The organism is Streptomyces sp. NPDC058257 (assembly GCF_042881845.1).
In the GTDB taxonomy this organism is placed as follows: Bacteria; Actinomycetota; Actinomycetes; order Streptomycetales; family Streptomycetaceae; genus Streptomyces.
Genome location: NZ_JBHVXJ010000013.1, coordinates 189,274 through 239,883 on the forward strand (window position 1 = coordinate 189,274; position 50,610 = coordinate 239,883).

54 protein-coding genes (1 of these 54 only partly in view) are annotated in these 50,610 nt (G+C 70.0%); 31 read left to right on the plus strand and 23 right to left on the minus strand.

The features are described from left to right. The 4 genes in view from ACFVXC_RS28390 to amaP are tightly spaced (at most 7 nt apart) and all read left to right on the plus strand, a layout consistent with a single transcriptional unit that may run on beyond the window. On the plus strand, positions 1–178 hold the 3' portion of the coding sequence (locus ACFVXC_RS28390; RefSeq protein WP_249590721.1) for a hypothetical protein. Its footprint begins 11 nt before the window's first position; only the last 178 of its 189 coding nucleotides appear in the window; its start codon lies off the left edge, out of view; it ends in the stop codon at positions 176–178. A gap of 3 nt (positions 179–181) precedes the next feature. After that, positions 182–526 carry a hypothetical protein gene (locus ACFVXC_RS28395; RefSeq protein WP_389910486.1) on the plus strand — a complete coding sequence of 115 codons (345 nt, stop codon included), beginning with the start codon at positions 182–184 and terminating at the stop codon, positions 524–526. Beyond that, positions 523–1,209, plus strand: a complete 687-nt coding sequence (locus tag ACFVXC_RS28400; protein WP_389910489.1) for a DUF6286 domain-containing protein — start codon at positions 523–525, stop codon at positions 1,207–1,209. The genes ACFVXC_RS28395 and ACFVXC_RS28400 overlap by 4 nt, the downstream gene beginning before the upstream one ends. A gap of 7 nt (positions 1,210–1,216) precedes the next feature. Continuing rightward, positions 1,217–1,795 (plus strand): alkaline shock response membrane anchor protein AmaP, encoded by a 579-nt coding sequence (gene amaP, locus ACFVXC_RS28405; protein WP_389910492.1) that lies wholly within the window; start codon positions 1,217–1,219, stop codon positions 1,793–1,795. An 82-nt stretch (positions 1,796–1,877) separates the two neighbouring features. Here the strand turns inward: amaP and ACFVXC_RS28410 are convergent, their stop codons facing one another. The 5 genes from ACFVXC_RS28410 to ACFVXC_RS28430 all read right to left on the minus strand — a co-directional run bounded on the left by ACFVXC_RS28410 (position 1,878) and on the right by ACFVXC_RS28430 (position 5,577). Further along, positions 1,878–2,633 carry an SDR family oxidoreductase gene (locus tag ACFVXC_RS28410; protein WP_389910495.1) on the minus strand — a complete coding sequence of 252 codons (756 nt, stop codon included), beginning with the start codon at positions 2,631–2,633 and terminating at the stop codon, positions 1,878–1,880. Positions 2,634–2,680: 47 nt separating this feature from the next. Beyond that, on the minus strand, positions 2,681–3,472 hold the full coding sequence (locus tag ACFVXC_RS28415; RefSeq protein ID WP_389910498.1) for an SURF1 family protein: 792 nt from the start codon (positions 3,470–3,472) through the stop codon (positions 2,681–2,683). A 107-nt stretch (positions 3,473–3,579) separates the two neighbouring features. Continuing rightward, complete coding sequence (locus ACFVXC_RS28420; protein ID WP_249590727.1) at positions 3,580–3,813, minus strand: hypothetical protein; 234 nt, start codon at positions 3,811–3,813, stop codon at positions 3,580–3,582. 89 nt (positions 3,814–3,902) lie between these two features. Beyond that, complete coding sequence (locus ACFVXC_RS28425; protein WP_389910501.1) at positions 3,903–4,910, minus strand: DEDDh family exonuclease; 1,008 nt, start codon at positions 4,908–4,910, stop codon at positions 3,903–3,905. Between the two features lie 31 nt (positions 4,911–4,941). Continuing rightward, complete coding sequence (locus ACFVXC_RS28430) at positions 4,942–5,577, minus strand: TetR/AcrR family transcriptional regulator (protein ID WP_389910643.1); 636 nt, start codon at positions 5,575–5,577, stop codon at positions 4,942–4,944. A gap of 200 nt (positions 5,578–5,777) precedes the next feature. Between ACFVXC_RS28430 and ACFVXC_RS28435 the strand changes: the two genes are divergently transcribed. From ACFVXC_RS28435 to ACFVXC_RS28465, 7 genes are all read left to right on the plus strand, one after another. Next, positions 5,778–6,575: an acetoacetate decarboxylase family protein gene (locus ACFVXC_RS28435; RefSeq protein ID WP_389910504.1), complete on the plus strand. Its 798-nt coding sequence runs from the start codon at positions 5,778–5,780 to the stop codon at positions 6,573–6,575. Between the two features lies 1 nt (position 6,576). Next, on the plus strand, positions 6,577–7,461 hold the full coding sequence (locus ACFVXC_RS28440; RefSeq protein WP_389910507.1) for an SDR family NAD(P)-dependent oxidoreductase: 885 nt from the start codon (positions 6,577–6,579) through the stop codon (positions 7,459–7,461). 14 nt (positions 7,462–7,475) lie between these two features. Beyond that, positions 7,476–8,789: an amidohydrolase family protein gene (locus ACFVXC_RS28445; protein WP_389910509.1), complete on the plus strand. Its 1,314-nt coding sequence runs from the start codon at positions 7,476–7,478 to the stop codon at positions 8,787–8,789. 44 nt (positions 8,790–8,833) lie between these two features. Continuing rightward, a complete protein-coding gene (locus tag ACFVXC_RS28450) occupies positions 8,834–10,084 on the plus strand; it encodes an amidohydrolase family protein (protein ID WP_389910645.1) in 1,251 nt (416 codons plus the stop codon). A gap of 49 nt (positions 10,085–10,133) precedes the next feature. Beyond that, a complete protein-coding gene (locus ACFVXC_RS28455) occupies positions 10,134–10,850 on the plus strand; it encodes a VIT family protein (protein ID WP_389910511.1) in 717 nt (238 codons plus the stop codon). Between the two features lie 161 nt (positions 10,851–11,011). After that, entirely contained in the window at positions 11,012–11,896 is an 885-nt protein-coding gene (locus ACFVXC_RS28460; protein ID WP_389910514.1) for a sterol desaturase family protein, read from the plus strand. Beyond that, complete coding sequence (locus tag ACFVXC_RS28465; protein WP_389910516.1) at positions 11,893–12,687, plus strand: lysoplasmalogenase; 795 nt, start codon at positions 11,893–11,895, stop codon at positions 12,685–12,687. Before ACFVXC_RS28460 ends, ACFVXC_RS28465 begins: the two co-directional genes overlap by 4 nt. Here the strand turns inward: ACFVXC_RS28465 and ACFVXC_RS28470 are convergent. The 3 genes from ACFVXC_RS28470 to ACFVXC_RS28480 form a co-directional block, all read right to left on the minus strand. Next, positions 12,617–13,675 carry a CopD family protein gene (locus ACFVXC_RS28470; RefSeq protein WP_389910518.1) on the minus strand — a complete coding sequence of 353 codons (1,059 nt, stop codon included), beginning with the start codon at positions 13,673–13,675 and terminating at the stop codon, positions 12,617–12,619. The genes ACFVXC_RS28465 and ACFVXC_RS28470 overlap by 71 nt on opposite strands. 545 nt (positions 13,676–14,220) lie before the next feature. Continuing rightward, positions 14,221–15,807 (minus strand): S8 family serine peptidase, encoded by a 1,587-nt coding sequence (locus ACFVXC_RS28475; protein ID WP_389910521.1) that lies wholly within the window; start codon positions 15,805–15,807, stop codon positions 14,221–14,223. A gap of 14 nt (positions 15,808–15,821) precedes the next feature. Then, on the minus strand, positions 15,822–17,354 hold the full coding sequence (locus tag ACFVXC_RS28480; RefSeq protein WP_389910524.1) for a S8 family serine peptidase: 1,533 nt from the start codon (positions 17,352–17,354) through the stop codon (positions 15,822–15,824). Positions 17,355–17,681: 327 nt separating this feature from the next. Between ACFVXC_RS28480 and ACFVXC_RS28485 the strand changes: the two genes are divergently transcribed. The 3 genes from ACFVXC_RS28485 (at position 17,682) to moaA (ending at position 20,866) form a co-directional block, all read left to right on the plus strand. Further along, positions 17,682–18,050 carry a DUF485 domain-containing protein gene (locus ACFVXC_RS28485; RefSeq protein WP_389910527.1) on the plus strand — a complete coding sequence of 123 codons (369 nt, stop codon included), beginning with the start codon at positions 17,682–17,684 and terminating at the stop codon, positions 18,048–18,050. After that, positions 18,047–19,678 (plus strand): cation acetate symporter, encoded by a 1,632-nt coding sequence (locus tag ACFVXC_RS28490; RefSeq protein WP_389910530.1) that lies wholly within the window; start codon positions 18,047–18,049, stop codon positions 19,676–19,678. The genes ACFVXC_RS28485 and ACFVXC_RS28490 overlap by 4 nt, the downstream gene beginning before the upstream one ends. Before the next feature lie 180 nt (positions 19,679–19,858). Then, entirely contained in the window at positions 19,859–20,866 is a 1,008-nt protein-coding gene (moaA, locus tag ACFVXC_RS28495; protein ID WP_389910533.1) for a GTP 3',8-cyclase MoaA, read from the plus strand. Here moaA and ACFVXC_RS28500 read toward each other — a convergent pair. Together ACFVXC_RS28500 and ACFVXC_RS28505 are read right to left on the minus strand one after the other, a co-directional pair. Beyond that, complete coding sequence (locus ACFVXC_RS28500) at positions 20,863–21,090, minus strand: hypothetical protein (RefSeq protein ID WP_389910535.1); 228 nt, start codon at positions 21,088–21,090, stop codon at positions 20,863–20,865. The two genes, moaA and ACFVXC_RS28500, sit on opposite strands and share 4 nt — an antisense overlap. 189 nt (positions 21,091–21,279) lie before the next feature. After that, positions 21,280–21,669: a DUF3099 domain-containing protein gene (locus ACFVXC_RS28505; protein ID WP_389910537.1), complete on the minus strand. Its 390-nt coding sequence runs from the start codon at positions 21,667–21,669 to the stop codon at positions 21,280–21,282. Between the two features lie 215 nt (positions 21,670–21,884). On the opposite strand from ACFVXC_RS28505, the gene ACFVXC_RS28510 reads away from it, so the two are divergent. Further along, positions 21,885–22,163, plus strand: coding sequence for a GlsB/YeaQ/YmgE family stress response membrane protein (locus ACFVXC_RS28510; RefSeq protein WP_383280725.1), 279 nt, complete (start codon positions 21,885–21,887; stop codon positions 22,161–22,163). A gap of 71 nt (positions 22,164–22,234) precedes the next feature. On the opposite strand, the gene tyrS is transcribed toward ACFVXC_RS28510, so the two are convergent. The 3 genes from tyrS to ACFVXC_RS28525 all read right to left on the minus strand — a co-directional run bounded on the left by tyrS (position 22,235) and on the right by ACFVXC_RS28525 (position 26,490). Further along, positions 22,235–23,503 carry a tyrosine--tRNA ligase gene (tyrS, locus tag ACFVXC_RS28515; RefSeq protein WP_389910540.1) on the minus strand — a complete coding sequence of 423 codons (1,269 nt, stop codon included), beginning with the start codon at positions 23,501–23,503 and terminating at the stop codon, positions 22,235–22,237. Positions 23,504–23,578: 75 nt separating this feature from the next. After that, entirely contained in the window at positions 23,579–24,970 is a 1,392-nt protein-coding gene (locus ACFVXC_RS28520) for a metallopeptidase TldD-related protein (RefSeq protein ID WP_389910543.1), read from the minus strand. Continuing rightward, complete coding sequence (locus ACFVXC_RS28525; protein ID WP_389910546.1) at positions 24,967–26,490, minus strand: TldD/PmbA family protein; 1,524 nt, start codon at positions 26,488–26,490, stop codon at positions 24,967–24,969. The genes ACFVXC_RS28520 and ACFVXC_RS28525 overlap by 4 nt, the downstream gene beginning before the upstream one ends. Positions 26,491–26,676: 186 nt before the next feature. Here ACFVXC_RS28525 and fabG point away from each other — a divergent pair, with 186 nt between their 5' ends. From fabG to ACFVXC_RS28540, 3 genes are all read left to right on the plus strand, one after another. After that, a complete protein-coding gene (fabG, locus tag ACFVXC_RS28530) occupies positions 26,677–27,396 on the plus strand; it encodes a 3-oxoacyl-[acyl-carrier-protein] reductase (RefSeq protein ID WP_389910549.1) in 720 nt (239 codons plus the stop codon). 5 nt (positions 27,397–27,401) lie between these two features. Next, positions 27,402–28,163, plus strand: a complete 762-nt coding sequence (gene fabI / locus ACFVXC_RS28535; RefSeq protein ID WP_389910552.1) for an enoyl-ACP reductase FabI — start codon at positions 27,402–27,404, stop codon at positions 28,161–28,163. Positions 28,164–28,299: 136 nt separating this feature from the next. After that, complete coding sequence (locus tag ACFVXC_RS28540; protein ID WP_389910555.1) at positions 28,300–28,635, plus strand: hypothetical protein; 336 nt, start codon at positions 28,300–28,302, stop codon at positions 28,633–28,635. Between the two features lie 58 nt (positions 28,636–28,693). Here the strand turns inward: ACFVXC_RS28540 and ACFVXC_RS28545 are convergent, their stop codons facing one another. Then, positions 28,694–29,380 carry a FadR/GntR family transcriptional regulator gene (locus tag ACFVXC_RS28545; protein WP_389910558.1) on the minus strand — a complete coding sequence of 229 codons (687 nt, stop codon included), beginning with the start codon at positions 29,378–29,380 and terminating at the stop codon, positions 28,694–28,696. Between the two features lie 128 nt (positions 29,381–29,508). On the opposite strand from ACFVXC_RS28545, the gene ACFVXC_RS28550 reads away from it, so the two are divergent. From ACFVXC_RS28550 to ACFVXC_RS28565, 4 genes are all read left to right on the plus strand, one after another. Further along, positions 29,509–30,828, plus strand: a complete 1,320-nt coding sequence (locus ACFVXC_RS28550) for a CynX/NimT family MFS transporter (protein WP_389910560.1) — start codon at positions 29,509–29,511, stop codon at positions 30,826–30,828. Between the two features lie 71 nt (positions 30,829–30,899). After that, positions 30,900–31,016, plus strand: coding sequence for an SGM_5486 family transporter-associated protein (locus ACFVXC_RS28555; protein WP_263974370.1), 117 nt, complete (start codon positions 30,900–30,902; stop codon positions 31,014–31,016). Positions 31,017–31,136: 120 nt separating this feature from the next. After that, the gene (locus tag ACFVXC_RS28560; RefSeq protein ID WP_389910562.1) at positions 31,137–31,409 is read left to right on the plus strand and encodes a hypothetical protein; all 273 of its coding nucleotides are present in this window, start codon (positions 31,137–31,139) and stop codon (positions 31,407–31,409) included. 88 nt (positions 31,410–31,497) lie between these two features. Further along, positions 31,498–32,016 (plus strand): SixA phosphatase family protein, encoded by a 519-nt coding sequence (locus ACFVXC_RS28565; protein WP_389910564.1) that lies wholly within the window; start codon positions 31,498–31,500, stop codon positions 32,014–32,016. 127 nt (positions 32,017–32,143) lie between these two features. Here ACFVXC_RS28565 and serB read toward each other — a convergent pair whose 3' ends face one another. Beyond that, a complete protein-coding gene (gene serB / locus ACFVXC_RS28570) occupies positions 32,144–33,358 on the minus strand; it encodes a phosphoserine phosphatase SerB (RefSeq protein ID WP_389910566.1) in 1,215 nt (404 codons plus the stop codon). A gap of 359 nt (positions 33,359–33,717) precedes the next feature. Beyond that, positions 33,718–35,505, minus strand: a complete 1,788-nt coding sequence (locus ACFVXC_RS28575) for a streptophobe family protein (protein WP_389910569.1) — start codon at positions 35,503–35,505, stop codon at positions 33,718–33,720. Positions 35,506–35,768: 263 nt separating this feature from the next. On the opposite strand from ACFVXC_RS28575, the gene ACFVXC_RS28580 reads away from it, so the two are divergent. Then, positions 35,769–38,369: an FHA domain-containing protein gene (locus tag ACFVXC_RS28580; protein ID WP_389910572.1), complete on the plus strand. Its 2,601-nt coding sequence runs from the start codon at positions 35,769–35,771 to the stop codon at positions 38,367–38,369. 122 nt (positions 38,370–38,491) lie between these two features. Here the strand turns inward: ACFVXC_RS28580 and ACFVXC_RS28585 are convergent, their stop codons facing one another. The 3 genes from ACFVXC_RS28585 to ACFVXC_RS28595 form a co-directional block, all read right to left on the minus strand. Beyond that, positions 38,492–39,214, minus strand: a complete 723-nt coding sequence (locus ACFVXC_RS28585) for a transglycosylase SLT domain-containing protein (protein ID WP_389910575.1) — start codon at positions 39,212–39,214, stop codon at positions 38,492–38,494. A 292-nt stretch (positions 39,215–39,506) separates the two neighbouring features. Beyond that, positions 39,507–40,598 carry an S-adenosylmethionine:tRNA ribosyltransferase-isomerase gene (locus ACFVXC_RS28590; RefSeq protein WP_389910578.1) on the minus strand — a complete coding sequence of 364 codons (1,092 nt, stop codon included), beginning with the start codon at positions 40,596–40,598 and terminating at the stop codon, positions 39,507–39,509. Next, complete coding sequence (locus ACFVXC_RS28595; protein WP_389910581.1) at positions 40,595–41,323, minus strand: SDR family NAD(P)-dependent oxidoreductase; 729 nt, start codon at positions 41,321–41,323, stop codon at positions 40,595–40,597. The genes ACFVXC_RS28590 and ACFVXC_RS28595 overlap by 4 nt, the downstream gene beginning before the upstream one ends. A 207-nt stretch (positions 41,324–41,530) precedes the next feature. Between ACFVXC_RS28595 and ACFVXC_RS28600 the strand changes: the two genes are divergently transcribed. From ACFVXC_RS28600 to ACFVXC_RS28610, 3 genes are all read left to right on the plus strand, one after another. Next, positions 41,531–42,712: a GAF domain-containing sensor histidine kinase gene (locus ACFVXC_RS28600; RefSeq protein ID WP_389910584.1), complete on the plus strand. Its 1,182-nt coding sequence runs from the start codon at positions 41,531–41,533 to the stop codon at positions 42,710–42,712. Further along, positions 42,705–43,367, plus strand: coding sequence for a response regulator (locus ACFVXC_RS28605; protein ID WP_389910587.1), 663 nt, complete (start codon positions 42,705–42,707; stop codon positions 43,365–43,367). Before ACFVXC_RS28600 ends, ACFVXC_RS28605 begins: the two co-directional genes overlap by 8 nt. A gap of 171 nt (positions 43,368–43,538) precedes the next feature. After that, the gene (locus tag ACFVXC_RS28610; protein ID WP_389910590.1) at positions 43,539–43,784 is read left to right on the plus strand and encodes a chaplin; all 246 of its coding nucleotides are present in this window, start codon (positions 43,539–43,541) and stop codon (positions 43,782–43,784) included. Between the two features lie 217 nt (positions 43,785–44,001). Here ACFVXC_RS28610 and ACFVXC_RS28615 read toward each other — a convergent pair whose 3' ends face one another. Then, on the minus strand, positions 44,002–44,784 hold the full coding sequence (locus tag ACFVXC_RS28615; RefSeq protein ID WP_389910593.1) for a hypothetical protein: 783 nt from the start codon (positions 44,782–44,784) through the stop codon (positions 44,002–44,004). Positions 44,785–44,907: 123 nt separating this feature from the next. On the opposite strand from ACFVXC_RS28615, the gene ACFVXC_RS28620 reads away from it, so the two are divergent. The 3 genes from ACFVXC_RS28620 (at position 44,908) to ACFVXC_RS28630 (ending at position 47,301) form a co-directional block, all read left to right on the plus strand. After that, on the plus strand, positions 44,908–45,705 hold the full coding sequence (locus ACFVXC_RS28620; protein WP_389910596.1) for an ABC transporter ATP-binding protein: 798 nt from the start codon (positions 44,908–44,910) through the stop codon (positions 45,703–45,705). A gap of 83 nt (positions 45,706–45,788) precedes the next feature. Further along, entirely contained in the window at positions 45,789–46,217 is a 429-nt protein-coding gene (locus ACFVXC_RS28625) for an NfeD family protein (RefSeq protein WP_389910599.1), read from the plus strand. A gap of 145 nt (positions 46,218–46,362) precedes the next feature. After that, a complete protein-coding gene (locus ACFVXC_RS28630) occupies positions 46,363–47,301 on the plus strand; it encodes an SPFH domain-containing protein (RefSeq protein WP_389910602.1) in 939 nt (312 codons plus the stop codon). 67 nt (positions 47,302–47,368) lie between these two features. Here ACFVXC_RS28630 and ACFVXC_RS28635 read toward each other — a convergent pair whose 3' ends face one another. From ACFVXC_RS28635 to ACFVXC_RS28645, 3 genes are all read right to left on the minus strand, one after another. After that, complete coding sequence (locus tag ACFVXC_RS28635) at positions 47,369–47,875, minus strand: HNH endonuclease (RefSeq protein ID WP_389910604.1); 507 nt, start codon at positions 47,873–47,875, stop codon at positions 47,369–47,371. Positions 47,876–48,029: 154 nt separating this feature from the next. Beyond that, the gene (locus tag ACFVXC_RS28640; RefSeq protein WP_383283783.1) at positions 48,030–48,569 is read right to left on the minus strand and encodes a YbhB/YbcL family Raf kinase inhibitor-like protein; all 540 of its coding nucleotides are present in this window, start codon (positions 48,567–48,569) and stop codon (positions 48,030–48,032) included. A 78-nt stretch (positions 48,570–48,647) separates the two neighbouring features. Continuing rightward, positions 48,648–49,430, minus strand: coding sequence for a sporulation protein (locus ACFVXC_RS28645; protein WP_389910607.1), 783 nt, complete (start codon positions 49,428–49,430; stop codon positions 48,648–48,650). A gap of 166 nt (positions 49,431–49,596) precedes the next feature. Here ACFVXC_RS28645 and ACFVXC_RS28650 point away from each other — a divergent pair, with 166 nt between their 5' ends. Both ACFVXC_RS28650 and ACFVXC_RS28655 read left to right on the plus strand, forming a co-directional pair. After that, a complete protein-coding gene (locus ACFVXC_RS28650) occupies positions 49,597–50,238 on the plus strand; it encodes a DNA-3-methyladenine glycosylase (RefSeq protein WP_389910610.1) in 642 nt (213 codons plus the stop codon). A 128-nt stretch (positions 50,239–50,366) separates the two neighbouring features. Beyond that, positions 50,367–50,610: hypothetical protein (locus ACFVXC_RS28655; protein ID WP_389910613.1), on the plus strand; the 244-nt coding region annotated here is incomplete at its 3' end.

The window sequence follows — 50,610 nt, forward strand, 5'->3', positions numbered from 1 at the left end:
CGTTATCGGCATGGTGGCCGGAATGGCACTCGGCTTCGCCGGGTACTTCGGCGGGTTCGGGGCGTTTCTCCTGGTGGCAGCCCTGGGCGCCATAGGGTTTGTCGCGGGCCGGTTCCTTGAGGGGGACCTGGAGCTCGGCGACTTCTTCCGTACCCGTGGCGACGACCGGCGGCGGTGAGCCGTGGCGGCACAGGTCGCGCCCGGGGAGCGAGGTGCGACCAGGATCGCCGACCGGGTCGTCGCGAAGATCGCGGCACAGGCGGCACGTGAGGCGCTGACGGCGGTGCCCGCCGACGGGTCGCCGCCGCACGCGACCGTCACCGTGCGCCATGACGTCGCCCGCGTGCGGATCAGCGTCGACCTCGACTACCCCTCGGACATCGGCGGGCAGTGCGGCGCGGTGCGTCGCCAAGTCGCCCAGCGGGTAGAGGCGTTGGCGGGGATGGAAGTGCCCGAGGTCGTGGTCCAGGTCGAAAGGCTGCACTCGGCACACGTCCACGCCGCGACGCAGGGGAGGACACGATGAGCCAGGCTCAGGAGTCCCAGGGCGGGGGCACCGGTGGCGGCACGCAGCCGCTGCCCGTCATCGAACGGGCCGACGGCGAACTCGACCAGTCGGCGTCCGCGGCGTCCTACGACCCGCGGCCGACACTGGCCGACGACACCAAGGCGACCCGCTTCTGGTCACCGCGGCGCGTGCCCGCCGCCGTCCTCGCGCTGCTCGTCCTCGGCGGCGCGGGGCTCGTGCTGTACGACATCGCCGCGGTGCGGGCCGGGCACTCGGCCATGAGCTGGCGGCGCGACCTCGCCCGCGAACTGGCCGAGCGGCCCCTGAAGGACACGGCCGTCCTCGTCGGCGCCGGGGTGGCCGCGGCCGCCGGTCTCTGGCTGATCGTGCTCGCCGCGACGCCCGGGCTACGGGCGGTCCTCGCGATGCGGCGCGGGGACCCGGACGTACGGGCGGGGCTGCACCGGGGCGCCGCCGCGATGGTGCTGCGGGACCGGGCGATGGACGTGTCCGGCGTGCAGTCGGTGCGGGTCCGTATGAAGCGCTCCAAGGTGGATGTCCGCGCGGTCTCGCACTTCCGTGAACTCGACGACGTACGAAACGACTTGGACGCCACGCTGGCCGACGGCATCAGGGACCTGGGCCTGGGCCGCGGCCCCGCGCTCTCGGTCCGGGTGGCACGGCCTGGCAGGAAGGGCTGAGCGCGCGATGCTGAAGACGGTCAACCGTGTGGTGCTCGGCCTGATCGGCCTGGTGCTGGTGCTCGGGGGCGGCTCGGTGCTCGCGGTCGGGCTCGGGGCTTCGCCGCCGTCGTGGTGGGTCCACGACGGGAAGCGTGACGTCCTGCTGAGCGACGCGGACCGGGCCAGGTGGCGGGACGCGGGCTGGTTCTGGCCCACGGTCATCGCCGTACTCGCGGTCTGCGTGCTGCTCGCCCTGTGGTGGCTGGTGGCGCAGTTGCGGCGGCGGAGGCTGGCCGAGGTGCTCGTGGAGACCGGGGACGGAGAGGGGGCGCTGCTGCGGGGCCGGGCCCTGGAGAACGTGCTCGTGGGGGAGGCGGAGTCGATCGAGGGCGTCCAGCGGGCCGCGGTCGCCCTGACGGGCCGCCGGAACGCGCCCCACGCGCGGGTGTCCCTGCTCCTGGAGCCCCACGCGATGCCCGGCGACGCGCTGCACCGGCTCTCCGCGGAGGCGCTGGCGCATGCGAGGGACTCGGCGGGGCTCGACAGGTTGCCCGCGGTGGTGCGGCTGCGGGGTGTGAAGCATCGGGCTGAGCGGGTGAATTGAGGTCCTCGAACGCCGGACAGGCATGGCGCGGCCGGCGTTCCAGGACGTCTTTCGGGGCTCGGGGAGCGGGCGGGGTCGGGGATCAGAACCCGTGCCGCGCTCCGCCGTCCACCGGCAGCATGACCCCCGTCAGATAGGACGCCGCAGGCGAGAGGAAGAACGCCGCGGTCCGTCCGAACTCCTCCGGAGTCCCGTACCGCCGCAGCGGAATCCGCGACTCGTGGCCCGCCCGAGTCGCCTCGGGGTCCGCCGAAAGCCCGTCGAGCTGCCGCACCCGGTCCGTGTCGATCCGGGACGGAAGCAGCCCGACGACGCGGATGCCCCGAGGGCCGAGCTCGTCGGAGAGCGACTTCGCGAAGCCCGCGAGTCCGGGCCGCAGCCCGTTGGAGATGGTGAGACCCGGAATCGGCTCGTGCACGGAGGCGGAGAGCACGAAGCCGATGACGCCCCCCTCACCGAGCTCCGCCGCCGCGCCGCGGGCAAGGCGCACCGCCCCGAGGAAGACGGACTCGAAAGCCGACTCCCACTGCTCGTCCGTATTGTCGGCGGCGAAACCCGGCGCGGGCCCTCCGACGCTGATCAGCACACCGTCGAAGCTCCCGAAGTGCTCACGCGCGGCGGCGATGAGGCGGCCCGCGACGGCCGGATCGGCGTTGTCCGCCGCGATGCCCCGGGCGTTGTCGCCGAGCTCGGCCGCCGCGTCGGCGGCCTTCTTCTCGTCCCGGCCGGTGATCAGTACCTTCGCGCCGTCAGCGACCAGCGCACGCGCGGCGGCGTTGCCCAGGCCCCGGGTGGCGCCGGTGATGACGTAGACGCGGTCCTTCAGTCCAAGATCCATGGCCCTATCCTGCCGCCTCGCGGCAGTCGAACGCGAGGGCGGGGCGACTACACCGAGGCGGGCGTGGCCTCCGGCGCCGGTGTCTCGGCGGCGGCAGCGCGGCGGTCCTTCAGCTCCCTGCGCACCAGGACCACCCAGCCGATGGGTACGCCCGCGCAGAACAGCCACCACTGGACGGCGTACGCCATGTGCGGCCCGATGTCGCCGTGCTCGGGCTCGCCGATCAGCTGGGGGGAGCCCCCGGGGGGCTCCGGCGAGGTCAGCTCGACATAGCCGCCGAGCACCTCCTTGCCGAGGCTGTGCGCCTGCTGCCCGCTGCTGATCAGCATGATCTGACGGTCAGGCAGCCCCTGGATGTTCTTGATGCCGCTCTGCGCGGACGTCTCGTCGGCCATCATGCGGCCGGTGACGGTGATCTCGCCCTTGGGCGCCGCGGGGACCTTCGGGAAGGCGGTCTGGGGTCCGTTCGCCGGGATCCAGCCCCGGTTGACGAGCAGGACCTTGCCGTCGTCGAGGACGAACGGGGTCAGGACGTGGAAGCCGATCTCCTCGTCGGAGTTCGTGCGACGCCGCACGACGACCTCGTCCTTCGTGTCGTACGTCCCCTGCGCGCTCACCCTGCGGTAGCGCTCGGAGTCCGCCACGGAGTGGCCGGGCGACGTCAGCCGCTCGGCCGGTACCGGCCTCGCGTCGAGCGCCTTGGAGATCTCCGCGTTCTGCGCGACGCGGTGCTCATGGCGGTGCAACTGCCAGAAGCCCAACTCGATCATCGTGGGGATGAGAACGAGGCCGATGAGGGTAAGGATCACCCACTGCCGGGTCAACAGGAAGCGGTACACGCCTTTGACGTTACCCGCCCCATATCGGCCCCCGCCGGGAGGGGTCCCGTCGAGGGCCGGATCCCGCGGCGGCGGGAGCACCCCGGATGCCCGGTCACGCGGCCGGGTCACACCCTGTCGACGATGCCCACCTGCCCCTCCGCCCGTGAGCAGTGCGCACCGCAGTACCACTGCCCCTCGACCTCCACGCCCTGGCCGATGATCCGGCAGCGGCAGTGCTCACAGATGGGCGCCATGCGGTGAATGGCGCAGGAGAAGCAGTCGAAGACGTGCACCGCCCCTTGGGCATGAACCTCGAAGGACATGCCGTAGTCGTTTCCGCATACCTCGCAACGTGCCATGCGCCACAGGGTGGGACGCGCGGCGCCCGCATGCGAGCAAGCAGGCGGGCGCCGGGCCGATAATCACCCGTCTGACGTCCGCGGGCGGCTCAGCCCTGCGCCGCCGGAGCGACATCCTGGAGGAGTTGGCCGAACGCGGCCTCGTCGATGACGGGCGTGCCGAAGGACCGCGCCTTCACGGTTTTGGACGTGCCCGAATCCGGGTCGTTCGTGACGAGCAGGCTGGTCAGCCGCGACACGCTCGTCGCGATGTGCAGACCGGCCTCGACCGCGCGGTCCTCCAGCAGCTCGCGCTCGATGGAGGTGTCGCCGGAGAACGCGACGCGCATACCCTGCTGGAGCGGTTTGCCCGTTTCGTACCGCCCCGGGTTGGGGTAGGGGCAGGCGGGCCGCTTGCGCGAGGGACGCCAACTCCCCGGACCGAACGAGGAGTACGAGGATGAGCCGGAGCCCGGACCTGTCGCCTGGCGGACGATCCGGGCCGCCCCGTCGGACCACTCGGTGAGCGGACGGCACTCCAGGAGCGGCAGCCGCACCCCACCGCTCGCCGCGGCCTTGAGGCTGGGCCTGAACGCCTCGGCGAGCACGCGCGCGTCGTCGAGGGCGTTGTGCGCGTTGCGCTGTTCGACGCCGAAGTGCGCGGCGAGCGACTCCAGCTTGTGGTTGGGCAGCGGGAGCCCCAGTTCCTTGGAGAGGGCGATGGTGCACAGGCGTTGGCGCACCGGGGCGGTGAGCTCCGCGCGTGCGTACTCCCTGGCGATCATCGACCAGTCGAAGACGGCGTTGTGCGCGACCAGGACGCGGTCGGCGAGGCGCGCGGCGAACTCCTCGGCGATGTCCTTGAAGAGCGGCGCCTCCGCGAGGAGGTCGCTGGTGAGGCCGTGGATCCATACGGGTCCGGGGTCGCGCTGGGGGTTGACCAGCGTGTACCAGTGGTCCTCCACCTCGCCCTGGGCGTCCACCCGGTAGACGGCGGCCGACACTATGCGGTCGTCGCGGGCGAGACCTGTGGTCTCGACGTCGACGACCGCGTACCCCGTTGGGTACGCGGCCGGCCAGGTGGCTGCGGACGCTGCGGTCGTCTGGTCTTCGAGCATGGTCCCTGAGGATACGGGCCGCGACTGACAGTCAGGTCCCCGGTCCGGTACGCGGGTCTGTCGCCCGGCCGATTCCGCCGCCGGAGTGCGTGCTTCTGCCGGATCCCTCGCCGAGAAGTCCGGACACCAGTGCCCTTGTCGACAGGGTGAACAGTGCCTCGGGGTCGGCGGGCGTGGCGAGCGCGCGGGCGAGTGCCGGGTCGTGTTCGGCCGTCCGCGCGCCCCACAGCTCCTCCTCGCCGGGCCGCTGCACGGGCGCGCGTTCGCGGTTGCGCTCGACCAGGACGTGGCCGACGACATGGACCTGGACGGCGCGTACGGCGTCGGCCGCGCGGGCGCCGCGCAGGCCCGCCGCGTGCACTTCGTGGACAAGAACCTGCTGGGCGGGCAGGAACATCCGCTCGGTGAGGCCGCGTTCGTGCACCATCGCGACGAGGTGCGGGTGGTCGCGCAGCTGGCGGCGCAGGGCGCGCGCCACGGAGATGACGCGCCGGTCGGGGGTGCGTCCCGCGGGATGGATCGCGCCGAGGTCGGCGAGGGTGCGCTCGACGAGGGCGTCGAGGAGCGACTCGCGGTTGCCGACGTGCCAGTAGATCGAGGTGACGGCGGTGCCGAGCTCGGCGGCGAGCTTGCGCATCGTCAGGGCGCCCGGGCCGTGCTGCTTCACGAGGGCCGCGGCGGCGGCGAGGACCTGTTCCCGGTCGAGACGGCCGCGTTCCCGGTCGGGATAGCCGCCTTCCCGCTCGGGATGGCCGCGTTCCGGGTCCGGATGCGCACGCGTCTCTTCACTCTTCACGCCTCCTGTTGTAACTGTGTTACAGAACCGCCCGCAAGACCTCATGCAGTCCTGACGAAGGGTGGTACGACATGGCACGCGTACGTTATGGAGCGCGCACCGAGGCGGAGATCGCCGCGGCGCGCACCGCGAGTTCGAAGCTGCCCGACATCTGGTCCACCGGTGTGGTGGCCGTCTGGGAGAGCGATCCGGACGCGGTGGCGGCGGTCCTGCCGCCCCCGCTGAAGCCCCCGCACCGGCCTCTGGTGCGGGCCAACATCAGCAAGGTCGACCTGCCCGGGTATCCGCTCGGCGCGGGCTCGGTGGCCGTCGCCGCCGAGCACGACGGGGTGCGGGGCTGGTACCCGCTGGTGATGCCGATGACCCACGAGCGGGCGCTGATCGGCGGGCGCGAGGTCTTCGGAGAGCCGAAGAAGCTGGGCGAGGTCGAGGTGGAGCGCGACGGCCTCGTCGTCCGGGCCTCGCTGGCCCGGCACGGCATCGCCTTCGTGGAGGTGCGCGGCGCGGTCAGCGGCGCGCTGCCGCTTCCCGAGCCGGTCCAGAAGACCGACTTCTACTTCAAGTTCCTGCCCGCGGTGGACGGTTCGGGTTTCGACGCGGATCCGGTGCTCGTGCACTGCGTACGCAACGAGAAGGTCCGCAAGCTGGAGGGCATCACCGGGGACGTCGTGCTGCGCGAGTCGATGTACGACCCGGTCGCCGACCTCCCCGTACGCGCGGTCGTCGAGATCACCATCGGAGAGAAGACCACCGACCAGAAGGGCCGGGTGGCCGAGCGGGTCAGCGCGCAGGCGCTGCTTCCCTACATCCACCAGCGCTACGACGACCCGCAGCAGATCCTCGACGGCCCGCCCGAGGGGAGCGTCTGAGATGGAGCTGCGGGAAGGACAGGTCGCCGTCGTCACGGGCGCGGCGAGCGGCATCGGTCTCGCCATGGCGCGGCGGTTCGCGGCGGAAGGACTGAAGGTGGTCCTGGCGGACGTCGAGGAGGGCGCCCTGGAGAAGGCGGCGGCGGGGCTGCGCGAGGACGGGGCGAGCGTGCACGCGCGCGTGGTCGACGTCGGCTCGCGCGAGCAGGTCTTCGCCCTCGCCGAGGCGGCGTACGAGAAGTTCGGCGCCGTCCATGTGCTGTGCAACAACGCGGGTGTCGGCTCGGGCGCCGAGGGCCGCATGTGGGAGCACGAGCCGAACGACTGGAAGTGGGCCTTCGAGGTCAATGTGTGGGGTGTCTTCCACGGCATCCAGGCCTTCGTGCCCCGGATGATCGCGGGCGGCGGGCCCGGTCACGTCGTCAACACGTCCTCCGGTGACGGCGGCATCGCACCGCTGCCGACGGCGTCCGTGTACGCGGTCACCAAGGCGGCCGTCGTGACGATGACGGAGTCCCTGTACGCGCATCTGAGGGCGGAGCACGCGCGCGTGGGCGCCTCCGTGCTCTTTCCGGGGCCGCACATGCTGCGTACGGGGCTGTGGGAGTCGCACCGCAACCGTCCCGACCGGTATGCCAAGTCCCGCCCCCGCAAGACCCCTTACCGCAGCCTCGGCCAGTGGGAGTCCGCGATGAAGGACGCGGGCCAGGAGGTGGAGTTCACCCCGGTCGAGCAGGTCGCGGACTTCGTGGCGGAGGGGATCGCGGCCAACCGTTTCTGGCTGCTGCCCGAGAGCGAGCACAGCGACCGGCAGATCAAGGCCAGGTCGCTCTCGATGCTGGACCGCGCCAACCCGGCGTACCTGGAAAGCTTCATCCTCGACTGACTGAGGGACGTGTGATGACGGCTCAGCAAGGCGCTCAGCGAAGCGCTCAGCAGAACGACCCGTACCTGATCATCTCCTCCGACTGCCACGCCGGGCTTCCCACCGAGGAGTACCGGCCCTATCTCGACAGCCGCTTCCACCGGGAGTTCGACCGGTTCCTGGGGGAGCGCGACGCCCGCCGCGCGGAGGCGACCCGGCTCGGCATCCGTAACGACGCGTTCGCCGCCAAGTGGTTCCAGGACAACGAGGAGGGTCTGCGCGGCGGCTGGGAGACCGCGCAGCGCCTCAAGGAGCTCGACGGCGACGGAGTGGTCGCCGAGGTCGTCTTCCCCGACGCGGACGCCGTCGACAGCCAGACGGCCGCGCCCTTCGGGGTGGGCCTCGGCCTCTCGGGTGACCAGGACCCGGAGCTGGGCATGGCGGGCGCGCAGGCGCACAACCGCTGGCTCGCCGAGTTCGTCTCCGAGCACCCCGAACGGCACTGCGGTGTCGCCCTGTTGCCCATCACCGGCGAGGTCGACCGTGTCGTCGCCGAGGTCCACCGGGCCAAGGAGTCCGGGCTCGGCGCGCTGATGATCCCCTCCATGTGGGTCGACAAGGCGCCTTACCACGACCGCCGTTACGACCCCGTGTGGGCGGCGGCGGCCGAGTGCGCGATGCCCGTGGTGACCCACTCCGGGGCGGCGCCCCGCCACGAGTACGGCGATCACCTGGGGATCTACGTCTCCGAAGTGACCTGGTGGCCCGCGCGGCCACTGTGGTTCATGCTCTGGTCCGGTGTCTTCGAACGTCATCCGGGGCTGAAGTTCGGCGTCGCGGAGTCCGGCTGCTGGTGGCTGCCGAACCTCCTGTGGTTCATGGACCGCCTCTACCTGGGCGCGCACGGCGGCAAGAAGCTCTCGCCGTTCGCTGAGCTCAAGCGGTCCCCGCACGAGTACCTGGACCGGCAGATCTTCATCTGCGCCACCAACACCAAGCGCCGTGAACTCGCCCAGCGCTACGAGATCGGCGTCGACAACATCCTCTGGGGCAGCGATTTCCCGCACCCCGAAGGGACCTGGCCCGACACGCGCGCGTGGCTGAAGAAGACCTTCCACGACATCCCGGTGGGGGAGAGCCGCCGGATGCTGGGGCTGGCGGCGGCGGAGGTGTTCGGCTTCGACACCGAGAAGCTGGCGCCGCTGGCCCGCCGGATCGGCCCGACGCCCGCCGAACTGGGCCAGGATGCCGATCAGACGGCGGTCGAGGCGTCCTGGGCGCGCTCGCGCGAGGTGGGGCGCCACTGGCTCACGGACCACGACTTCCCGGTACTGGGGGCACAGACATGACCGAGGACATGACCGAGGACGTGACCGAGGACGTGAGCGGATCCATGAGTGAGAACACGGCCGAAGAGCGCTACACCGTCATCTCGGCCGACTGCCACGCGGGCGCCGATCTCCTGGACTACAAGCCCTACTTGGAGTCCGGCTTCCACGACGCGTTCGACGCGTGGGCGGCCACCTACGTCAATCCGTACGAGGACCTGCTCGCCGACACCGCCGACCGCAACTGGAACTCCGGCCGCCGCCTCGCCGAACTGGAGAAGGACGGCATCGTCGCCGAGGTCGTCTTCCCGAACACCATCCCGCCGTTCTTCCCGACCGCCTCCCTGATGGCCCCGGCGCCCACGCGTGCGGAGTTCGAGCAGCGCTGGGCGGGTCTGCGCGCCCACAACCGCTGGCTCGCCGACTTCTGCGCCGCGGCCCCGGGCCGCAGGGCGGGCGTTTTCCAGATCCTCCTGAACGACGTGGACGAGGCCGTCAAGGAGATCCACCGCTCGGCCGACGCGGGTCTGAGCGGCGGCCTGCTGCTGCCCGGCACGCCACCGGGCAGCGGACTCCCTGAGCTCTACTCGGCGGCGTACGACCCGATCTGGGCGGCCTGTGCCGAGCGCGGCGTACCGGTCAACCACCATGCGGGCTCCGCGTCGCCGCCGCTGGGCGACGAACCGGCCGCGCGGGCCGTCTTCATGGTGGAGACCACGTGGTTCTCGCACCGGGCGCTGTGGCACCTGGTGTTCGGCGGCGCCTTCCGGCGCCACCCCGAGCTGCGGCTGGTGCTCACCGAGCAGGGATCGGGCTGGATCCCGGGTGTGCTCGACATGCTGGACTACTACCACGGGCGCCTGGTCGCGGCGGCGTCGAAGGCGGACACCGCCGGGACCGCGGAGGCGAAGTTCGGTGCGGGGCTGGCCGATTCGATGGGCAAGGGCCCGTCCGAGGTCTGGCGCGAGAACTGCTTCGTCGGTGCGAGTTTCATGCGCCCGCACGAGGCGCTGATGAGGGACCGGATCGGCCTGGACAAGATCATGTGGGGCAGCGACTATCCGCACGACGAGGGCACGCACCCGTACTCGCGCGAAGGTCTCCGCATCGCCTACGCGGGCCTGCCGAAGGACGAGATAGCGGCCATGGTCGGAGGCAACGCGGCCGGTGTCTACGGCTTCGACCTGGAGCGGCTCGGGGCGATCGCCGCGCGCGTGGGACCGACGGTCCAGGAACTGGACGAGCCCCTCAAGGAGACACCGGCAGGAGCGACGAGCCCGGTGTTCGCCAAGGGAGGGGCGGCGCGCGTCTGGTGACGGCGTGCCCCTGCCGAACTCGCCCACCCGGGGGTGAGACCCTCCCCGGGTGAGCGATCAGGCAGCTGGACATGACGAACCGCACGGCGGCGCTCTCGCGTCGCGCCTCAACTGGCTGCGTGCGGCGGTGCTCGGGGCCAACGACGGCATCGTCTCCACGGCGGGACTCGTCGTCGGCGTGGCGGGTGCGACCGGCGACCGCAGCACGCTGCTCACGGCCGGACTCGCCGGGCTGCTCGCCGGTTCGATGTCGATGGCCGCGGGCGAGTACGTCTCCGTGTCCACCCAGCGCGACTCCGAGAAGGCCGCCCTCGCCATGGAGAAGCGCGAGCTGCGGGAGCAGCCCGAGGCCGAACTGGTCGAGCTGACGGATCTCCTGGCGGACCGGGGGCTGAGCCGCGAGGTGGCAAGGGAGGCGGCCGAGCAGCTCACCGAGCGGGACGCGCTGCGGGCGCACGCGCGCGTGGAGCTCGGTATCGACCCCGACGAACTCACCAACCCGTGGCACGCCGCCTGGGCCAGCTTCGTGGCCTTCACGGTGGGCGCGCTCCTTCCGCTTCTCGCCATCGTCCTGCCGCCCGCCGACTGGCGTCTTGGGGTCACCGTCGTCTCGGTCCTCGGCGCGCTCGCCCTCACGGGCTGGAGCAGCGCGCGGCTCGGCTCGGCGCAGGTGCGGCCCGCCGTGGTGCGCAACATAGGGGGAGGGGCGCTCGCGATGGCGGTGACGTACGGGGCGGGGGCGCTGCTCGGGGCGGTGGGTGTCTGAGCGTGCGCGTTTGTCTGCGCGTGCGCGTTTGTCCGAGCGCCCGCGTTTGTCCGAGCGTCCGCTTTTGGCGGAGATCACCAACGTTCACCGCCTTACCGCTGGTAATACTTGTCGGTAACTACGTCTAGCGGCGGCCGACGACGGGCCCTTACGGTGCACGCATGCCGCCGAACCTGCCCGATGTCGTGCTGTGGTCCATCCCCGCCTTCGTGCTGCTCACCGTGGTGGAGATCGTGAGCCACCGGATCCATCCCGACGAGGACGAAGCCGGGTACGAGACGAAGGACGCCGCCACCTCCATCACCATGGGGCTCGGCAGCCTCGTCTTCGACTTCCTGTGGAAGATCCCCATCGTCGCGATCTACACGGCGGTGTACGCGCTGACGCCGCTGCACATCCCCGTCCTGTGGTGGACGATCCCGCTGATGCTGCTCGGGCAGGACTTCTTCTACTACTGGTCGCACCGCGGGCACCACGTCATCCGCATCCTGTGGGCCTGCCACGTCGTGCACCACTCGAGCCGCAAGTTCAACCTCACGACGGCGCTGCGCCAGCCCTGGACCAGCCTGACGGTCTGGCCGTTCTACATCCCGCTGATCGCCCTCGGCGTGCACCCGGCGGCGCTCGCGTTCTGCTCGTCGGCGAACCTCGTCTACCAGTTCTGGATCCACACCGAACGCATCGGCAAGCTGCCACGGCCCTTCGAGTTCGTCTTCAACACGCCCTCCCACCACCGCGTCCACCACGCGTCGCAGGGCGGCTACCTCGACCGCAACTTCGGCGGCATCCTGATCATCTGGGACCGCTTCTTCGGCTCCTGGGTCGCGGAGACGGACCCCCCGGTCTACGGCCTCACGAAGAACATCGCCACGCACAACCCACTGCGAGTGGCCACGCACGAGTACGCGGCGATAGCCGAGGACCTCAGGAAGGCGACCAGCTGGCGCGAGCGGGGCGGACGACTGTTCCGGGGGCCGGGCTGGCAGCCACAGGCGCGGACGGCGCCACAGGCGGCACCAGAGCCGGTGGCGGAGGGCGCGGCATGAGCCCTGTCCCCGTGGTGGGCAGGCCTTCCGCGAGGCGGAACTGGGCACGTCCCGCGGCGCCGGGCGGCGAACCAGAGGCGTCCGCCGGAGCGCGGCTGCTCCTCGCGACGTTCGGCCTCGCCGCAGTCGGCGACCTGGCGGCACTCCTGGCCGACTCGGACGCGGCCCACGCCGTCTTCAAGCCCCTCCTCATGCCGCTCCTGGCGGCGTACGTGTTCACGGTCAAAGGCCCGCGCCTACTGGCCGCCGCTCTCCTCTTCGGCTGGGGAGGCGACACCCTCCTCCTCTTCGACGCCGACCCCGCGTTCCTGGCGGGAATGGGCTCCTTCGCGGCAGGCCACATCTGCTACCTCGTCCTCTTCAAGCGCCATGGCTCCAAGCGCGGCGGCACGTCACGCGCGCGCGGCGCATGCCTGGTGGCCGCGTACGCCACCGCCCTCATCGGCACGGTCGCCCTGCTCTGGCCGGACCTCCCCGCGGACATGCGCGGTCCGGTGGCGGGCTACAGCCTGCTGCTCACCGCGATGGCGTTCGCCGCCACGAGGCTGGGGCTCATCGCGGCGGCGGGCGGCGCGCTGTTCCTCCTGTCGGACACCCTCATCGCGACCGGCGTCGCCGAGTGGCCACAGGCCCCGCGCCCCGACTTCTGGATCATGCTCACCTATATCGCCGCGCAGTTCCTGCTGGTCAGAGGCGTACTAGAGGCACGCCCCGCGCGACTCACCAGCGAATCGGCAGCGGCAACGCCGTCAGGAGCGCCGACACCGCCACGACCAGACCGAGCGCGATGACCTCCCCGCGCGCGGGGGAGTACGCGGAGACCGGGTCGGTGGCCCTGCGCAGCCGTCGGCGCGCGAGCAGGGCGAGGGCGGCCACGACCACCACCAGGAGCACCTTGGCGAGCAGCGTGCGCCCGTAGGCCGTGTCCGTGAGCTGACCGACGACCGTGCTCGCCGGCATCCGGCGCAGAGTGCTGCACACCCCTGTCACCGTGATCGCGGCGAACAGAACGGCCGCCACGCGCGCGTAGAGCCCCAGTACCGCCGCGCCCGCCTCCGGGGCGAACGGCCGCCACAGCCGCAGCATGCGCATCACCTGCAACAGGCCGCCCGCCCACAGCACCCCGCAGGTCAGATGCACCAGCGTCAGACCGGTGCCGATGAGAGGGGCGTCCTCCACCGGAGAGTGGGCCCGCAGCGCCTCCGCCACGATCACGGCGGCCAGCGGAAGCGCGGCAGTGGAAGGCCGCCGTGAGCGCGAGCAGAGCAGCGCCACGATGAAGGCGTTGACCTCCAGGAGCGCCAGCCTGCCGTCCCGTGACGCGTAGAGGCCGCCGATGTCCATGTCGGAGAGCCGGTGAGGCACCAGGTTGCCGGTGGCCACCACCGAAGCGAGGCCGAGCGCGGCGACGATGCCGGCGCCCGCCGCGTACGCCGCCCAGCTCCGCGGCTCACGGTCCAGCGGCGCCCCCGGCACCCTGCGGGCCAGACGGATCGCGTAGATCTCGCCCAACTGCACGCACAGCGCGGCGAACGTGACCGTCCGCAGGAACGTGATCCCGGCCGTGCCGGGCGCCTCGGCCTCCCCGGTGCCGTTCAGCGCCGCCGACGGGCCGAGCAGGGGGATGAGGGCGGCGACGAGCACCAGGACGAGCACGGCGACCGCGCGGGCCGTGGAGGGGCGTCGGCGCGGCGCGCTGTGCGAGGCGTGGGGCGTGGCGGCGACCGCGTCCGCCGAGGCCTCGCCGCCGGAGTCGGCGGACGGTTGTATGGAGCTCACCACATGATCTTCACCAGGTGCACCCTTAACGGGCAAGTCCTGGCAAACAACTGGCTGAAGGTCATTCCGCCCGGCGGAAGCTTCGCGGGCGGCGTACCGGTTCGTGCCACTGCGTGGGAGCGGCGGCCGTCCACCCGCGTCTGATCTCCTTCTCCGGCTCCGACCTCCGGCTCCGACCTCCGGCTCCGACGGCTGGAGGTCCCAGCCCAGCGGGGCGGCCATCCGCACCACGTAGGAGCCGCCGACGCCGCGCCAGAACCGCAGCGGGACCACACACACCCTGGGCGGCTCCGGGGTCCTGGGGTCCTTCGGGGCCGACAGCTTCCTCGTCCGCTTGTCGAGACCACCCACCACACGGGCAGCACGGTCACCGTGGCCACGAACGGGAGCACCAGCCGTCAGGCGGGCCGGACGGGCCCGGGCACCCCGCTGTCCGTGTCGGCGGAGCCGAGTGCGGAATTCCGGTACTCGTCCATGGGACGAGATCCTCTCGCGAAGGGCCGGGCGGCACACAGCCGCCCGGCCCGGTCCGCCTTACGAACCCGCTACCTCCGCACGGCGTCGAGTGCGTCGATCATGCCCACGCCGTAGAAGCCGTTCCTGTTCTTGCCGCCCGCGCAGACCGCGTCGACCTTGCCGTCACCGTCGATGTCGTACGGATCGGTGCACTTCATGGCATCGGCCTCGCCGTAGAGCAGCGCCTTCACCTTCGCCGAAGACGCGTGCGGGTGGGCCGACTTGATGAGCGCGGCGACGCCCGCGGCGTGCGGTGACGCCATCGACGTACCCGCCTTGTAGCCGAACTTGCCGCCCGGAAGCGTCGACAGGATGCGGCCGTCCGTGGCCGGTGCGTCCGGCGTCTGGAACTTCGTGGAGTCGCCGCCCGGCGCCGCGATGTCGATGACGCCCTTGCCGTAGTTCGAGTACGAGGACTTGATGCCCTTGGCGCCGGTGGCCGAGACGGTCACCACACCCGGAAGCTGCGACGGGATGTCGAAGCAGTCCGCGGTCTTGATCGTCCGCGGCACCGGCGTCGTGTCGTCCGGGCTGGAGTCGTCGACGATCTCGTCCTGCGCGAGGTCCGTCTCGGCGTTACCGGCCGCCGCGACGTTCACCGCACCCTTGCGCTCCGCGTAACGGGTGGCCCGCCCGACGGCGTCGACCAGGGCCTTCTGGTCGTCGTCCGTCTTGCAGTTGAAGAGCCACGGGTCGGTGTAGTAGCTGGAGTTGGTGACGTCGACCCCGTGATCGGCCGCCCACATGAAGCCGCAGACCACGGCCTCCGTGTAGTACATGCCGGTCTCCGGCTCGGCCACCTTCAGGCTCGCCACCTTCACGCCCGGAGCGACGCCGGTGACGCCGGTGCCGTTCTTCGCGGCGGCGATCGTGCCCGCCACGTGCATGCCGTGGTCGCTCTCCCCGGCCACCGGACGCCACGCGTCGCCCTTCTGCACGGGCACGCCGCCCAGGCAGCTCGCGGACGCCTTCGCGTCGAAGTTCGGCGCGATGTCCGGGTGCGTGTCGTCCACGCCGGAGTCCAGGACGCCGACGGTGACCTTGGAGCTGCCCAGGGACTCCTTGTGGGCCTTGTCCGCCTTGATGGCGGGCAGGTCCCACTGGAGCGGCTCCAGCTCGTCCTGGCCCGGGGCCGCCTGCCCTGCCGCCTGCTTCGCCTCGGCGGCACTCAGTGGCCGGTCGGCCTCCAGCGCGTCGTCGGACTGCGCGGACAGCGGAGCCGTACGGGTGGCGCCCGCCGAAGCGACGCCCTTCGCCCCGCGGATCTTCTTGGCGAAGTCCGCGTCCGACGAGTGGACGACGATCACGCCGATCCTGTCGTACGCGATGACGACCTTGCCGCCCGCCTTGGCGATGGCCTTCTTCACGTACGCCGATGTCTTGCCGGACGGCGAACCGCCGTGCCCGGCGCGGACATTGACGACGTAGCTCATCGACGTGCCGTCCGTGAGGGACGCGCCGAGGCCGGACACGACGGACGACACCGGGCCGCTCGGCCCGGACGCGGCATCGGGCTGAGCCGATGCCGTGCCCGGCAGGAAGGCGACGGCCGATGCCACCGCCATGCCGAGCGGGAGTGCGAGCACGCGCCGGGAGCGCGTGAGGGGGGTGGTCATGGTGTGCGAGCCCCTCACTTCTTCACGGCGTCGAGCGCGTCGACGATCCCGCTGCCGTAGAAGCCGTTGTTGTTCTTGCCGCCCTCGCAGACGGCGTCGACCTTGCCGTCACCGTCCGGGTCGTACGGCGTCGTCGGGCAGCCCGGGTTGTCGGCCTGCTTCTTGAGAAGCCGCTGGATCTCGGCGGGGCTCGCCTTGGGGTGCGTCGACTTCAGGAGCGCGGCCACGCCCGCGGCGTGCGGTGACGCCATCGACGTGCCCTGCAGCCAGCCGTACTGGTTGCCCGGCATCGTGGAGAGGATGCGGCCGTTCTTCGAGGGGGTGTCGGCCGGGATCTGGCGGGCGTCGCCACCCGGGGCGGCGATGTCGATGACGCCCTTGCCGTACGTGGAGTAGTACGACTTGAGGTTCTGCACGCCCGTCGCGCTGACCGTGACCACGCCGGGAAGCTGCGTCGGGATGTCGAAGCACTTGGACGGGTCGATGGTGCGCGGCACCGGCGTCGAGTCGTCCGGGCTCGAATCGTCCAGGATCTCGTCGGCGGCGAGGTCGTGGTTGGAGTTGCCCGCCGACGCGAGGTTCAGGGTGCCCTTCTTCTGGGCGTACAGCTGGGCCCGGTTGACCGCGTCGACGATGGCCCGCTGGTCCGGGTCGTCCATGCAGTTGTAGAGCCACGGGTCCACGTAGTAGCTGTTGTTCGTGACCTCGATGCCCTTGTCGGCGGCGAACACGAAGGCGCAGACGACGCTCTCCGGGTAGAACAGCTCGCTGACCGGGTCGGCCACCTTGATGCCCGCGACCTTCACGCCGGGCGCGACGCCCGCGACGCCCACGCCGTTGCGCGCGGCGGCTATCTCGCCGGCCACGTGCGTGCCGTGGTAGTGGTCCGGCTTCTCCGGGCGCCAGGCGCCGGGCGAGGTGTCCGCCTTGCCGCCGACACAGCTCGCCGACTGCGAGGCCGAGAAGTTGGGCGCGAGGTCGGGGTGGGTGTCGTCGACTCCGGTGTCGATGACGCCGACGGTGACCTTCTTGCTGCCCGGGTTTATCTTCGCTGCCTTGTCGGCGCCTATCGCGCGCAGATCCCACTGGTCGGCCTCGAGCGGCTCGGCGCCCGCGTCGGCCCGCGCCTTGAGCGACTTGGCCTCGGACTTCGACAGGAGGGTCGGTGCGCCCTCCTCCGTCGTGCCCGCCGCCGTCAGGGGCGAGGTGCGGGTCGCGCCCGCGGAGTGGACGCCCCTGACCTTACGCAGCTCCTTGCCGAAGTCGGGGTTGGCCGAGTGCGCGACGATGACGCCGATCTTCGGGTACGCGACGACGACGGAACCGTCAGCCTTGGCGATCGCCCTTTTGACGTACGCGATCGTCTTGGCGTCCGTGCGGGTGTTGACGACGTACGCGAGTTTCGGGGCCTCTGCCCTGGCCGACGCGGTGGCGGGGGCGTCGGGGGCCGCGGTCGCGATGCCCGGGGCGAAACCGACCGACGCGGCGAGCGCTATGCCGAGGGGCACGGTGAGCGCGATTCGGCGTCTGGAACGCAGATGAGCCATGGGGTCTCCACATCATCCGGATACGTGAACTGCCCGAACACATCTAGTGATCGGGCAGGTACATGACGGGGCGTGCAGGGTGAAGCTATCCCCAGAACTCCCAGGCCAGCAATGGATTCCGGAAGAAAGCAGCGCACCGTGCCGCGCCATGCGTGCCGTCATGACGTTGAACCGTTAACAGAGGCAACATCAACCCCCCTGTCGGATCACGCCTCGTGGCCTTAGCATCGCCATCCGTGGCTCACGTGATCCGTATCACTGCCGGATCGAAGAGAGTCCATGGATCAGCTGTCCGTCCCCACCGCACCCGCACCACGAGGAGACTCCGTGGCCCCCGAAGCATCCCCACCGTCCAAGGACGGAGAAGCCCCCGCTCCGTACGCGCCGACCACGGCAGAATTCCTCGAGGAACAAGCGGGCCCCGAGTTCGGTGAACTCCGCAAGGCACACCGCTCCTTCGCCTTTCCGCTCACCGTCGCCTTCATCGTCTGGTACCTGGCGTACGTGCTGCTCTCGAACTACGCGGGTGACTTCATGGGCACCCAGCTGTTCGGCAATATCAACGTCGCCCTCGTCCTCGGCCTCGCGCAGTTCCTGACCACGTTCCTCATCGCCTGGTGGTACTCCCGCCACGCGGCCACCAAGCTCGACCCCAAGGCCGAGGCGATCAAGTCCCGTATGGAGGGCGGCGCATGAGCCCCGCGCTGAACACCACAGTCCTGGCCGCGGGTGAGGCGAGCGAGCACCGGCCGCTGATCATCTCCCTGTTCGCCGTCTTCGTCGTCGCCACTCTGGTCATCACCGTCTGGGCAGGACGCCAGACCAAGAGCGCCGCCGACTTCTACGCGGGCGGCCGCCAGTTCACCGCCTTCCAGAACGGCCTCGCGGTCTCCGGCGACTACATGTCGGCCGCGTCCTTCCTCGGTATCGCGGGCGCCATCGCGCTCTTCGGCTACGACGGCTTCCTGTACTCCATCGGCTTCCTGGTCGCCTGGCTCGTGGCGCTCCTCCTGGTCGCCGAACCGCTGCGCAACTCCGGCCGCTACACGATGGGCGACGTCCTCGCCTACCGCATGCGCCAGCGCCCAGTACGTACTGCCGCCGGCACGTCCACGATCATCGTGTCGATCTTCTACCTGCTCGCGCAGATGGCGGGCGCGGGCGTCCTCGTCTCGCTGCTTCTCGGCATCATGTCCGACGCGGGCAAGGTCGCGATCGTCGCTCTCGTCGGCCTGCTGATGATCGTGTACGTCACCATCGGCGGCATGAAGGGGACCACGTGGGTCCAGATGGTGAAGGCCGTCCTGCTCATCGCGGGCACGCTCCTCCTGACCTTCCTGGTCCTCCTGAAGTTCGACTTCAACATCTCGGACCTGCTCGGCACGGCCGCCTCCAACAGCGGTCAGGGCACCAAGTTCCTCGAACCGGGGCTCAAGTACGGCGCCACGTCCACCTCGAAGCTGGACTTCATCTCGCTCGGCATCGCCCTGGTGCTCGGCACCGCGGGCCTGCCGCACATCCTGATCCGCTTCTACACGGTGCCGACAGCCAAGGCCGCGCGTAAGTCCGTGAACTGGGCGATCGGCATCATCGGCGCCTTCTATCTGATGACGATCGCGCTCGGCTTCGGTGCCGCGGCGCTCATCAAGCCGGCCGAGATCATCGCGTCCAACCCGGCGGGCAATACGGCGGCGCCACTGCTCGCACTCCATCTGGGCGGCGTCGACTCGTCGTGGGGCGCGATCCTGCTCGCCACGATCTCCGCGGTCGCGTTCGCCACGATCCTCGCGGTCGTCGCCGGCCTGACGCTCGCCTCGTCCTCGTCGTTCGCGCACGACATCTACGCCAACGTCATCAAGAAGGGCAAGGCCACCGAGAAGCAGGAGATGAAGGCGGCCCGCTGGGCGACGGTCTTCATCGGCATCGTCTCCATCGCCCTCGGCGCGCTCGCCCGCGACCTGAACGTGGCGGGCCTCGTCGCGCTCGCCTTCGCCGTCGCGGCCTCCGCCAACCTGCCGACGATCCTCTACAGCCTCTTCTGGAAGCGCTTCACCACGCAGGGCGCGCTCTGGTCGATCTACGGAGGCCTCTTCACGGCGGTCTTCCTGGTGCTGTTCTCGCCGGTCGTCTCGGGCAACCCGAAGACGTCGATGTTCAAGGGCGTCGACTTCCACTGGTTCCCGCTGGAGAACCCGGGCCTCATCTCGATCCCGGTGGGCTTCCTGCTCGGCTGGCTCGGCACGCTCCTGTCGAAGGAGGAGCCCGACAAGGGCAAGTACGCGGAGCTTGAGGTGCGGTCCCTCACGGGTACCGGAGCCCTCTGAGCCCGCCTGCCCCCTCTGGAACACGCACGTCAGCGGCCGCGTCGTAGATCATTGGTAGATCTCTACGACGCGGCCGTGCCGCTCCTCGTGGGATCGGGCCCGGGTCGGTGTCAGTCCCGTCGCGTAGGCTCGTGGTATCCGAACCGAACCGGCTCAAGCAGGATCAGGGAGGGGGCCCACGTGCTCATCGACACCTACGGCCGAGTGGCCACCGATCTCCGGGTTTCGCTGACCGACAAATGCAATCTGCGGTGCACGTACTGCATGCCCGAAGAGGGCCTGCAGTGGCTGTCCAAGTCCGACCTTCTCAGCGACGACGAGATCGTCCGCCTCGTCCGGATCGCCGTGACGCAGCTCGGCATCACCGAGGTCCGCTTCACCGGCGGCGAGCCGCTCCTGCGCCCCGGCCTCGTCGGCATCGTCGAGCGCTGCGCCCAGCTGGAGCCGCGCCCCAGGATGTCCCTGACGACGAACGGCATCGGACTCAAGCGCACCGCCAAGGCCCTCAAGGCCGCGGGCCTCGACCGGGTCAACGTCTCCCTGGACACGCTGCGCCCGGACGTCTTCAAGACCCTCACCCGCCGCGACCGCCACAAGGACGTCCTGGAGGGCCTCGAGGCCGCCCGCGACGCGGGTCTGACCCCGGTCAAGGTCAACACGGTCCTGATGCCGGGCCTGAACGACGACGAGGCCCCGGACCTGCTCGCCTGGGCCGTCGAGAACGACTACGAACTGCGTTTCATCGAGCAGATGCCGCTGGACGCCCAGCACGGCTGGAAGCGCGACGGCATGATCACCGCCGGTGACATCCTGGAGTCGCTGCGTACGCGCTTCGAGCTCACCGAAGAGGGCTCCGGTGAGCGCGGCTCCGCGCCGGCCGAGCGCTGGCTCGTGGACGGCGGCCCCCATCGCGTCGGCGTCATCGCCTCCGTCACCCGCCCGTTCTGCTCGGCCTGCGACCGCACCCGCCTCACGGCCGACGGTCAGGTCCGCACGTGCCTGTTCGCCTCCGAGGAGACCGACCTGCGGGCGGCCCTGCGGGCGAACGAAGAGGACAGCGAGTCCGGCTCGGACGAGGCGATCGCGCGCATATGGAAGCTCGCGATGTGGGGCAAGAAGGCGGGTTCGGGCCTCGACGACCCGACGTTCCTGCAGCCCGAGCGCCCGATGTCGGCGATCGGCGGCTAGGAGTCGGAGGGCTCGCTGCGCGCTTCCCACTCGGCCAGCGGCACGACGTCCTTCAACATGCTGCGTACGCCCAGGAATTGAGAGAGGTGCTCGCGGTGTTCCTCACATGCGAGCCACGTCTTGCGGCGCTCCGGAGTGTGGATCTTCGGGTTGTTCCACGCGAGCACCCACACCGCGGCGGCGCGGCAGCCCTTGGCGGAACAGATCGGTGTTTCGTCGCTCACAGATAACGTCCAAGTGCGTTCAAAACAAGGCGACGCCGAGCAGCCACGGGGGGAGCTGCCCGGCGTCGGTCTGTCGCTCCGACGGGGGATGCGGAGCGCGTACGAAGTATGTCATGGGGGACCCAGTGCCTGGCACCGGAACTACATGATTGATCTGAGGTTTTCTTGAGCTTGGCGCAACGTCGACGGTCAGTTCTGGTGACCTGACGGGGTGTTGGGCTCGTCCGGCGCGGGGCCGGTTCCGGCTTCCGGGACGGGTTCCGCGGACTCGCCGTGCGCCGTCGGCGGCGGGAGTATCGGCCGGGACGGTGCCGGTACGAAGGTCGACGGCAGCGAAGGAATGTTCTCCCGGCCCGCGTTGGCGATCACGACGGAGATGTACGGGAGGAGGATGCCGAGCACCAGAGCGACGAGGGCGACATGCCGCTCGACGTTCCACAGCACCGCCGCGGCAATGACCGAAAGAGTACGGATCGACATCGAGATCACGTACCGGCGCTGCCTGCCGCGCACATCGTCCGCCAGTGACTGCCGGGCCCCTGTGATCCGGAAGACCTGGGCGCCGCTCTGCTTCCGCATCACATTCCACCGCCTGCTCACAAGAAGCCGGGCGCTCCCCGGCCCGGACCCGCTCCACGTTACGCCGGGGCTGCGCAGCCTTCGAGACCGGGGCAGGTCCCTTCTCGGTGTCCTGCCTGCGTCATGCCACGTATGGGCCTGCCCGACATGCGCCGTATGGAGGATCGGTCGACACTGACCGTAATGCTCATGTTGAGCCGGATGAGGAGGCAGCTATGAGCTGGTTGTGGGCCATCGTCGTCGGATTCGTGCTGGGGCTTATCGCCAAGGCGATCCTGCCCGGAAAGCAGCACAGTCCGCTCTGGCTGACCACGATCTTCGGCATCATCGGCGCGATCATCGGCAACTCGCTTGCCTCTGGGTTCGGCATCGCTGACACCAAGGGCATCGACTGGGGCCGGCACGCCCTGCAACTCGTGGCGGCTCTCGTCGTCGTGGGCGTCGGAGACATGCTGTACAAGATGATCAGAGGCAACAAACAGCAGCGGGCCTGACCTGCGGGTACGCGGCATGTGGAAGGGGTCGGCCCGCACGGGCCGACCCCTTCCACATGTGTACGGGAACGTCAGCCCGCGGTGACCTCGACCGCCGCCAGGTTCTTCTTGCCCCGGCGCAGCACCAGCCAGCGCCCGTGCAGGAGCTCCTCGCGGGAGGGCACGGCGTCCTCGGAGGCGACCTTCGCGTTGTTCACGTAGGCCCCGCCCTCCTTGACCGTCCGCCGGGCCGCGGACTTGCTCGCCACCAGGCCGACCTCCGCGAGGAGGTCCACCACCGGGCCGAGCTCGCTGACCTGGACGCGCGGCAGCTCGGAGAGGGCCGCGCTCAGCGTCGCCTCGTCGAGGTCGCCGAGCTCACCCTGACCGAACAGCGCCTTGGACGCGGCGATGACCGCGGCGCACTGATCGGCGCCGTGCACCAGTGTCGTCAGCTCCTCGGCGAGCGCGCGCTGGGCCGCACGGGCCTGCGGGCGCTCCTCGGTGAGCTTCTCGAGCTCTTCGAGCTCCTCGCGGGACTTGAAGCTGAGGATGCGCGAGTACGTCGAGATGTCGCGGTCGTCCACGTTCAGCCAGAACTGGTAGAACGCGTACGGCGTGGTCATCTCCGGGTCGAGCCAGACGGCGCCGCTCTCGGACTTGCCGAACTTGGTGCCGTCCGCCTTGACCATCAGCGGTGTGCCGACGGCGTGCACGGCGGCGTCCGGCTCCAGGCGGTGGATCAGGTCGATGCCCGCTGTGAGGTTGCCCCACTGGTCGCTGCCGCCGGTCTGCAGCGTGCAGCCGTAGCGCCGGTAGAGCTCCAGGAAGTCCATGCCCTGGAGGAGCTGGTAGCTGAATTCCGTGTACGAGATGCCTTCCTGGGACTCCAGGCGGCGGGCCACGGAGTCCTTGGTCAGCATCTTGTTCACGCGGAAGTGCTTGCCGATGTCCCGCAGGAACTCGATCGCGGACATCCCCGCGGTCCAGTCCAGGTTGTTGACCATCAGCGCGGCGTTCTCGCCCTCGAAGGAGAGGAACGGCTCGATCTGCGAGCGCAGCCGGGCCACCCAGTTCCTGATCGTCTCCGGGTCGTTCAAGGTGCGCTCGGCGGTCGGCCGCGGGTCACCGATCTGGCCCGTGGCGCCGCCCACCAGGGCGAGCGGCCGATGCCCCGCGTGCTGGAGGCGGCGGACCGTGAGGACCTGCACCAGGTGTCCGACGTGCAGGCTGGCCGCGGTCGGGTCGAAGCCGCAATAGAACGTGACGGGACCGTCCGCGAGCGCCTTGCGCAGTGCGTCTTCGTCAGTGGACAGGGCGAAAAGACCCCGCCACTTCAGCTCGTCGACGATGTCCGTCACGGTCTTGTGTCTCCTTGAAAGGTTCTGCGAAAGGTTCCTGGCCGGAACCGGTTGGTACCGGCCAGTCTATGGGCGTCACACGCCTTGGCTGACCGAGCTCATGTTGAAGTCGGGGATGCGCAGGGCGGGCATCGCGGCCCTGGTGAACCAGTCGCCCCACTCCCGGGGCAGCGTCTTTTCCGTGCGCCCGGCCTCGGCGGCTCGCCTGAGCAGGTCGACCGGCGACTCGTTGAAGCGGAAGTTGTTCACCTCGCCCACGACCTCGCCGTTCTCCACGAGGTAGACGCCGTCCCGGGTGAGCCCGGTGAGCAGCAGGGTGGCCGGGTCGACCTCGCGGATGTACCAGAGGCAGGTCAGGAGCAGCCCCCGCTCCGTGCTCGCGACCATCTCCTCCAGGGAGCGGTCGGTGCCGCCGTCCAGGATGAGGTTGTCGATGGCGGGGGCGACCGGAAGGCCGGTCAGGGACGCGCTGTGCCGGGTGCTCGTCAGATGCGCGAGCTCGCCCGCGCGCACCCAGTCGGTGGCGGCCAGCGGAAGCCCGTTGTCGAAGACGGACGAGTCACCGCCCGAGGCGTGGGCGAGCACGAACGGAGCGGACTCCAGGCCCGGCTCGTCCGGGTCGCTGCGCAGGGTCAGGGGCAGTGCGGCGAGCCGGTCGCCGATCCGGGTGCCGCCGCCCGGCCTGGAGAACACCGTCCGCCCCTCGGCCGCGTCCCGCGCGGAGGCCGACCACAGCTGGTATATCAGCAGGTCGGCGACGGCCGTCGGCGGAAGCAGCGTCTCGTACCTGCCCGCGGGCAGGTCGATGCGCCGCTGTGCCCACCCCAGACGCTTGGCGAGCTCCGCGTCGAGCGCCGCCGGGTCCACGTCCTTGAAGTCCCGGGTCGCACGCCCCGCCCACGCCGACTTCGTGCGGTCCGGGGACTTGGCGTTGAGTTCGAGTGTGCCGTTGGGCTGGTCGTGCCGCAGGCGGAGCCCCGTCGACGTCCCGAGGTAGCTGGAGACGAGTTCATGGTTCGCGAAGCCGTACAGCTCACGCCCGCCGACGCGGGCCGTGGCGAACGCCTCGCCGAGCGCGGGGGCGAAGTCCGAGAAGACCGCCGATGACGTCTCGGCGGGCGCGTCCCTGAACCCGGCGGACTCCTCGCCTCCGCTCACCAGCGGCTGCGCGTCCTCGGCGGGCCCCGCCCCGCGCGCCGCGTGCTCGGCGGCGCGGACCAGGGGCGCGAGATCGGCGGCGGTCACGGCCGAGCGCGAGATGACGCCGGACGCGGTGCCTTCCTTGCCGTCGACGGTCGCGATGACGGTGAGGGTGCGGCCCCGGGTGACGCCGTTCGTGGTCAGGGCGTTGCCCGCCCAGCGCAGGTTCGCGGTCGAGTGCTCGTCGGCGATGACGACACAGCCGTCGGCGGTGGACAGTTCGAGGGCGCGCTCGACGATCTCGTACGGCTTGCTGCTACGGCTCATCGACCCGCCTCCTGCGTCGTGTTGAGGATGTTGACGCCCCGGAAAAGGGCGGAGGGGCAGCCGTGCGAGACCGCCGCGACCTGGCCCGGCTGGGCCTTGCCGCAGTTGAAGGCGCCACCGAGCACGTACGTCTGCGGGCCGCCGACCGCTGCCATGGAGCCCCAGAAGTCGGTGGTCGTGGCCTGGTAGGCGACATCCCGGAGCTGCCCGACAAGGCGGCCGTTCCGGATGAGGTATGCCCTCTGCTGTGTGAACTGGAAGTTGTACCTCTGCATGTCGATCGACCAGGACCGGTCGCCCACCACGTAGATGCCACGGTCGACGCCCCCGATCAGGTCCTCCGTCGAGAGGCCGCCGGGGTCGGGCTGCAACGACACGTTCGCCATGCGCTGCACCGGCACATGGCCGGGGGAGTCCGCGTACGCGCAGCCGTTGGAGCGCTCGAAGCCGGTGAGCTTCGCTATGCGACGGTCCAGCTGGTAGCCGACCAGAGTGCCGTCCCTCACCAGGTCCCAGGACTGCGCGGCCACGCCCTCGTCGTCGTACCCGATGGTCGCGAGCCCGTGCTCGGCCGTCCTGTCACCCGTCACATTCATGATCGACGAGCCGTACGCGAGCTTGCCGAGCTGATCGAAGGTGGCGAACGACGTCCCCGCGTACGCCGCTTCGTAGCCCAGGGCGCGGTCGAGCTCGGTGGCGTGGCCGATGGACTCGTGGATGGTCAGCCAGAGGTTCGAGGGGTCGACGATCAGGTCGTACGAGCCCGCCTGCACGCTCGGCGCCCGCATCTTCTCGGCGAGGTGCTCGGGGATGCGGTCCAGTTCGGCGTCCCAGTCCCAGCCGGTGCCGGTGAGGTACTCCCAGCCGCGTCCGGCAGGCGGCGCGATGGTCCGCATCGAATCGAACTCGCCGCTCGTCCCGTCGACCGCGACCGCGGTGAGCTGCGGGTGCAGCCTGACCCGCTGCTGCGTGGTCACCGTCCCCGCCGTGTCCGCGTAGAACTTGTTCTCGTGCACGGTGAGCAGCGAGGCGTCGACGTGCGAGACACCGTCGGCGGCCAGGAGGCGGGAGCTCCACTCGGCGAGCAGCCCGCTCTTCTCCTCGTCCGGCACGGAGAAGGGGTCGATCTCGTACGACGACACCCAGGTCTTCTCCGCGTGCACCGGCTCGTCGGCGAGCTCCACCCGCTCGTCGGAGCCCGCCGACTTGATGACCTTCGCCGAGAGCTTCGCCATCGCCACGGCCTGGGACGCGATCTTCGCCGCCGCGTCCATCGTCAGATCGACGCCCGATGCGAACCCCCAGGTCCCGCCGTGCACGACACGGACCGCGTAGCCCAGGTCCGTGGTGTCCGACGTGCCGGACGGCTTGGCGTCCCGCAGCCGCCAGGACGCGCTGCGCACCCGCTCGAAGCGGAAGTCCGCGTGGTCCGCGCCCAGGGCACGCGCACGGGCGAGCGCGGCGTCGGCGAGAGCCCGCAGCGGCAGCGCCGTGAAGGCTTCATCGATGGAATGAGGCACGGATGTCTCCCTGCTGTCGGCACCGGTCGGTCAGAATCATGTCGCGCGCGGGGGTCCGGCGACCAGAGTTTTCTGTAGGGACCCGACAGCGAGTCCGGTACGCCACTGTCGGTGGTCGATTCTCCGTATGGAGCACCGTACCGATAGGTTTTCGAGTTAACAGACCGCTATCGAAAGGGTGATCCGTTGAGCCGCTCGGTTCTCGTCACCGGAGGAAACCGGGGCATCGGCCTCGCCATCGCCCGCGTCTTCGCCGACGCGGGCGACAAGGTCGCGATCACCTACCGCTCGGGTGAACCGCCTCAGGTCCTCACGGAACTCGGAGTCCTCGCCGTCAGGTGCGACATCACTGACACCGAGCAGGTGGAGCAGGCGTACAAGGAGATCGAGGAGAAGCACGGTCCGGTGGAGGTCCTGGTGGCGAACGCCGGGATCACCAAGGACCAGCTCCTGATGCGGATGTCCGAGGAGGACTTCACGTCCGTCCTCGACACCAACCTCACCGGCACCTTCCGGGTCGTGAAGCGCGCCAACCGCGGCATGCTGCGCGCCAAGAAGGGCCGCGTCGTACTGATCTCCTCCGTCGTCGGCCTGATGGGCGGCCCGGGGCAGGCGAACTACGCCGCCTCCAAGGCAGGCCTGGTCGGCTTCGCGCGCTCGCTCGCCCGTGAGCTCGGGTCGCGCAACCTCACGTTCAACGTCGTCGCGCCCGGTTTTGTCGACACCGACATGACCAAGGTACTCACGGACGAGCAGCGCTCGAACATCGTGAAGCAGGTGCCGCTCGGCCGTTACGCGGAGCCCGAGGAGATCGCCGCCGCGGTGCGGTTCCTCGCCTCGGACGACGCGTCGTACATCACTGGAGCCGTCATCCCCGTTGACGGCGGATTGGGCATGGGTCACTGATCACCATGAGCGGAATTCTCGAAGGCAAGAAGATCCTCGTCACCGGTGTGCTGACGGAGGCCTCCATCGCCTTCCACGCGGCCAAGGTCGCTCAGGAGCAGGGCGCCGAGGTCATCCTGACCGCTTTCCCGCGGCCCACGCTCACCGAGCGCATCGCCAAGAAGCTCCCGAAGCCTGCCAAGGTCATCGAGCTCGACGTCACCAACCAGGAGCACCTGGACCGCCTCGCGGGTGTGGTGAAGGACGAGCTCGGCGGCCTCGACGGCATCGTGCACTCCATCGGCTTCGCCCCGCAGGGCGCCTTCAACTTCCTCGAGGCGACCTTCGAGGACGTCGCGACGGCGATGCACGTCTCGGCGTTCTCCCTGAAGTCGCTCACCATGGCCTGCCGCCCGCTGTTCGAGGACGGCGCCTCGGTCGTCGGCCTCACCTTCGACGCGCAGTTCGCCTGGCCCAAGTACGACTGGATGGGCCCGGCCAAGGCCGCCCTGGAGGCCACGAGCCGCTACCTCGCCCGCGACCTGGGCAAGGAGGACATCCGCTGCAACCTCATCTCGGCGGGTCCGCTCGGCTCCATGGCCGCCAAGTCCATCCCGGGCTTCGGCGAGCTCGCGGACGTCTGGAACACCCGGTCGCCGCTGAACTGGGACATGGCCGACCCGGAGCCCGCGGGCCGCGGCATCGTCGCGCTGCTCTCGGACTTCTTCCCGAAGACCACCGGCGAGATCATCCACGTCGACGGCGGCGTGCACATGATGGGTGCCTGACCAGGCATTCTGTACGTTCCTGACGCCCCGTCCCCCGCACTGCGCGGGAGGCGGGGCGTCACCCGTTCGGCCCACCTGTCAGGCGGGGACGGGGCAGAACCGCGCACCCTGAGGTGTGCGCCCGTCATCTCCCGCGGTGCTCGCCGCTCTCACCCTGCTGATCGCCCTGCCGTGCGGCGCCGCGTCACATGCCGTCACCGAGGCGAAGCCTCCACGCGCGCGCGTGGAGGCGGTCGAACCCCGGCCGTTCGGCTCGGAGTGCCGCACCAGTGTCACGGGCTCGGACGCGGTCGCGTCCTGCCACAACCCGTACCCCGAGACCGACCGGGTCCGGCTGCACGTGGAGTGCGAGCAGTGGTGGGACATCGACAGCGACGGCGCGCAGGTCGAGGCGGGGCCCGCCTCGACGGTGCGGCTCACCGGGCGGTGCTGGAAAGAGATCCGGTCGGTCTGGGTCAGCCACGCGAAGTGACCCCTCCGGGTCAGCCACGAGACCAGTCACGAGACCAGTCACGAGATCAGGCACGAGATCAGGCACGAGAAGTGAACAGTTCCGGGCGGCACATGAACGGGTAGGCGGCAGCCTCCTTGGCCGCCGCCTCCTCGTCGTTCTCCCGGATCGCGTCGACGAGCCGGGCATGGTCCATGTGGCTCTCGGGGGTCAGCTTCTCGCCGACGTCCTCGCGCAGCCAGTCCCGCATGACCTCGCCGAGGTCCGCGTACATCGCCGTCATCACGTCGTTGTGGGACGCGGCCACGACGGCCAGGTGGAAGGTCGCGTCGGCCGTCACGAAGGCCTCCGCGTCGCCCGACGACCAGGCTTCCTCGCGCCGCTTCAGCAGGGCGTCGAGCTGCTTGAGGTCACGCTCCGTACGGCGCTGCGCGGCCAGTTTCGCCGCGCTCGACTCCAGCGTGCTGCGCAGCTCCGCGATGTGCCGCGGCTCCGCGTCGGCGAACCTGCGCTGCATCACGCCGGCCAGTTCGCTCGTCGCGACCACATAGGTGCCTGAGCCCTGCCGGATGTCGAGCAGGCCGTTGTGCGCGAGGGCGCGGACCGCCTCCCGGACGGTGTTGCGCGCCACACCCAGCTGCTCGACCAGCTCGGGCTCGGTGGGGATGCGGGAGCCGACCGGCCACTCTCCCGACGAGATCTGGTTACGCAGCTCGGCGATGACCTGCTCGGAGAGCGCAGAGCGGTGAGGGGTGGTCAGCGGCATGACGATCCTTCGTGCGCGGTGTGACGGAAACGGAGAGGACGGGGTGACGGAAACGGAGACGACGGGGGTGACGGAAACAGAGCCAACGGATTGGACAGCCAATCATCCCATGATTCTATGATGGCCCCATGGCTAGTGAGGAAACCAGGACGATGACACCGACACCCGCACCGACGACAACACCGACACGTACCGACGCGGCGAACGGGGCGGCGGAGAAACAGCCCGCCACGCGCGCGTGGGCGACGCGGCTCGTCATCGTCGGCATCGTCCTCGCCGCCCTCAACCTCCGTCCGGGCATCACCAGCCTCGGCTCCCTCCTCGAAGAGGTACGTGACGGGCTCGGCATGAGCGGCACGCTCGCCGGTCTCCTCACCTCCGTCCCGCCGCTCTGCTTCGCGGTCTTCGGTGTGATGGCCCCTCGGCTCGCCCGCCGGTTCGGCCCCAGCGCGGTGGTCTGCGCGGGCATGGTCGCGATCGCCACGGGCCTGGCGATCCGCCCCTTCCTGGGCGGCACCGTCGGCTTCCTGGCCGCGAGCGCGCTCGCCCTCATGGGCATCGCGGTCAGCAACGTCCTGATGCCGGTGATCGTCAAGCGCTGGTTCCCCGACCGGGTCGGCTCGATGACCGGGCTCTACTCGATGGCGCTCGCGCTCGGCACGTCGTTGGCGGCGGCCATCACGGTGCCCATGACCGATGCGATGGGCGGCAGTTGGCAGACCGGGCTCGCGGTGTGGGCGTCGCTCGCCGTCGTCGCCGTCGTGCCGTGGCTGCCGCTCGTGCGGGACCGCAGTGCCGCGTCGGCCGCCCCTGAGCACATCAGCTCCACCGTGCGCCAGGAGGACGCCGACCTGCGCATCACGCGCAGCCGCACGGCCTGGGCGCTGGCCTGCTTCTTCGGGCTCCAGGCCACCGCCGCGTACATCACGATGGGCTGGATGCCGCAGATCTTCCGTGACGCGGGGGTTCCGGCGGGACAGGCCGGCGTGCTCCTCGCCGTCATCATGGCGATGGGCGTGCCGCTGGCCTTCGTCATCCCCAGGGTGGCCACACGCCTGACGAACCAGGGCCCCGTGGTGGTCGTGCTCGGCGCCTGCGGTCTCGCCGGTTACGCGGGCCTCTACCTCGCCCCTCAGGGCGGCGCATGGGTGTGGGCCCTGCTGCTCGGCGTCTCCAACTGCGCCTTCCCGCTCGCCCTCACCATGGTCGGCATGCGGGCCAAGAGCAGTGTGGGCGTCGCCAAGCTCTCGGCCTTCGCGCAGAGCACGGGCTACCTGATCTCGATTCCGGGACCGCTCCTGGTGGGCGTGCTCTACCAGCACAGCGGCGGCTGGGGGCTGCCGATCGCGCTCATGGCGGGCCTGATGGTGCCGCAGATCGTGGTGGGCATCCTGGCGGGCCGCAACCGCACGGTCGAGGACGAGGTCGCGGCGGCTTCGGCTTCCTGACCCCCACTCCCCGACCCCCACTCCCCGACCCCGGCGGAGCCCCTTCGGACAAAGGGTGCGAGACTCTCCCCATGCCAGTGCTCGACCCGAACCCCCAGAACGGCCAGAAGAAGCTGCTCCTCGTGTTGGGAGCGATGCTGGCCATCACCGTGATCATCGGGATCATCGCCTCCATCGCCTCGCCGTGAACTGACCCCGGCGGGGCCGATGGTGGGGTTAGCACCACCATCCCCTAGGGGGTCAGTGTCAGGGTCAAGTGGGTGGATCTCCGGATGTGCTGAGGGTCGCCGGATCCGTACCTTCGAGATGTGGCCGCGAAGACGCGGCACGGAGGACTCGAAGACCACGGAGGCGGCATGTCGGCCCGTTCGCACACACGGCGCGATCCGGGAGCCACCAAGGACTCCGCGAGCGTCGAGATCCAGCTTCCGTGGTGGGCGATCGCCCTCCCCGCCATCGCCTTCGCGGCCCTGCTCCTGCTGGTGCTGAACCCCGCCGACGCACATGCGGCGGGCAGCGGACAGGTGGTCACGCACGTGCTCGAGCGCATACAGGAGACGGTCTTCCGTACGACCTCGTGACCTGCCCCGGGTGGACGCCGTCACCCGTGCCGGGGGAGCAGTCCAACTCCCTGCGCCCGCTGGCGGGTTTCATGCGAAGCTGGGATGCATGAGCGTCGCAGAACCCCGCAGGATTGTCCTTTTCCGGCATGCGAAGGCCGACTGGCCCCAGGTTTCCGACCACGAGCGTCCGCTCGCGGAGCGCGGACGCAAGGATGCCCCGGTCGCCGGCCGTAAGCTGGCCGACAGCGGCATCCCTTTCGACCTGGCCCTCTGCTCGACCGCCGCCAGGACCCGCGAGACATGGAAGCTCGCCGTCCATGAGCTGCCGGACCGGCCCAAGACCGTCTACGAGGAGCGGCTGTACGAAGCCTCTCCTGGCGAGCTGATCGCCGTGCTCAACGAAACCCCGGACGACGTGCAGAACGTCGTGCTGATCGGCCACAACCCCGGAGTGCAGGGGCTCGCGGACATCCTCGCCGGTGATGCCGAGGGCGACGCCCGCACGCGGATGGATCGCCGCGGCTTTCCCACCTCGGCCTTCGCCGTCCTGACGTACTCAGGCTCGTGGAAGGCCCTGGAGCCCGGGGTCGGCACACTCGTCGACTACTGGGCACCGTCCGAGTAGGTCTTCGACGCGAGCAGGTCCTTGACGCGAGCAGGTCCTTGACGCACGTACGCCGATGGGCCCCGGTACCACTGCGGTACCGGGGCCCATCGGCGTAAGCCCTGACGAAGGAGCTGCTGGCCCGATGTCAGTCGGTGTGCGTGTCCGCCGCCTCGACCTCTTCGCGGGTGACGCCGAGGAGGTAGAGGACGGTGTCGAGGAAGGGGACGTTCACTGCGGTGTGCGCGGCCTGGCGGACGACGGGCTTGGCGTTGAAGGCGACACCGAGACCGGCCGCGTTCAGCATGTCGAGGTCGTTGGCGCCGTCGCCGATCGCGACGGTCTGTTCGAGCGGGACCCCGGCCTCCTCGGCGAACCGGCGAAGGAGCCGCGCCTTGCCCGCGCGGTCCACGATCTCGCCGGTCACCTTGCCGGTGAGCTTGCCGTCGACGATCTCCAGGGTGTTGGCCTGGGCGAAGTCGAGGCCGAGACGTTCCTGCAGATCATCGGTGACCTGGGTGAAGCCGCCCGAGACGACGCCCACTTGGTAGCCGAGGCGCTTGAGCGTGCGGATGAGGGTGCGGGCGCCGGGGGTGAGGCGGACCTCGGAGCGGACCTTGTCGACGACCGAGGCGTCGAGCCCGGCGAGGAGCCGCACGCGGGCGTGGAGCGACTGCTCGAAGTCCAGGTCGCCCCGCATCGCGGCCGCGGTCACCTCGGCGACCTCGTCCTCGCATCCTGCGTGCGCCGCGAAGAGCTCGATCACCTCGTCCTGGATGAGGGTCGAGTCGACGTCCATCACGACGAGCCGCTGCGCACGTCGGTGCAGGCCCGCCGCGACGACGGCGACGTCCACGCCGAGCTTCGCCGCCTCCAGGGCGAGGGAGGTGCGCAGCGGCTCGGTCTCCGCGCCGGAGACGGCGAACTCGACTGCGGTGACCGGGTACTTGGCGAGCCGGAAGATACGGTCGATGTTGCCGCCGGTCACGGTGATGCTGGCGGCGATGGCGGCGGTCGACTCGGCGGTGAGGGGGTGGCCGAGCACGGTGACGTGGGAACGGCCGGAGCCGCGCGGGCGGTTGTCGCCGATACCCGAGATGATCTCGGCCTGCATCTTCAGGGACTCGGCCCAACTGTGCACGGTGGACCGCAGGTCGCCCTCCAGACCGGCCGGCGGCTGGGTCACGAGCGCGCACAGCACTATGCGGCCACGGGTGACGACCTGCTCGATGTCCACGACATCGACGGAGTAGGCGGCGAGGGTGTCGAAGAGCCCTGCTGTGATTCCGGGGCGGTCCTTGCCGAAGATCTTGACGAGGAGCGTGGGGACATCGGCGGGCTGCGGTGGCTGAGGAGCGCTCATGGTGAGGCCACCGTATCCGGGTGCTCTGCGCGAGCGGCGAAGTGGTCCGCGTGCCGGACACCTTCCTGGGCCGAGCCGCGTTCTCGCCCTGAGGCCCTGAGGCCCTGAGGCCCTGAGGCCCTGAGGCCCTGAGGCCCTGAGGCCCTGAGGCCCCGGCTTCGTGCCGTCGCCGCGGCGGATCTCTCCCTCCCACCCTCCCTCCCACCCACTCCCTCCCTCACTCACCCGCCCACCCGTTACCCGGCGATGCATTGCGTCGAGTTGTCGTGTCGCCGGGTGATCGGGTGGGTGGGAGGGAGAGATCCGCCGCGAAGCGGCGGGACAGGTACCCACCACCGGCAGGCAGCCGAAGGCAACGCCTACCGGCCGCCCCGACCTCCCCCGCCGCCCCGGCCGCCCCGGCCGCCAGGCGGAGGCGGCGGCGGGGGAGGAGGAGGCGGCCAGTCACCGTCGCCCGAGGAACGGGGCCGCGGCTTCGGCTGCGGAGGCGGAGTGATCGGTCCCACCACCGTCGGCGCCCCGGAGACATCCCGCGGCGGCCGGAGGTACGGATTGGTGTCGGGATTCGAGGGCCGGAAGGGCGAGCTGGGACTGTACGGACCAGTTGCCCCGGCCTCCCCGGCCGCCCCCTCAGCGGGTGGCACCACCCCAGGCGACCCCGCGGCACCCGCACCCGCACCGGCACCCGCACCGGCACCGGCACCGGCACCCGCACCCGCACCCGCACCCGCACCCGCACCCGCAAGGGCCAACGCCGCCACCCGTCCCCCCGCGGCCCCGCTCGCCACCGCGAGCGACGCCCCCACCGCTCCCGCCCCCGCGCCCCACGCCGCGCCCAGGAGGAACGCCATCCCCAGGCGCCCGTGCAGCTCGATGCCCGCCCCGAACGCGTCGAAGCTGAGCACGGAAAGGGAGGCATCGGCGGACAACCCCGTCAGCCACACCATCAACGGAAGGCCGAGCGCCGTCACCGCACCGAGCCGCACCGCACACCGCCCCGCGAACCTCAGGGCGCCGCTCTCACCACGTGAGTAAGGAGTGCGGACGGCGGTGAGCACCCCCGCGAACAGGATCATCACCGCCGCCGCGACACCCAGGAGCCAGACCCGGCTGTCGAGCTCCGCGAGCCGCCCCAGCGTCACCGCCTCCTTCCCCGAGGAGCCCGACCCCGTCAGGAGGTCGTCCAGCGGATCCGGCAGGAGCTTCGCGAGCGCGCCCGTCGCCTCGCCGTCCCACGGCACGAAGAGCCCGATCGGCACCCCGAGCCACACCCCGTTCGGCGCCCCGAGCAGCGCAGCGCCCGCGATCCGCTTGGGATGGGCGTCGCCGATCATCGCGTACGCCGCCGCCGCGAGTCCGGCGAGCACCGCCACGAGCGCCACCGTGACAAGGGCGGACGAGGCGGGCCGCACCGCGCGGTGCACGGCGTCCCACCCGCTCGGCAGCGGCGTACGACGGGACACGAGCAGCGCGATCAGCAGGACGACGATCACCCACACCGCGCCCCCGAGCAGCGTCGGACCCGTGTCCACGGTGAAGCCGACCGAGGCCTTCGCCTTCGCGAGATCGCCGAGCCGGTCGGGCAGCAGGCCGCCGATGTCACCGAGCCCGCCGGGAAGTTTGTCCTTGATGCCGCCCGGGAGCTGGTCGAGCCCTTTGTCGATGCCCTTGCCGATCCCCAGCTTGGAGCCGTCGATCGTGATGATGTCGTGACCCGCCCATGCGAGCCCCCCGAGCATCGCCAGAAAGAGGACGACCACGGCGCCCGCGCGCGTGGCGAGCTCGGCGGGTGCGATCACAACTCCCGCCCCGCGCAGGGAGCGTAGGAAGAAATACGCAAGGAGCACCGCGCCCGCGAGCCCCACGCCCAAGGGCGCGACGTCGATCGCGGTGGTCGCCTCGGCCCCTTTGAGCCCGAACGCCGAGACATCACCGGACGGGGTGACCGAGCCACCCGCGCCGAGCGCCACCACAGCGGCGGTCATCGGCCCCAGTGACCCCACCGCGTCCGCGCCCAGCAGCTGCAGGCCGAGCGCCGCCGTGCCGGCCATGCCGACAAGAGCCCAGCTCACAGCGGCGACAGCGGAGATCAGCGCATCGCCCCACCGCACACCCCGGCCTTCGGCCCGTTTCCCGCCGGTCTTCATCAGGACCCCCCGACTCGCACCGCGTCGCCCTGTTCATACGGGATGTGCGCAATGCGCATGATCCGTATGCACTCATGGGCGGTTACTACTCTCCGGGGCGTTTTCTGCCCCGTCAACGGGGCGGCAGTGGAGGCCCGTACGCAGTCTTCACAAGGCCCGACTTTCGGTCAGAGCCCTCCGCCTGAAATAGTTCCTCCCGATGTTCGACATCCCTAGACTCCCCATATGGGGGCTAGCTCGGGGGACAACTCAGTGGGGCTGGAGTGCCGGAACTCGTACTGGAATTGAATGGAAGGACCTGGACGCTCGATCCGTCCAGGTCGTACACCCTTGGACGTGATCCGCAGGGGGATCTCGCGCTTGACGACGCCAGGGTGTCCTGGCGTCACGCCACGATCAGCTGGAGCGGCCGCAGTTGGGTCATCGAGGACCACGGCAGCACCAATGGCACCTTTGTGCAGGGCCAGCGGATCCACCAGATGGAAATCGGCCCCGGTTCGGCCGTGAACCTCGGCAACGCGACCGACGGTCCGCGCCTGAACGTGTCCGGCAGTGCCTCGGCCGCCGCCGTGTCCGCACCGCAGCAGGCCGCTCAGCAGGCACCGGCCCACCAAGCGCCGCAACACCAGGCACCACAGCACCACGCGCAGCAACAGGGCGGACCCGGCTGGGCCGCCCAGGCACCCCAACAGCAGCAGGCCCCCCAGCAGCAGCCGCAGCAGCAGGGCTGGCCGCAGCCTCAGCAGCAGGCTCATCACCAGCAGCCTCAGCAGCCTCAGCAGCCGCAGGTCCCGCAGCAGCAGGGTCCCGGTGCGGGTTCCGGCGGTGCCGCGGGGGCCCCGCCGGTCTACGGTGACCGCAGTCCGACGACGTTCCACCAGCTCTCGCTCGGCCGCAAGATGCGCATCGGCCGTGCGCTGGAGAACGAACTGGTCGTCTCCGACCTCCAGGTCTCGCGGCTGCACGCCGAGTTCACGGCCACTCCGGACGGCCGTTTCGAGATCCACGACCTCGGCTCGCACAACGGCACGTACATCAACGGCCAGCCGATCGCGAAGTCCGGCACGGCCCTCATCGGCCCGAACGACACCGTCAGCGTCGGCCACTCGACGTTCCGGCTCGTCGGCGACCGGCTCGAGGAGTTCGTCGACACCGGTGAGGTCTCCTTCTCCGCGCGCCACCTGACGGTGACGGTCGACGGCGGCAAGGACATCCTCAAGGACGTCTCCTTCGGCGTCCCGGAGAAGTCGCTCATCGCGGTCATCGGCCCCTCGGGCTCCGGAAAGTCCACCCTGCTCAAGGCGCTCACCGGTTACCGGCCCGCCAACCAGGGTGACGTCCTCTACGACAACCGGAACCTCTACAAGCAGTTCGCCGAGCTGCGCCAGCGCATCGGTCTGGTCCCGCAGGACGACATCCTGCACAAGGAACTGACCGTCAAGAAGGCCCTCAAGTACGCCGCCAAGCTGCGCTTCCCCTCGGACACCAGCGAGCAGGAGCGCCAGCAGCGCATCGACGAGGTCCTGCGCGAGCTCAAGCTGGACATCCACAAGGAGAAGAAGGTCACCTCCCTCTCCGGTGGCCAGCGCAAGCGTGTGTCGGTGGCCCTGGAGCTGCTCACCAAGCCATCGCTGATCTTCCTGGACGAGCCGACCTCGGGCCTCGACCCGGGCATGGACCGCGACGTCATGCAGCTCCTGCGTGGCCTCGCGGACGACGGCCGTACGGTCCTGGTCGTCACGCACTCGGTCGCCGAGCTGGCGATCTGCGACAAGCTCCTGGTAATGGCGCCGGGCGGCTCGGTCGCGTACTTCGGTCCGCCGGAGGAAGCGCTCAACTTCTTCGGCTACCAGACGTGGGCGGACGTCTTCTCGGCGTTCGAGAACTACCGCGACTACGACTGGGCGGGCCGCTGGAAGGGCTCGCAGCACTACCAGATGTATGCCGCCGACATCGACGCCGTGGCCGCGCAGTCGGTCCACATGCCGCCGCCGCAGGCGATCAGGCCGCCCAAGCCGCAGGGCTGGGGCTCGCAGCTGTGGACCCTCATCCGCCGCTACACCTCGGTGATCGCCTCCGACAAGGGCTTCCTCGGTCTGATGGTGATCCTGCCCGCGGTCCTCGGCATCGTCAGCGTCGTGATCCCGGCCGACTTCGGGCTCGGCCCGCCCAAGCCGCCGGCCAAGTTCAACGGCGACGCGGGCACGATCATGCTGATCCTCGCGGTCGGCATGTGCTTCTCCGGCGCGGCCAACTCCGTACGTGAGCTGATCAAGGAACGGGTCATCTACGAACGGGAACGGGCCACCGGCCTCTCCCGCTCGGCGTACCTGATGTCCAAGGTCATCGTCCTCGGCGTGATCACGGCCTTCCAGGGCGTCATCATCTGCGGCATCGGTTTCGCGACGCGCGACATGCCGGCAGAGGGCCTGATCATGCCTCCGGCCGTCGAGATCTGCCTGGTCATCATCGCCCTGGGCTTCACCTCGATGATGTTCGGCCTGGTCATCTCCTCGCTGGTGAAGACCTCCGAGAAGACCATGCCGCTCCTGGTGATGTTCGCGATCGTCCAGGTCGTCTTCACCGGCGTGCTCTTCCAGATCTACGGCTCGCCGGGCCTGGAGCAGTTCGCCTGGCTGATGCCGTCGCGCTGGGCCATCGCCGGTGCGGGCTCCACGCTGGACCTGGCGCATCTCATGCCGCCGTGGGACCCGAAGAAGCCGGGCGATCTCGACCCGCTCTGGGAGCACTCGGTCGGCCAGTGGGGGCTGAACATCACGGTCCTGCTCCTGCTCGGCATCGCCTGCGGCTTCGCGGTCGCGCGACTGCTGCGCCGCCACGAGCCGGAGGTCATGCGCAAGTAAGCGCGTCAGCCGCCGCGGGCGGACGACCCGCGGCGGACGAGAAGGGCGGCACCCCACTGGGGTGCCGCCCTTCGGCGTCTGTCGAGCCCCGGTGAAGAGGTCCGTTGATCAGGAGATCAGGCTCAGTAGGCGCTGTTCACGTTGTCCATCGAGCCGTACCGGTCGGCCGCGTAGTTGGCCGCGGCCGTGATGTTGGCGACCGGGTCGAGGATGTTCGTGGACGTGCCGTCGACGTGGTAGGCGTCGAACGTCGGCTGGATGACCTGGAGCAGGCCGACGGACGGGGTGCCGTTGATGGCGTTGATGTCCCAGCCGTTCTTGGCGTTCGGGTCGCCCGCGGACTCGCGGATGATGTTGCGGTGCAGGCCGTCGTAGGAGCCGGGGATGCCCTTGGACTTCATGATGTCCAGGGACTGGCGGATCCAGCCGTCCAGGTTGTTGGCGTAGACCGGCTTGCGCGCGGCGGCACGGCTCGCGGCTTCCTTGGCCTTGCGCTCGTCCTCGGCCTTCTTCTTGGCCGCGGCCTCCTCGTCGGCCCGCTTCTTCGCGGCGGCGTCGGCCTCGGCCTTCGCCTTCGCGGCGGCGGCGTCCTTGGCCTGCTTGTCGGCGGTGTTCCGCTGCTTGATGACACCGGCGTGGACGGCCTGCTGGGCGTCGACGTTCTGCTTGAAGGCCACCGGGGCCGCTGCGTCGAGGCTCTGCGTCTGGGTTCCGGCATCGGCGCTGCCCGGCACGAGGGAGAACGCGAGGGCAGCGGCGCCGAGCGTGGCGACACCGGCGATCGAGAACTTCTGGGTCTTGGTCAGCGCGGGGCGACTATGACCAGGGGTGCTGTGCTGGGGCATGCGGATGGACCTCTTCGAATAGCGGAGGTCGCTCTGGTCGGCGGGGACATTGCTTCTCCGACACAAACGCCGCGGTGTGAGACCGCGGCGCCGAGCGACGGATGCAATTCTTAGCGGCAGCAAAATTCTGTGGCAAAGCAGTGACGTACGAAGCCGGGTAGTGGACCAGGGGGTGCGCTGTACGGTTTGACGGCATTGCACCCCCTGCGCATAAAGGGATATCTCATCCACTAGGAGACTTCGTACGTGACGTGCGCCCTATGCGCGGGCTCACAGCGAATACGTAACAACCTCACCAACAGTTGCCGTCGCAACTCTCTACGTGAGCAAACTCCTCCGGAAGTAGGAGATGTACGTCGCCGAACTCGTGCCAGAGGTAGAGACGGCGTACCGCCTCCGTGTAACCCCGGCCGACGGCGGCCCGGCCCGCGATCGCCTCCAGCATCAGCAGATGCGAGGCCCCCGGCTCGTGCAGCCCCGTGAGCAGCCCGTCCACCGCGCGCACGCCTCGCTCCGGCGTCACCACGAGCTCCGTACGGCCCGCCGCCGCCCGGACCACCCCGTCGGACCCCGCGGCGGACTCGACGGCGCGCACAGCCGTCGTACCGACCGCGATGACCCGCCCGCCGCCCGCCCTGGCGGCATTGATCAGCCGCGCCGACGTCCCGGGCACCTCGAAGAGCTCGGGATACGGCGGCTCGTGCGCCTCGGGCGACGCCACCCCCGTGTGCAGGGTGACCGGCGCGAACTGCACACCCCGGCTCACCAGGCGCGCCACGAGGCCCGCGGTGAACGGCCGGGCCGCGCTCGGCATCTCCGCGCTGCCCGTCCCGTCGGCCGACGGCAGGGCGAACACCGTCTGGTGGGCGGAGAGCGGCTGGTCCCTCTCTGTATAGGAGTAACGGATGGGGCGCCCGTGCCTTCGCAGCAGCGAGGGCACGTCGGCCGACACCCGGGCCCACCACAACCGGCCGCTCCCCGTGGTCAGCGGCTCCTCGAAGACAAGACGTACGTCTTCGGGGAGCCGCACGACTGAATCCGCGGGCCCGCCCGCGCGCGCCCGCGTGGTGCCCCGGCCGTCCGGATCCCGCAGCTCGACGGCCCACCGTCCGTCGTCGCCCCGCGTCGAGAAATGCACCACTACGCGCGCGTGCCCCGCGATTTTGACAGTTCCGTCGACTGCGGCGGCCAGCGTCCGTGAGGTGTTCACGATCAGCACGTCACCGGCCCGCAGCAGCGCGGGCAGATCGGCGAACGCGTGGTGCGAGACATCCGTCCCGTGTGAGACGAGCAGCCGCACCGCGTCCCTGCCGAGCCCCGGGCCCCGCTGCTCGGCGGGTACGCGGGCCGCCAGCTCCTCGGGCACCCGCACGGCCAGCGTCATCGGGCGTCCAGCGGAGAGGCGGCGGACAGAGAACCGGCCGGCAGGGAAGGAACCGCGTACCGCCCGCTGGCCGGGCGCTCGTCGAGCAGCCGCAGGAAGGCGGGCACCACCGTCTCGGGCGACGGCCGCCCCGAGGCGTCGTCGTCCGGAACGGCCGCCTCGTAGAGATCGGTCCGCATGTCACCGGGGTCGACCGCCCACACCCTGATCCCCGGCTCCTCCACGGCGAGGACCGCCGACAGATGATCAAGGGCGGCCTTCGACGCTCCGTACCCTCCCCATGTCTCGTACGCCTCGACGGCCGCATCGGAGCTGACACCGACCACGGCCCCCGCCCCGGAGGCCCGCAACAAGGGCAGCGCCTCCTGGACCAGCCCCAGAGCCGCCACCACATTGGTCTCAAGCGCCTGCCGCAGCCCGTCGGGCGTGAGGTCTTCAAGACGCACGAGAGGCTCCGCGCCCAGCGCGCTCGCGTTGTTCACCAGCAGATCGAGACCGCCGAGAGCGCGCGCCGCTGCCACCAGATCCGCCCGGTGTCGGGCGTCCGTGACATCCCCGGCGACGGCCTCCACCCGCGCGCCGAGGCCCGCCAGATCCCGCGCGGACTCATCGAGCGCGGAGGCTGTCCTCGCGTCGAGCACCAGACCCCAGCCCCGCCCGGCGAGTGCCGTCGCCAGCGCACGCCCCAGTCCCTTCGAAGCCCCCGTGATGATCGCTACCGGCATGACATCCGTCCCCTCGGGCCGCCCTGGCACCCGCTTCTCCAGCGGATGACCTCACGCTACGAACGGACCCGCCCGCGGCGCCTCGTGCCCGAGCCGCAACAGCTCAGGTCCCTTGGGTCTACGTCGACGTGCCTACGTCCACGGCCCTAGGCGGTGGCCGCCACAGGTCCGATACGCGCTGTCACACCCCGCCGGTACGGTGAGGCCATGAGTCAAGGTCACCGGTCCGGCCTGAACGCGGTGAGCTCCGCGCTTCTCGCCATGAGCAGGCAGCTAGAGGTGCGCGACGTCCTCAAGACGATTGTCGCCTCCGCCCGCGAGCTGCTCGACGCCGAGTACGCGGCGCTCGGTGTCCCGGACGACCACGGCGGATTCGCCCAGTTCGTCGTCGACGGCGTCAGCGACGAACAGTGGCGCGCCATCGGTCCGCTGCCCCGTCAGCACGGCATCCTCGCCGCGATGCTGCACAAGGCCGAGCCCGAGCGCCTCGCCGACGTGCGCGAGGACCCGCGCTTCGAGGGCTGGCCGTCCGCCCACCCGGACATGTCCGACTTCCTCGGCCTGCCGATCCGGTACGGGGACGAGACGCTCGGCGCGCTCTTCCTGGCCAACAAGCTGCGATCTTCTGGGGGGCGACCCCCAGACCCCCGAACGCCCGCCAAGCCGGAAGGCGGTTGCGGCTTCACCGCCGACGACGAGGAGCTTCTCTCCATCCTCGCCCAGCACGCCGCGATCGCCCTCACGAACGCCCGGCTCTACGAACGCAGCCGTGAGCTGACCATCGCCGAGGAGCGCTCGCGCCTGGCTCATGAACTGCACGACGCCGTCAGCCAGAAGCTCTTCTCCCTGCGCCTGACGGCCCAGGCCGCGACCGCCCTGGTGGACCGCGACCCGGCGCGCGCCAAGGGCGAACTCCAGCAGGTGGCCGTGCTCGCGGCCGAGGCGGCGGACGAACTGCGCGCCGCCGTGGTGGAGTTGCGCCCCGCCGCCCTGGACGAGGACGGCCTGGTGGCCACCTTGCGCACGCACACGCAGGTCCTGGACCGGGCGCACTCCGCCGAAGTCACCTTCGAGAGCCACGCGGTGCGCGCCCTGCCCGCGGCCCAGGAGGAAGCGATGCTTCGCGTCGCCCAGGAGGCGCTGCACAATGCCCTGCGCCACTCCGGCGCGAAACGCGTCCGCGTCACCCTGGTGCGGCGCGGAGCGGGAGCCGTGCTGCGCGTCACGGACGACGGCGGCGGCTTCGACCCCCGCGCGATCCGCCGCGCGGGGCGGCACTTGGGCCTGGTCTCGATGCGGGACAGGGCCGGCGGGGTCGGCGGACGGCTGACCGTGGAATCGGAGCCCGGAAAGGGCACGACGATCGATATGGAGGTTCCCGGTGGCTGACGCTGTGTCCAATCCGAAGACGGGGATCCGGGTGCTGTTGGTCGACGACCACCAGGTGGTCCGCCGCGGTCTGCGTACGTTCCTGGAGGTGCAGGACGACATAGAGGTCGTGGGCGAGGCGTCGGACGGCGCCGAAGGGGTCGAGCAGGCCGAGAAGTTGAAACCGGACGTCGTCCTCATGGACGTCAAGATGCCGGGCATGGACGGGGTCGAGGCGCTGCGCAAGCTCCGCGAACTGGCCAACCCCGCGCGCGTGCTCATCGTCACCAGCTTCACCGAGCAGCGCACGGTCGTCCCGGCCCTGCGCGCGGGCGCCGCCGGGTATGTCTACAAGGACGTCGACCCGGATGCCCTGGCGGGCGCCATCCGCTCCGTACACGCGGGCCATGTGCTCCTTCAGCCCGAGGTGGCGGGGGCGCTGCTGTCCCAGGAGGAGACCAACGCCGGGCAGGGGAGGGGCGGTTCGCTCACCGAGCGGGAGCGCGAGGTCCTGGGGCTCATCGCCGACGGCCGCTCGAACCGCGAGATCGCGCGTGCGCTCGTGCTCTCCGAGAAGACCGTCAAGACCCACGTCTCGAACATCCTGATGAAGCTGGACCTCGCCGACCGCACCCAGGCCGCGCTGTGGGCCGTACGACATGGTGTGACCGGCTGATCAACGCTCCGGCGCACTCCGTCAACCGGCGGAGCGGATGGTTGCGTTCCGGTCTGAGATTCATACCGTCGTGTCAATGTCCCCCGTTCGGCGCAACCTGTGAGCCGCCCGGCCGTTCTCCAGTGCGTGCTGCGGCGGCTGGCCGCAGCGATCGCTTAGGAGGACCCAGAAGTGAAGAACCTGAAGAAGGCCGCTGCAGTCACGATGGTCGCGGGTGGCCTCATCGTCGCCGGTGCCGGTCTCGCCTCCGCCACGGACGGTGCGCACGCGGACGGCAAGGCCGTGAAGTCGCCGGGCGTCGGCTCGGGCAACCTCGTCCAGGCGCCGGTGCACATCCCCGTGAACGCCGTGGGCAACACCGTGTCCGTCATCGGTGCCCTCAACCCGGCCTTCGCGAACGCCGGCCTCAACACCTGACGAACACCCGAGGCGCAGCAGTGACCACCGGCTCCCGGGGCAGTTCCCAGGGGGCCGGTCGGTCGTGCCCTGAAGGGGCGCGTGCCGTATCGACATGCGGCTCCGCAGCGTGGGCGCGACAAGCCACGACGGTCCCGCAGTCAGCGACGTCCCCGCAGTACACAGGACCTGGACACCCGGGTGCCCCGGATGTCGGTCACGCGCCCCTTCAGGGGCCTCAGCCCCGCTCCCGCTCCTCCACATAGGCGTTGTACGCGGCCACCTGCGCCCGCCGAGCCGTCCGCTCCACCGGCCGGAGCGCCTCGCCGCGCGCGGCCATCTCCGAGGCGCTCACGGCCCCGCCATGGCCGTTCTCGTACGCCACCGAGATCAGCAGGCCGACCCGCTGAGCCAGCTCCAACACCCGTACCGCACGTGGCGGATATCCCGGTGCGAGTGCCTCGCGACCCCGCTCGGCCCGCGCCCGGTACGCGTCAACCGCCGCCTCGGCGACCGGCCCCGAGCCCGCGACGTCGAGCCGCGACAGCACCTCCGTCGCATCCCGCAGCGCCTCGGCCAGCTCACGTTCCGCCTCGCTCAGCGAGGGCACATCGGCGGGCGGCGCCTCCCGTACGGGCAGGCAGTGCCAGAGGACCTCCACATGCACATCGCCGACGGGCCCCGCCTCGGACACCTCGGGCACCAGGCCGTACGGCGCGCCGTAGGCGACGACCGCCTCCTGCGCCTCGAGAGCCCGCGCGTTGAAAGCGGGCGGCCCGCACAGACCGAGCGGATGCCCGGGCGCGGGCAGCGCGACCCGGAGCCCGGTCACCCCGAGCGTGCGCAATCTTCCGAGGGCGAGCGTGAGACCGACGGGCCCCGCCTCGCCGGGAAGACCTTCGACCCGGTGTACGGCGTCGTCGCCGACCGTCGCGAGCACCGCGTCATCCGGTGAGACAAGTCCGGCAAGAAGGGCATTTCCCCATGCTGCCAAGCGTCCTGAGCGTGGTTCCGAGAGCATGCGTACAGCCTAAGGACCGGGCTAAGCACTGGAGCGCTCGACCGGTGGCGTAGGTTTTCTCCCAGGGGACTGCGTCCACAGGCGCAAGCGACAGCCGAGACTGCAATGGGAGACAACGCGCTCATGAGCGATGTACTGGAGCTGGAGGACGTATCCGTTGTCCGCGAGGGCCGGGCTCTGGTGGACCAGGTCTCCTGGTCGGTCAAGGAGGGTGAGCGCTGGGTCATCCTCGGACCGAACGGCGCGGGCAAGACGACCCTCTTGAACGTCGCGTCAAGCTACCTCTACCCGAGCACCGGCAACGCCACCATCCTCGGCGAGACCCTCGGCAAGCCCGGCACGGACGTCTTCGAGCTGCGCCCGCGCATCGGCGTCGCCGGAATCGCGATGGCCGAGAAGCTGCCCAAGAGCCAGACCGTGCTCCAGACGGTGCTCACGGCCGCGTACGGCATGACCGCCGGCTGGAACGAGGACTACGAGGACATCGACGAGCAGCGCGCCCGCGCCTTCCTCGACCGCCTCGGCATGACCGACTACCTGGACCGCAAGTTCGGCACCCTCTCCGAGGGAGAGCGCAAGCGCACCCTGATCGCGCGCGCCCTGATGACCGACCCCGAGCTGCTCCTCCTGGACGAGCCCGCCGCAGGCCTCGACCTCGGTGGCCGCGAAGACCTCGTACGCCGACTCGGCCGCCTCGCCCGCGACCCGATCGCCCCCTCGATGATCATGGTCACGCACCACGTCGAGGAGATCGCCCCCGGCTTCACCCACGTCCTCATGATCCGGCAGGGCAAGATCCTCGCCGCGGGCCCGCTGGAGCTCGAACTGACCTCCCGCAACCTCTCCCTCTGCTTCGGACTGCCCCTGGTGGTCGAGGAGCGGGGCGAGCGCTGGAGCGCCCAGGGCCTCTCGCTCCGCTGACACCGGCGCGCACGGCCGGGCCCGCTCCGGCCGGGAGATCACGTGCCCTGTGCGGGAAGAGCTCGCGGTCCTACCATGAACATGTGGACATCGACGCATGGGTGTGGTGGCTGATCGGCGCCGCCGCGCTCGGAATCCCGCTCGTACTGACCGCCATGCCGGAATTGGGCATGCTCTCCGTGGGCGCCGTGGCGGGCGCAGTGACCGCGGGTCTCGGCGGCGGCACCGTGCTCCAAGTGGTCGTCTTCGCCGCGGTGTCGGTCGCGCTCATCGCGGTCGTACGCCCCGTGGCGGCGCGACAGCGCTCCCAACGGCCCGAGCTGGCCACGGGAGTGGACGCGCTGAAGGGCAGGACAGCCGTCGTCCTTGAACGGGTCGACGGCTCCGGCGGCCGGATCAAGCTCGCCGGCGAGATCTGGTCGGCCCGCGCGCTCGACACCGACCAGGCCTACGAGGCGGGACACGAGGTGGATGTCGTCGAGATCGACGGAGCGACGGCGATCGTCATGTGATGCACCACGGTGAATGCACCACGGTGAATGCACCACGGGGTGTGCGACGGTCTGACAGACTCGACCAGCAAGATCTTCACCGGTCCGCGTGCCGGCTCCGCGGATCTTTTGGGAACACCGAGCAAGAGGGGTACGGGGAGCAACGATGCAACCAATCATCATCGTCCTGATCATTCTGGTGGTGCTGGTCTTCATCGCCCTGATCAAGACGATCCAGGTCATCCCGCAGGCCAGTGCGGCGATCGTGGAGCGCTTCGGCCGCTACACCCGGACCTTGAACGCGGGCCTGAACATCGTCGTCCCGTTCATCGACTCGATCCGCAACCGCATCGACCTCCGTGAACAGGTCGTCCCGTTCCCGCCCCAGCCGGTGATCACCCAGGACAACCTCGTGGTGAACATCGACACCGTCATCTACTACCAGGTGACCGACGCCCGCGCCGCGACGTACGAAGTCGCCAGCTACATCCAGGCGATCGAGCAGCTCACCGTCACCACACTGCGAAACATCATCGGTGGCATGGACCTCGAGCGGACCCTGACATCCCGCGAGGAGATCAACGCGGCGCTGCGCGGCGTCCTCGACGAGGCCACCGGCAAGTGGGGCATCCGCGTCAACCGTGTCGAGCTCAAGGCGATCGAGCCGCCGACCTCCATCCAGGACTCGATGGAGAAGCAGATGCGCGCCGACCGTGACAAGCGCGCCGCGATCCTCCAGGCCGAAGGTGTGAGGCAGTCGGAGATCCTGCGCGCCGAGGGTGAGAAGCAGTCCGCGATCCTGCGCGCCGAAGGTGAGGCCAAGGCCGCGGCCCTGCGCGCCGAGGGCGAGGCCCAGGCGATCCGTACGGTCTTCGAGTCCATCCACGCCGGAGACGCGGACCAGAAGCTCCTCGCGTACCAGTACCTCCAGATGCTCCCGAAGATCGCCGAGGGCGACGCGAACAAGCTCTGGATCGTGCCCAGCGAGATCGGCGACGCCCTCAAGGGCCTCGGCGGCGCGTTCGGCAACTTCAACCCCACGGGCGGCGGTTCGGGCGGCAACGCCCCCGCCACCGAACGCCGCGAACAACCGCCGATCGACTGACGCAGGAAACCCCCGCGCCCGAAGGGGCGCGGGACACTGCGCACTCAGCCAAGAACAACCCGCACCGCTACGCGGCAGGCGCCGCCAGCCAACCCGGCAGCGTCGCCAGTTCGTCCCTGCCGAGCGACAAGAGCATCGCACCCGCAGGTGTCGGCTCGAAGGGCTGCCGCAACAAGGGCATCCCCGCCTCCTCAGGCGTACGGTCCGCCTTGCGGTGATTGTCCATCGCGCACGAAGCGACCGTGTTCAGCCAGGAGTCCGCACCCCCCTGCGCCCGCGGCACCACGTGGTCCACGGTGGTCGCCCGCCTCCCGCAGTACGCGCACCTGTGCTGGTCCCGCACGAGAACACCGCGCCGCGACCACGGAGCCCGTCTTCGGAAGGGCACCCGTACGTACCTGCAGAGCCTGATCACCCGAGGCACCGGTATCTCGACCGCCGCGGCGCGCACACGGAGTCCGGGGTGGGCCTCCTCGACGACGGCCTTGTCGTTGAGGACCAGCACGACGGCACGGTTCAGCGTCACCGTCGACAGCGGCTCGAAGCTCGCGTTCAGCACCAGCGTGTCCCGCATTTCGCCCACCTCCCGTATGCACACCGACCCACCCCCTGGCGGGCTGGGATCAACTCTGGCCGGGCACGCCGAGATGGACAACGCAATAAAAAATGCCCGCCCCTGATCAATTCCATGACCAGGGGCGGGCAAACGTCCGGTGAACGCTGGACGCTCAGCTGTCGGCGGGAGCCGCGTACTCGGCGAGCACCTGCGCGCGCCCGAGCGTGTGGAACCGGAGGTTGAAACCGATGGCGGCAGGCGAAGTGTCGGAGTCGGGCCCGAGCTTCTCCTGATCGACCGCGTACACGGTGAACACGTAGCGGTGCGCCGGGTCACCGGGCGGCGGCGCAGCGCCACCGAATTCCTTCGTCCCGTAGTCGTTCCGCACCTGCACCGCGCCCTCGGGCAGCCCCTCGAACTTGCCGCTGCCCGCGCCGGTGGGCAGTTCCGTCACCGACACCGGGATGTCGATGACGGACCAGTGCCAGAACCCACTGCCCGTGGGCGCGTCAGGGTCGAAGCACGTCACGGCGAAGCTCTTGGTCTCCGGCGGGAAGCCCTCCCACCGCAGATGCGGCGAGGTGTTCCCTGCCGCATGGACCTGAGCGTCCTTAAGGACCGCCCCCGGCTCGAAATCCTCGCTCACGACCGTGAACGACGGCACGGGCGGATGGAAGGCGTGGGGAAGCGGCGGCCTCTTGAGCTCGGTCACGTCGGCACCTCCTGGTTGGTTCCTGCTGGGCGGTAGCTCTACGGCTCTTCCGTGACGAGCCTAGAACCCCATTCGAGCCTAGAACCAGTTGCGCTTGCTGCCGACCTGGGACAGCCATTCGTTGAGGTACGCCGCCCAGTCCGTCCCCTGGAAGTCGGCGAGACCGACCTGGAACGACCGGAACGAGTCGCTGCCCTCGCTGAAGAGACCCGGCTTCTTGTCCATCTCCAGGATGACGTCCATCTCGCGGTCGTCGGCCACGAAGCTCAACTCGACCTGGTTCAGACCGCGGTACTGCTGCGGCGGGTAGAACTCGATCTCCTGGTAGAACGGCAGCTTCTGCCGCGTGCCACGGATGTGACCGCGCTCCATGTCCGCGCTCTTGAAGCGGAAGCCGAGCTGGATGAAGGCGTCCAGGATGGCCTGCTGCGCCGGCAGCGGGTGCACGTTGATGGGATCCAGGTCACCGGAGTCCACGGCCCGCGCGATCTCGAGCTCCGTGGTCACACCGATGTTCATCCCGCGCAGCTGCTGCCCGTCGATGGAGGTGACCGGCGTCTCCCAGGGGATCTCGAGCCCGAACGGCACCGCGTGCACCTGGCCCGCCTGGAGCGTGAAGGCCCCGCCGAGCCGCACCTTGGTGAACTCGATGTCCTGCTTCGTCTCCTGGTCGTTGCCCTCGACCTCTACCCGCGCCTGCAGACCGACGGACAGACCCTCGATCTCCTGGTCCACGGACCCGCCCTGGATGCGCACCTCACCCTGGACGACACCACCGGGTACGACATTGACCTCGGTCAGCACCGTCTCCACCGAAGCACCACCGGCACCCAGGCTCGCAAGCAGCTTCTTGAACCCCATGACTCTCCATCCCCCAGGCCCGGCCTGTGGTTCGACTCGTCTCGACTTGAATCCTTGATCCATACAAACGCGGTGAACCCACGTCCGGTTCCGCGCCTCAGCCTGACAATCCGCTCAGCCGGTGACCACCCACCTGGCCAAACTGTCTCCAGTAGTCTCGGACGCCATGATCGAGGCCCCTGACCGTACGCCCCTGACCCCCGACTTCTTCGAGCGCCCTGTCATCGATGTGGCCCCGGATCTCCTGGGTCGCATCCTTGTACGCAGCTCACCGGACGGCCCGATCGAGCTGCGCCTTACAGAGGTGGAGGCCTACGCGGGCGAGGCCGATCCGGGATCACACGCCTATCGCGGTCCGACCGCCCGCAACAGCGTGATGTTCGGTCCGCCCGGACACGCGTACGTCTACTTCACCTACGGCATGTGGCACTGCCTCAACGTGGTGTGCGGCCCCGAAGGCAAGGCGAGCGGGGTCCTGCTCAGGGCAGGGGAGATCACCACCGGCGCCGAGATCGCCCGCGGGCGTCGACTCTCGGCCCGCAACGACAGGGAACTGGCCAAAGGCCCGGCACGCCTCGCCACGGCCCTTGACGTGGACCGGAGCCTGAACGGCGTCGACTTCTGCGCGGGCCCGGACGCTCCCCTCACCCTCCTTACGGGCACCCCCGTCCACCCCGACCTGGTCAGCAGCGGCCCTCGTACGGGCGTCGGCGGCGAGGGCGCCGCCCACCCCTGGCGCTTCTGGATCCCCAACGACCCGACGGTCAGCCCTTATCGGGCCCATGCGCCCCGACGCCGCCGAACTTGACTCGGCCCTGGGCGGACCGTAATGTGGCCCGAGCCGCTTGACCCGGGTACGGCAATCTGCCAGCAGCCGGAAGCGGCCAACCACTACCTACGACTTCCCCTCAGCGGGGGCGCATTTCGCATGCTCGCATGCCGGAATTCGAACTCGCGGAACTCGATTATGAGTTGCAGAGGGAATCCGCTAACGTAGTGAACACGCCGAAAGGCAAAGGCCCCCAACGGCCACCGGAATTGAAATCCGAACCGGAAACGGAACGGAAATCGGATCTGGTAGAGTTGGAAACGCAAGAACAGCAAGAACAAAATGAAACACCGAAGGGAAGCGCCCGGAGGAAAGCCCGAGAGGGTGAGTACAAAGGAAGCGTCCGTTCCT

Coding starts and splice junctions, on each gene's coding strand:
- ACFVXC_RS28400 (WP_389910489.1), top strand. CDS start 523: ATGAGCCAGGCTCAGGAGTCCCAGGGCGGGGGCACCGGTGGCGGCACG.
- amaP (WP_389910492.1), top strand. CDS start 1,217: ATGCTGAAGACGGTCAACCGTGTGGTGCTCGGCCTGATCGGCCTGGTG.
- ACFVXC_RS28410 (WP_389910495.1), bottom strand. CDS start 2,633: ATGGATCTTGGACTGAAGGACCGCGTCTACGTCATCACCGGCGCCACC.
- ACFVXC_RS28420 (WP_249590727.1), bottom strand. CDS start 3,813: ATGGCACGTTGCGAGGTATGCGGAAACGACTACGGCATGTCCTTCGAG.
- ACFVXC_RS28425 (WP_389910501.1), bottom strand. CDS start 4,910: ATGCTCGAAGACCAGACGACCGCAGCGTCCGCAGCCACCTGGCCGGCC.
- ACFVXC_RS28435 (WP_389910504.1), top strand. CDS start 5,778: ATGGCACGCGTACGTTATGGAGCGCGCACCGAGGCGGAGATCGCCGCG.
- ACFVXC_RS28440 (WP_389910507.1), top strand. CDS start 6,577: ATGGAGCTGCGGGAAGGACAGGTCGCCGTCGTCACGGGCGCGGCGAGC.
- ACFVXC_RS28445 (WP_389910509.1), top strand. CDS start 7,476: ATGACGGCTCAGCAAGGCGCTCAGCGAAGCGCTCAGCAGAACGACCCG.
- ACFVXC_RS28450 (WP_389910645.1), top strand. CDS start 8,834: ATGAGTGAGAACACGGCCGAAGAGCGCTACACCGTCATCTCGGCCGAC.
- ACFVXC_RS28460 (WP_389910514.1), top strand. CDS start 11,012: ATGCCGCCGAACCTGCCCGATGTCGTGCTGTGGTCCATCCCCGCCTTC.
- ACFVXC_RS28465 (WP_389910516.1), top strand. CDS start 11,893: ATGAGCCCTGTCCCCGTGGTGGGCAGGCCTTCCGCGAGGCGGAACTGG.
- ACFVXC_RS28475 (WP_389910521.1), bottom strand. CDS start 15,807: ATGACCACCCCCCTCACGCGCTCCCGGCGCGTGCTCGCACTCCCGCTC.
- ACFVXC_RS28480 (WP_389910524.1), bottom strand. CDS start 17,354: ATGGCTCATCTGCGTTCCAGACGCCGAATCGCGCTCACCGTGCCCCTC.
- ACFVXC_RS28490 (WP_389910530.1), top strand. CDS start 18,047: ATGAGCCCCGCGCTGAACACCACAGTCCTGGCCGCGGGTGAGGCGAGC.
- ACFVXC_RS28505 (WP_389910537.1), bottom strand. CDS start 21,669: ATGCGGAAGCAGAGCGGCGCCCAGGTCTTCCGGATCACAGGGGCCCGG.
- ACFVXC_RS28510 (WP_383280725.1), top strand. CDS start 21,885: ATGAGCTGGTTGTGGGCCATCGTCGTCGGATTCGTGCTGGGGCTTATC.
- ACFVXC_RS28520 (WP_389910543.1), bottom strand. CDS start 24,970: ATGAGCCGTAGCAGCAAGCCGTACGAGATCGTCGAGCGCGCCCTCGAA.
- fabI (WP_389910552.1), top strand. CDS start 27,402: ATGAGCGGAATTCTCGAAGGCAAGAAGATCCTCGTCACCGGTGTGCTG.
- ACFVXC_RS28545 (WP_389910558.1), bottom strand. CDS start 29,380: ATGCCGCTGACCACCCCTCACCGCTCTGCGCTCTCCGAGCAGGTCATC.
- ACFVXC_RS28550 (WP_389910560.1), top strand. CDS start 29,509: ATGGCTAGTGAGGAAACCAGGACGATGACACCGACACCCGCACCGACG.
- ACFVXC_RS28555 (WP_263974370.1), top strand. CDS start 30,900: ATGCCAGTGCTCGACCCGAACCCCCAGAACGGCCAGAAGAAGCTGCTC.
- ACFVXC_RS28565 (WP_389910564.1), top strand. CDS start 31,498: ATGAGCGTCGCAGAACCCCGCAGGATTGTCCTTTTCCGGCATGCGAAG.
- serB (WP_389910566.1), bottom strand. CDS start 33,358: ATGAGCGCTCCTCAGCCACCGCAGCCCGCCGATGTCCCCACGCTCCTC.
- ACFVXC_RS28575 (WP_389910569.1), bottom strand. CDS start 35,505: ATGAAGACCGGCGGGAAACGGGCCGAAGGCCGGGGTGTGCGGTGGGGC.
- ACFVXC_RS28585 (WP_389910575.1), bottom strand. CDS start 39,214: ATGCCCCAGCACAGCACCCCTGGTCATAGTCGCCCCGCGCTGACCAAG.
- ACFVXC_RS28590 (WP_389910578.1), bottom strand. CDS start 40,598: ATGACGCTGGCCGTGCGGGTGCCCGAGGAGCTGGCGGCCCGCGTACCC.
- ACFVXC_RS28595 (WP_389910581.1), bottom strand. CDS start 41,323: ATGCCGGTAGCGATCATCACGGGGGCTTCGAAGGGACTGGGGCGTGCG.
- ACFVXC_RS28600 (WP_389910584.1), top strand. CDS start 41,531: ATGAGTCAAGGTCACCGGTCCGGCCTGAACGCGGTGAGCTCCGCGCTT.
- ACFVXC_RS28615 (WP_389910593.1), bottom strand. CDS start 44,784: ATGCTCTCGGAACCACGCTCAGGACGCTTGGCAGCATGGGGAAATGCC.
- ACFVXC_RS28620 (WP_389910596.1), top strand. CDS start 44,908: ATGAGCGATGTACTGGAGCTGGAGGACGTATCCGTTGTCCGCGAGGGC.
- ACFVXC_RS28630 (WP_389910602.1), top strand. CDS start 46,363: ATGCAACCAATCATCATCGTCCTGATCATTCTGGTGGTGCTGGTCTTC.
- ACFVXC_RS28635 (WP_389910604.1), bottom strand. CDS start 47,875: ATGCGGGACACGCTGGTGCTGAACGCGAGCTTCGAGCCGCTGTCGACG.
- ACFVXC_RS28645 (WP_389910607.1), bottom strand. CDS start 49,430: ATGGGGTTCAAGAAGCTGCTTGCGAGCCTGGGTGCCGGTGGTGCTTCG.
- ACFVXC_RS28650 (WP_389910610.1), top strand. CDS start 49,597: ATGATCGAGGCCCCTGACCGTACGCCCCTGACCCCCGACTTCTTCGAG.